The sequence below is a fragment of the Bradyrhizobium sp. GCM10028915 genome (genome assembly GCF_042666195.1).
Classification (GTDB): domain Bacteria; phylum Pseudomonadota; class Alphaproteobacteria; order Rhizobiales; family Xanthobacteraceae; genus Bradyrhizobium; species Bradyrhizobium canariense_D.
This window is the reverse complement of the sequence record NZ_JBHTFN010000040.1, coordinates 57692-113700: the sequence shown is the minus strand read 5'-3', so window position 1 is coordinate 113700 and position 56009 is coordinate 57692. Positions and strand designations below refer to the sequence as shown.

54 protein-coding genes, 1 tRNA gene and 1 pseudogene (1 of these 56 cut by a window edge) are annotated in these 56009 nt (G+C 63.7%); 21 read left to right on the top strand and 35 right to left on the bottom strand.

Annotated elements, in window-relative coordinates:
- The 3 genes in view from tcuB to tcuA are tightly spaced (at most 28 nt apart) and all read right to left on the bottom strand, a layout consistent with a single transcriptional unit that may run on beyond the window.
- Window positions 1-313 carry the 5' portion of a tricarballylate utilization 4Fe-4S protein TcuB gene (gene tcuB, locus ACFQX9_RS18030; RefSeq protein ID WP_204513748.1) on the bottom strand. It extends 794 nt beyond the left edge of the window, so only the first 313 of its 1107 coding nucleotides appear in the window; its start codon is at window positions 311-313; the stop codon falls past the left edge of the window.
- A gap of 4 nt (window positions 314-317) precedes the next feature.
- Window positions 318-1346: an esterase gene (locus ACFQX9_RS18025; RefSeq protein WP_085384376.1), complete on the bottom strand. Its 1029-nt coding sequence runs from the start codon at window positions 1344-1346 to the stop codon at window positions 318-320.
- A gap of 28 nt (window positions 1347-1374) precedes the next feature.
- Window positions 1375-2766 carry an FAD-dependent tricarballylate dehydrogenase TcuA gene (gene tcuA, locus ACFQX9_RS18020; protein WP_377789898.1) on the bottom strand — a complete coding sequence of 464 codons (1392 nt, stop codon included), beginning with the start codon at window positions 2764-2766 and terminating at the stop codon, window positions 1375-1377.
- 154 nt (window positions 2767-2920) lie between these two features.
- Between tcuA and ACFQX9_RS18015 the strand changes: the two genes are divergently transcribed.
- Window positions 2921-3604, top strand: a complete 684-nt coding sequence (locus tag ACFQX9_RS18015) for a GntR family transcriptional regulator (RefSeq protein WP_085350046.1) — start codon at window positions 2921-2923, stop codon at window positions 3602-3604.
- 12 nt (window positions 3605-3616) lie between these two features.
- On the opposite strand, the gene ybaK is transcribed toward ACFQX9_RS18015, so the two are convergent.
- The 8 genes from ybaK to mobB form a co-directional block, all read right to left on the bottom strand.
- Window positions 3617-4090, bottom strand: a complete 474-nt coding sequence (gene ybaK / locus ACFQX9_RS18010; protein ID WP_085350047.1) for a Cys-tRNA(Pro) deacylase — start codon at window positions 4088-4090, stop codon at window positions 3617-3619.
- A gap of 245 nt (window positions 4091-4335) precedes the next feature.
- The gene (fdhF, locus tag ACFQX9_RS18005; protein WP_085384379.1) at window positions 4336-7104 is read right to left on the bottom strand and encodes a formate dehydrogenase subunit alpha; all 2769 of its coding nucleotides are present in this window, start codon (window positions 7102-7104) and stop codon (window positions 4336-4338) included.
- The gene (locus ACFQX9_RS18000) at window positions 7101-8810 is read right to left on the bottom strand and encodes an NADH-ubiquinone oxidoreductase-F iron-sulfur binding region domain-containing protein (protein ID WP_018456151.1); all 1710 of its coding nucleotides are present in this window, start codon (window positions 8808-8810) and stop codon (window positions 7101-7103) included. Before ACFQX9_RS18000 ends, fdhF begins: the two co-directional genes overlap by 4 nt.
- Before the next feature lie 247 nt (window positions 8811-9057).
- The gene (locus ACFQX9_RS17995) at window positions 9058-9345 is read right to left on the bottom strand and encodes a hypothetical protein (protein ID WP_085384380.1); all 288 of its coding nucleotides are present in this window, start codon (window positions 9343-9345) and stop codon (window positions 9058-9060) included.
- 91 nt (window positions 9346-9436) lie between these two features.
- On the bottom strand, window positions 9437-11092 hold the full coding sequence (locus ACFQX9_RS17990; protein ID WP_018456153.1) for an OFA family MFS transporter: 1656 nt from the start codon (window positions 11090-11092) through the stop codon (window positions 9437-9439).
- A gap of 316 nt (window positions 11093-11408) precedes the next feature.
- Window positions 11409-11672, bottom strand: a complete 264-nt coding sequence (locus tag ACFQX9_RS17985; protein ID WP_018456154.1) for a sulfurtransferase TusA family protein — start codon at window positions 11670-11672, stop codon at window positions 11409-11411.
- Window positions 11673-11738: 66 nt separating this feature from the next.
- Window positions 11739-12995, bottom strand: a complete 1257-nt coding sequence (gene glp, locus ACFQX9_RS17980; protein WP_085384381.1) for a gephyrin-like molybdotransferase Glp — start codon at window positions 12993-12995, stop codon at window positions 11739-11741.
- A 9-nt stretch (window positions 12996-13004) separates the two neighbouring features.
- A complete protein-coding gene (gene mobB, locus ACFQX9_RS17975) occupies window positions 13005-13532 on the bottom strand; it encodes a molybdopterin-guanine dinucleotide biosynthesis protein B (RefSeq protein WP_085350470.1) in 528 nt (175 codons plus the stop codon).
- 207 nt (window positions 13533-13739) lie between these two features.
- Between mobB and fdhD the strand changes: the two genes are divergently transcribed.
- Window positions 13740-14630 carry a formate dehydrogenase accessory sulfurtransferase FdhD gene (fdhD, locus tag ACFQX9_RS17970; RefSeq protein ID WP_085359762.1) on the top strand — a complete coding sequence of 297 codons (891 nt, stop codon included), beginning with the start codon at window positions 13740-13742 and terminating at the stop codon, window positions 14628-14630.
- Entirely contained in the window at window positions 14617-15252 is a 636-nt protein-coding gene (gene mobA / locus ACFQX9_RS17965; RefSeq protein ID WP_377789892.1) for a molybdenum cofactor guanylyltransferase MobA, read from the top strand. The genes fdhD and mobA overlap by 14 nt, the downstream gene beginning before the upstream one ends.
- Window positions 15253-15259: 7 nt before the next feature.
- Here the strand turns inward: mobA and ACFQX9_RS17960 are convergent, their stop codons facing one another.
- The 3 genes from ACFQX9_RS17960 to ACFQX9_RS17950 are packed head-to-tail and all read right to left on the bottom strand — an operon-like array spanning window position 15260 to window position 19216.
- Complete coding sequence (locus ACFQX9_RS17960) at window positions 15260-17209, bottom strand: molybdopterin biosynthesis protein (protein ID WP_377789890.1); 1950 nt, start codon at window positions 17207-17209, stop codon at window positions 15260-15262.
- 12 nt (window positions 17210-17221) lie between these two features.
- Window positions 17222-18328 (bottom strand): molybdopterin-binding protein, encoded by a 1107-nt coding sequence (locus tag ACFQX9_RS17955; RefSeq protein ID WP_377789888.1) that lies wholly within the window; start codon window positions 18326-18328, stop codon window positions 17222-17224.
- A gap of 54 nt (window positions 18329-18382) precedes the next feature.
- A complete protein-coding gene (locus ACFQX9_RS17950; RefSeq protein ID WP_377789886.1) occupies window positions 18383-19216 on the bottom strand; it encodes a substrate-binding domain-containing protein in 834 nt (277 codons plus the stop codon).
- 301 nt (window positions 19217-19517) lie between these two features.
- On the opposite strand from ACFQX9_RS17950, the pseudogene ACFQX9_RS17945 reads away from it, so the two are divergent.
- Window positions 19518-20410, top strand: a pseudogene (locus ACFQX9_RS17945) (substrate-binding domain-containing protein).
- A gap of 99 nt (window positions 20411-20509) precedes the next feature.
- Window positions 20510-21739 carry an ABC transporter substrate-binding protein gene (locus ACFQX9_RS17940; RefSeq protein ID WP_018456163.1) on the top strand — a complete coding sequence of 410 codons (1230 nt, stop codon included), beginning with the start codon at window positions 20510-20512 and terminating at the stop codon, window positions 21737-21739.
- 184 nt (window positions 21740-21923) lie between these two features.
- Here the strand turns inward: ACFQX9_RS17940 and ACFQX9_RS17935 are convergent, their stop codons facing one another.
- Window positions 21924-22901, bottom strand: coding sequence for a TAXI family TRAP transporter solute-binding subunit (locus ACFQX9_RS17935; RefSeq protein ID WP_377789884.1), 978 nt, complete (start codon window positions 22899-22901; stop codon window positions 21924-21926).
- A 106-nt stretch (window positions 22902-23007) separates the two neighbouring features.
- Between ACFQX9_RS17935 and ACFQX9_RS17930 the strand changes: the two genes are divergently transcribed.
- Window positions 23008-23982, top strand: a complete 975-nt coding sequence (locus ACFQX9_RS17930) for a Bug family tripartite tricarboxylate transporter substrate binding protein (RefSeq protein ID WP_377789883.1) — start codon at window positions 23008-23010, stop codon at window positions 23980-23982.
- 380 nt (window positions 23983-24362) lie between these two features.
- A tRNA-Ile gene (locus tag ACFQX9_RS17925) sits at window positions 24363-24438 on the top strand.
- A gap of 222 nt (window positions 24439-24660) precedes the next feature.
- Here the strand turns inward: ACFQX9_RS17925 and ACFQX9_RS17920 are convergent.
- Complete coding sequence (locus ACFQX9_RS17920) at window positions 24661-26949, bottom strand: restriction endonuclease (RefSeq protein WP_377789881.1); 2289 nt, start codon at window positions 26947-26949, stop codon at window positions 24661-24663.
- 425 nt (window positions 26950-27374) lie between these two features.
- Here ACFQX9_RS17920 and ACFQX9_RS17915 point away from each other — a divergent pair, with 425 nt between their 5' ends.
- From ACFQX9_RS17915 to ACFQX9_RS17905, 3 genes are all read left to right on the top strand, one after another.
- On the top strand, window positions 27375-29192 hold the full coding sequence (locus tag ACFQX9_RS17915) for an SIR2 family protein (RefSeq protein WP_377789879.1): 1818 nt from the start codon (window positions 27375-27377) through the stop codon (window positions 29190-29192).
- Window positions 29192-30643 carry a nuclease PIN gene (locus tag ACFQX9_RS17910; protein ID WP_377789878.1) on the top strand — a complete coding sequence of 484 codons (1452 nt, stop codon included), beginning with the start codon at window positions 29192-29194 and terminating at the stop codon, window positions 30641-30643. The genes ACFQX9_RS17915 and ACFQX9_RS17910 overlap by 1 nt, the downstream gene beginning before the upstream one ends.
- A gap of 355 nt (window positions 30644-30998) precedes the next feature.
- Complete coding sequence (locus tag ACFQX9_RS17905; RefSeq protein WP_377789876.1) at window positions 30999-32663, top strand: amidohydrolase; 1665 nt, start codon at window positions 30999-31001, stop codon at window positions 32661-32663.
- Window positions 32664-32697: 34 nt separating this feature from the next.
- On the opposite strand, the gene ACFQX9_RS17900 is transcribed toward ACFQX9_RS17905, so the two are convergent.
- The 5 genes from ACFQX9_RS17900 to ACFQX9_RS17880 form a co-directional block, all read right to left on the bottom strand.
- Window positions 32698-33270, bottom strand: coding sequence for a CGNR zinc finger domain-containing protein (locus ACFQX9_RS17900; protein WP_377789874.1), 573 nt, complete (start codon window positions 33268-33270; stop codon window positions 32698-32700).
- Window positions 33267-33830 carry a DMT family transporter gene (locus ACFQX9_RS17895; protein WP_377789872.1) on the bottom strand — a complete coding sequence of 188 codons (564 nt, stop codon included), beginning with the start codon at window positions 33828-33830 and terminating at the stop codon, window positions 33267-33269. The genes ACFQX9_RS17900 and ACFQX9_RS17895 overlap by 4 nt, the downstream gene beginning before the upstream one ends.
- A gap of 29 nt (window positions 33831-33859) precedes the next feature.
- Complete coding sequence (locus ACFQX9_RS17890) at window positions 33860-34153, bottom strand: EamA family transporter (protein ID WP_377789870.1); 294 nt, start codon at window positions 34151-34153, stop codon at window positions 33860-33862.
- A gap of 8 nt (window positions 34154-34161) precedes the next feature.
- Window positions 34162-34488: an antibiotic biosynthesis monooxygenase gene (locus ACFQX9_RS17885; RefSeq protein WP_085359688.1), complete on the bottom strand. Its 327-nt coding sequence runs from the start codon at window positions 34486-34488 to the stop codon at window positions 34162-34164.
- Between the two features lie 63 nt (window positions 34489-34551).
- Window positions 34552-35427 (bottom strand): alpha/beta fold hydrolase, encoded by an 876-nt coding sequence (locus tag ACFQX9_RS17880; protein ID WP_231188856.1) that lies wholly within the window; start codon window positions 35425-35427, stop codon window positions 34552-34554.
- Window positions 35428-35688: 261 nt separating this feature from the next.
- Here ACFQX9_RS17880 and ACFQX9_RS17875 point away from each other — a divergent pair, with 261 nt between their 5' ends.
- The 5 genes from ACFQX9_RS17875 (at window position 35689) to ACFQX9_RS17855 (ending at window position 37341) form a co-directional block, all read left to right on the top strand.
- Window positions 35689-35817, top strand: a complete 129-nt coding sequence (locus ACFQX9_RS17875) for a hypothetical protein (protein ID WP_018455653.1) — start codon at window positions 35689-35691, stop codon at window positions 35815-35817.
- Between the two features lie 139 nt (window positions 35818-35956).
- Complete coding sequence (locus ACFQX9_RS17870) at window positions 35957-36166, top strand: hypothetical protein (protein ID WP_018455654.1); 210 nt, start codon at window positions 35957-35959, stop codon at window positions 36164-36166.
- A 120-nt stretch (window positions 36167-36286) separates the two neighbouring features.
- Window positions 36287-36466, top strand: coding sequence for a hypothetical protein (locus ACFQX9_RS17865; protein ID WP_018455655.1), 180 nt, complete (start codon window positions 36287-36289; stop codon window positions 36464-36466).
- 240 nt (window positions 36467-36706) lie between these two features.
- Window positions 36707-36940, top strand: a complete 234-nt coding sequence (locus ACFQX9_RS17860) for a hypothetical protein (RefSeq protein ID WP_204513728.1) — start codon at window positions 36707-36709, stop codon at window positions 36938-36940.
- A 104-nt stretch (window positions 36941-37044) separates the two neighbouring features.
- On the top strand, window positions 37045-37341 hold the full coding sequence (locus ACFQX9_RS17855; RefSeq protein ID WP_026232997.1) for a hypothetical protein: 297 nt from the start codon (window positions 37045-37047) through the stop codon (window positions 37339-37341).
- A gap of 69 nt (window positions 37342-37410) precedes the next feature.
- Here the strand turns inward: ACFQX9_RS17855 and ACFQX9_RS17850 are convergent, their stop codons facing one another.
- The 5 genes from ACFQX9_RS17850 to ACFQX9_RS17830 all read right to left on the bottom strand — a co-directional run bounded on the left by ACFQX9_RS17850 (window position 37411) and on the right by ACFQX9_RS17830 (window position 40479).
- Window positions 37411-37701 (bottom strand): hypothetical protein, encoded by a 291-nt coding sequence (locus ACFQX9_RS17850; RefSeq protein WP_018455658.1) that lies wholly within the window; start codon window positions 37699-37701, stop codon window positions 37411-37413.
- Window positions 37702-37868: 167 nt separating this feature from the next.
- Window positions 37869-38360: an Hsp20/alpha crystallin family protein gene (locus tag ACFQX9_RS17845; protein ID WP_377789868.1), complete on the bottom strand. Its 492-nt coding sequence runs from the start codon at window positions 38358-38360 to the stop codon at window positions 37869-37871.
- Window positions 38361-38726: 366 nt separating this feature from the next.
- Entirely contained in the window at window positions 38727-39599 is an 873-nt protein-coding gene (rpoH, locus tag ACFQX9_RS17840) for an RNA polymerase sigma factor RpoH (protein WP_204513727.1), read from the bottom strand.
- A gap of 25 nt (window positions 39600-39624) precedes the next feature.
- A complete protein-coding gene (locus ACFQX9_RS17835; protein ID WP_018455661.1) occupies window positions 39625-39807 on the bottom strand; it encodes a hypothetical protein in 183 nt (60 codons plus the stop codon).
- A gap of 120 nt (window positions 39808-39927) precedes the next feature.
- The gene (locus ACFQX9_RS17830; RefSeq protein WP_204513726.1) at window positions 39928-40479 is read right to left on the bottom strand and encodes a TetR/AcrR family transcriptional regulator; all 552 of its coding nucleotides are present in this window, start codon (window positions 40477-40479) and stop codon (window positions 39928-39930) included.
- Window positions 40480-40594: 115 nt separating this feature from the next.
- On the opposite strand from ACFQX9_RS17830, the gene ACFQX9_RS17825 reads away from it, so the two are divergent.
- The 3 genes from ACFQX9_RS17825 to ACFQX9_RS17815 all read left to right on the top strand — a co-directional run bounded on the left by ACFQX9_RS17825 (window position 40595) and on the right by ACFQX9_RS17815 (window position 43547).
- Window positions 40595-41452 (top strand): oxidoreductase, encoded by an 858-nt coding sequence (locus tag ACFQX9_RS17825; RefSeq protein ID WP_204513725.1) that lies wholly within the window; start codon window positions 40595-40597, stop codon window positions 41450-41452.
- Window positions 41453-41499: 47 nt separating this feature from the next.
- A complete protein-coding gene (locus tag ACFQX9_RS17820) occupies window positions 41500-42501 on the top strand; it encodes an NADP-dependent oxidoreductase (protein WP_018455665.1) in 1002 nt (333 codons plus the stop codon).
- Between the two features lie 212 nt (window positions 42502-42713).
- Window positions 42714-43547, top strand: coding sequence for an enoyl-CoA hydratase-related protein (locus ACFQX9_RS17815; protein ID WP_244561357.1), 834 nt, complete (start codon window positions 42714-42716; stop codon window positions 43545-43547).
- Between the two features lie 15 nt (window positions 43548-43562).
- On the opposite strand, the gene ACFQX9_RS17810 is transcribed toward ACFQX9_RS17815, so the two are convergent.
- The 6 genes from ACFQX9_RS17810 to ACFQX9_RS17785 form a co-directional block, all read right to left on the bottom strand.
- A complete protein-coding gene (locus ACFQX9_RS17810) occupies window positions 43563-44360 on the bottom strand; it encodes an adenylate/guanylate cyclase domain-containing protein (protein WP_085350342.1) in 798 nt (265 codons plus the stop codon).
- Between the two features lie 133 nt (window positions 44361-44493).
- Window positions 44494-45678: an adenylate/guanylate cyclase domain-containing protein gene (locus ACFQX9_RS17805; protein WP_085350341.1), complete on the bottom strand. Its 1185-nt coding sequence runs from the start codon at window positions 45676-45678 to the stop codon at window positions 44494-44496.
- 149 nt (window positions 45679-45827) lie between these two features.
- Complete coding sequence (locus ACFQX9_RS17800; protein ID WP_085350340.1) at window positions 45828-46409, bottom strand: HutD family protein; 582 nt, start codon at window positions 46407-46409, stop codon at window positions 45828-45830.
- Window positions 46410-46482: 73 nt separating this feature from the next.
- Window positions 46483-47331 (bottom strand): SDR family NAD(P)-dependent oxidoreductase, encoded by an 849-nt coding sequence (locus tag ACFQX9_RS17795; protein WP_085350339.1) that lies wholly within the window; start codon window positions 47329-47331, stop codon window positions 46483-46485.
- Window positions 47332-47340: 9 nt separating this feature from the next.
- The gene (locus tag ACFQX9_RS17790) at window positions 47341-47892 is read right to left on the bottom strand and encodes a carboxymuconolactone decarboxylase family protein (protein WP_085384392.1); all 552 of its coding nucleotides are present in this window, start codon (window positions 47890-47892) and stop codon (window positions 47341-47343) included.
- Entirely contained in the window at window positions 47870-48571 is a 702-nt protein-coding gene (locus tag ACFQX9_RS17785; RefSeq protein WP_085350338.1) for a TetR/AcrR family transcriptional regulator, read from the bottom strand. The genes ACFQX9_RS17790 and ACFQX9_RS17785 overlap by 23 nt, the downstream gene beginning before the upstream one ends.
- Before the next feature lie 117 nt (window positions 48572-48688).
- Between ACFQX9_RS17785 and ACFQX9_RS17780 the strand changes: the two genes are divergently transcribed.
- The 3 genes from ACFQX9_RS17780 (at window position 48689) to ACFQX9_RS17770 (ending at window position 51167) form a co-directional block, all read left to right on the top strand.
- On the top strand, window positions 48689-49678 hold the full coding sequence (locus tag ACFQX9_RS17780) for a tripartite tricarboxylate transporter substrate binding protein (RefSeq protein ID WP_085384393.1): 990 nt from the start codon (window positions 48689-48691) through the stop codon (window positions 49676-49678).
- A 25-nt stretch (window positions 49679-49703) separates the two neighbouring features.
- Window positions 49704-50240, top strand: a complete 537-nt coding sequence (locus ACFQX9_RS17775; protein ID WP_085350337.1) for a VOC family protein — start codon at window positions 49704-49706, stop codon at window positions 50238-50240.
- Window positions 50241-50354: 114 nt separating this feature from the next.
- Window positions 50355-51167 (top strand): class I SAM-dependent methyltransferase, encoded by an 813-nt coding sequence (locus ACFQX9_RS17770; RefSeq protein ID WP_204513720.1) that lies wholly within the window; start codon window positions 50355-50357, stop codon window positions 51165-51167.
- 24 nt (window positions 51168-51191) lie between these two features.
- On the opposite strand, the gene ACFQX9_RS17765 is transcribed toward ACFQX9_RS17770, so the two are convergent.
- The 3 genes from ACFQX9_RS17765 to ACFQX9_RS17755 all read right to left on the bottom strand — a co-directional run bounded on the left by ACFQX9_RS17765 (window position 51192) and on the right by ACFQX9_RS17755 (window position 55745).
- Window positions 51192-52748 (bottom strand): L,D-transpeptidase, encoded by a 1557-nt coding sequence (locus ACFQX9_RS17765; RefSeq protein ID WP_026233000.1) that lies wholly within the window; start codon window positions 52746-52748, stop codon window positions 51192-51194.
- 329 nt (window positions 52749-53077) lie between these two features.
- A complete protein-coding gene (locus ACFQX9_RS17760; RefSeq protein WP_018455677.1) occupies window positions 53078-54127 on the bottom strand; it encodes a fatty acid desaturase in 1050 nt (349 codons plus the stop codon).
- 181 nt (window positions 54128-54308) lie between these two features.
- Window positions 54309-55745: a lipopolysaccharide biosynthesis protein gene (locus ACFQX9_RS17755; RefSeq protein ID WP_377789862.1), complete on the bottom strand. Its 1437-nt coding sequence runs from the start codon at window positions 55743-55745 to the stop codon at window positions 54309-54311.
- Window positions 55746-56009: the final 264 nt, after the last annotated feature.

Genomic DNA, 56009 nt, shown 5'->3' with positions numbered 1-56009 from the left:
TGACGAGACCATTGCGGGCGAAGGCACCGGACAGCGCCTGCGGCCAGGCATAGGTCGCATAGGATTCCGCGCGCGCGATCGCCAGCGTCTGCGGGACGTTGACGTTGAATTCGTGCGGCGGCGAGAACTGGCAGTCGACGTAGCAGGCGCCGCAGCCATGGCAGAGATTGGCGAGATAATTGAGGTCGCCGTCGGAGAAGGCGCGGCGCATCTCCATGGCGGGAAAAACCGCGCAAAGGCCTTCGCAGTAACGGCAGGAATTGCAGACCGTCATCAGGCGGTCGCCTTCATCCAAAATTCTGCTTCCGTGCATGGCTTTACTTCGTCAGGCCTTTGCCCTCGAGCCATTTCTGGATCAGGGCCGCGACCTCGAGATTGTTCTTGTCCATCATCACCATATGCGAATTGCCCTTGATGCCTGTCTGCGGGAGATCGATGATGTCGACGCTGCCGCCGGCCGCCTTGATGGCGTCCGCAAAGGCGATGCCGTTGGCGCGGATCTTGGGCCAGCGCGAATCGCGCTCGATATAGTCGCCGTAGATGATGAGGGTCGGGATGTTCTTCAGCACATCCGCTTTGGCGGGATCGCCGATGCCGGCCGGCTCGATCGCAATCAGCGCCTTGACCTTGTCAGGGCGGGCTTGCGCGACCTTGAAGCCGAAGGTGCCGGCCTGGCTGTGGAACAGAAGCACCGAGGGGCCGACGCGATCGATCTCAGCGATATAGGCGGCGATGGTCGCATCGTCGGTCGTGGTCCAGCGCGGTACGTTCTGCTTGACGAAATTCTCGTAACCCTCGACGGGGAACTGGTTGCCCGGCAACAATTTTCGCTTGGCGGGATCGGGATCGTACGAGTTCGGCCCATCGCCGATGCGGAAACGCTCGAACGGGTTGGCCGTGGTCAGGAAGACCGGCTCGCCTTTGAAGATATCGGGATATTGCGCCCAGCCCGCGCGTCCGCGCTCTACTGCGTCGGAGTTATAGACCCCCCACCCCATGCGTAGAAAATAATTCAGCCAGCCTTCGCGTCCGTCAGGCGTGGTCTCGTAGGTGACGCCGGTCAGTCCGCCGCCATGCCACATCAGCAAAGGATAGGCACCCTTCTCGTTTGCCGGCAGGAAATACTGAACATACATCTGCTCGACCTGATACGTGCCGTTGGGATCAACCTTGGCCGGCACTCCGCCGGGCGCGAACACGACCTCCCTCACCGGCTTGCCCGAGATTTCGACAAGACGGCCACCGACATGGAACGAGCCCATGTCTCGCAGCGTGATCGGCTCGGCCGCGTGGGCGTAGCCGACGGTCAGCAGCGCCGCGATCGAAGCAATGGCAATGCGTGACATGGTTCCTCCCTCGTGTCTGTTCTTCCGCCTAATTCTTCGCGTGGAGTGCCGCTTCCCGTCCTGCGATCCGCCCGAACACGCTGCCGATGGTCATGCCCATGCCGGCGGCATAGCCCTTGCCGAGCACATTGCCGGCCATGATCTCGCCGGCCGCGAACATGTTGGCCGACGGCTTGCCGTCAGCCATCAGCATGCGCGCTTCCCTGGTCACGCGCGTGCCGAGATAGGTGAAGGTGATGCCGGGCCGCACCGGATAGGCAAGGTAGGGCGGTGTCTCGATCCGCCGTGCCCAATGCGTCTTCGGCGGCGTGATGCCTTCCGTGCGGCAATCGTCCAGGGTGGTGTGGTCGAAGGTGCCGGGCTGCACCGCGGCGTTGAATTCGGTGATCGTCTTTTCCAGCGCGGCCGGATCGAGCTCGAGCTTGCCGGCAAGCTCAGCCACCGTCTGCCCTGCGATCGGCGGGAATAGCGTCGGCATGAAGCTCGTGATCACGGTGGAGTCGAAGATGATGTAGGCGATCTGTTCGGGCTGCGCGGCCACCAGCCGGCCCCAGATCGCGTAACGCTTCGGCCAGATGTCCTCACCTTCATCATAGAAGCGCTGCGCGTGCTTGTTGACGACGATGCCAAACACGACAGAATCGTGCCGCGTGATGATGCCGCCGTCGAATTTCGGCGCGCGCGCGTCGATCGCGACCGCATGGCACTGGGTGGGGTCGCCGACCTCCTGCACGCCCTTGGCGAGCAGCATCTTCAGGATCGAGCCGCGGTTATAGGGGGTACCGCGGATCAGGAAATTGTCGGCGGCCTCACCCCAATATTGCTTCAGCCATTCGATGTTGGCCTCGAATCCGCCGGCGGCGGCGACTAGCGACGTCGCGCGGATCTCGGTGTCGCCCTTGATCGGCCGCCTGAGGTGGGCGGCGAGAAACATGCCGTCTTCGATCATGAGGTCGATAACCTCGGCGTCATATTCGATTTCGACGCCGAGCTTCTCGGCGGTGAGATAAAGTGCGTTCAACATCGCGCGGCCGCCGCCGAGGAAGAATGAGTTGGTGCGGCCGAGGCCCAGCGTGCCGCCGAGCGAGGGCTGCCAGCGCACGCCCTGCTCCACGATCCAGTTCAAGATGTCCTTGGACTCGCGGATCATGTGCCGGGCGAGCACCTCGTCGGTCTGGCCGCCGGTGACGCGCAGGAGATCCTCCCAAAACTCTCCCTCGGTGTAGGGGCCGGTGAGGATTTCGGTCGCCTCGTCATGTGCGCAACGCATGTTGCGTGTGTGGCGCGTGTTGCCGCCGCGATAGAACTTTGGCGCGCCTTCGAGTACCAGCACCGATGCCCCACCGCGTCGCGCGCTGATTGCCGCGCACAGCGCCGCGTTGCCGCCGCCGATCACCAGCACATCGTATTTGCTGCTCATGCCGTCTGCCCGATGCGACGAAGTTGGAGACATTCTGCCCGCCGGCGGCCCGGTCAATCCGGTCTGCCATTGCGCACCTTTGTATACAAAGATATACAGAAATCCAGCAAGCGCCATCGCTGCATGGGCAGGATGCGCGAGCCCACGAGGACGCATGGCAAGACGCCCGACAAAGGCAGGCGGCTCGATCGCGCGCGGCGGCGGCGTGGCGCTCGGCGAAGCCGTGTTCCGCTCGCTCTGCGAGGCGCTGCAGGCCGGCAGCTACCGCGCCGGCGACCGCCTGCGCGAGGAAGAGGTCGCCCAGCGGCTGAAGGTCAGCCGCACCCCGGTGCGGGAAGCTCTCGGGCGGCTTGCCGCGCGCGGGTTCGTCGAACCTGCCGGCGGCCGCGGCCTGATCGTACGCAACCTCGACATCTCCGAGGTGCTCGAGCTCTACGCCATGCGCGAGATCATGGAGGGCGCCGCCGCCCGACTTGCCGCCGAGCACGCGTCTGCGACCGAGGTCGACGCGCTCAGGGACATCGAGCAGACCTTCGTGGAAGCCTCGGGGACTGATCCCGCCGAGATGGCGCGGCTCAACCGCGCCTTCCACGAGGCGATCTGCCGCGCCGCGCGCAACCGCTATCTCGACAACGCTTCGCGGGAATTGCAGGACTGGATCGCCCTGCTCGGTCCAACCACGTTCACCGTATCCGGTCGCCCGTCGACCAGCCACGGCGAGCACCAGGCCATCATCGACGCCATCGCGGCTCGCGACGGCGGCAAAGCGGAGCAGCTCGCGCGCACACACATCCGCGAAGCGCTGCGCTGTCGGCTGAAGCTGTTGCAAAAACAATAGCAGAGCGCCGCCTCAGGCGACCAGTTCCGCGACGATCGCCTTCAACACGTCCCGCACATCGCCCGGACTGAGCCGCACCTGCAGTCCGCGCTGACCGCCATTCACGTACACGTAATCATGCGCGAGCGCGCTCTGCTCGATCACGGTGCGCACAGGCTTCCGCTGCCCGAATGGGCTGATGCCGCCAACCTTGTAGCCGGTGAGGCGCTCGGCCTCAGGCGGCTTCATCATCTGCGCCGACTTGCCGCTAACAACAGCGGCGAGCTTCTTCATCGAGACTTCCTGATCGGACGGGACGATCACGCAGACCGGCTTGCCGTCGACCAGCGCCATCAGCGTCTTCAAGACGCGCGCGGGATCCTCGCCGAGTGCGGATGCAGCCTGAAGGCCGATGCTCTCGGCGTCGGGATCGTAGTCGTAGGTGTGGACAGTGAAGGCAACACCGGCGGCCGTGAGCGCGCGTGTGGCTGGGGTGGCTTTGGACATGGACGATGTCTAGCACCGCCGCTGCGAGGAGCGAAGGGACGGCGACACGGGTGGACACATGCACCACAGCCTCAGCGTCGTCCCGGCGAAGGCCGGGACCCATAACCACAGGGAGGAGTTTGGAGAAGACTCGTCGTTCGGTACGCCCACCATCCGCTAACGAGACACCTCGCGGTATGGGTCCCGGCCTTCGCCGGGACGACACCGCAGGCATTGTGCCGCCAAATAACCGGCGAGCGCGCAGCCTACTCCGCCGCGTCGCGCATCTCGGCCCGCTCCGCCCTGGCCGCGCAGAACTTGAACTCCGGGATCTTGCCGAACGGATCGAGCGCCGGGTTGGTCAGGAGATTGGCCGCCGCCTCAGCGTAGCAGAACGGCATGAACACCATGTTCTCGGGCACGTCGCGGTCGGAGCGGACCTTGACCTCGACCGCGCCGCGGCGGGTCTCGAGCCGGATGAAATCGCCCGGCGCGAGCTTCTTCCTGTGCATGTCCTTCGGCGACATGAACGCGACCGCCTCGGGCTCGATCTGGTCGAGCACCTGCGCGCGGCGGGTCATCGAGCCGGTGTGCCAATGCTCGAGCACGCGGCCGGTTGAGAGCACCATCGGATATTCGGTGTCGGGGATCTCGTCCGGCGGGATGACGTGAGCCGGAACGATCTTGCCGCGGCCGCTCGCGGTCGGGAAGCCCGTGGTGAAGATAATCTCGTTGCCGGGCACGTCGGGACCGTCGACGGGATAGGTGACCGCGCCCTCCCGGACCAGCCGTTCCCAGGTGATGTTCTTCAGCGACGGCATCAACTCCGCCATCTCGGTGAAGACCTCGCCGGGACCGGCATAATTCCACGGCAACCCCATGCGCTTGCCGATCTCCTGGATGATCCAGAGATCCTGCCGCGCATCGCCCGGCGGCTTGATCACCTGGCGTGCGAGCTGCACGCGGCGATCGGTGTTGGTGAAGGAGCCTTCCTTTTCGGCAAACGCCGAGGCCGGCAGGATGACGTCGGCGTGGAACGCGGTCTCCGTGACGAAGAGATCCTGCACCACGAGATGGTCGAGCATGGCAAGCGCCTGGCGCGCATGCTGGAGATCGGGGTCGGACATCGCTGGGTTTTCGCCCTCGATATACATGCCCTTGATCTCGCCGGCATGGATCGCGTTCATGATCTCGACCACGGTCAGACCGCGCACGGGATCGAGATCCTGGCCCCACAGCTTCTCGAAGGCGCCGCGCATGTCGTCGCGGCCGACCGGCTGATAATCCGGCAGGAACATCGGGATCAGACCGGCATCGGAAGCGCCCTGCACGTTGTTCTGGCCGCGCAGCGGATGCAGGCCGGTGCCGGGACGCCCGACCTGGCCGGTGATCAGCGCCAGCGCAATCAGGCAGCGCGCATTGTCGGTGCCGTGGACATGCTGGCTGATGCCCATGCCCCAGAAGATGATCGACGATTTTGCCCGCGCATAGGTTCGCGCGACCTCGCGCAGGGTCTGCGCCGGGACACCGCAGATCGGCTCCATCTTCTCCGGTGTGAACTCCTTGATCTTCTCCTTGAGCTCCTCGAACCCCTCGGTGTAGCCGGCGATGTACTGATCGTCGGTCAGCCCTTCGGTGATGATCGTGTGGATCATCGCGTTCAGCATGGCGACGTCGGAGCCCGGCTTAAACTGCAGATGCTTGGTCGCATGGCGCGACAGCGTCTGCCGGCGCGGGTCCATGACGAACAGCTTTGCGCCGTTCTGCTTGACCGCGTTCTTGATGAAGGTCGCGGCGACCGGATGATTCACGGTCGGGTTGGCGCCGATCACGATGATGACTTCGGCGTCCATCGCAGCCGAGAACGGCGCCGACACCGCGCCCGAGCTCAGGCCTTCGAACAGCGCCGCGACCGACGAGGCGTGGCACAGACGGGTGCAATGGTCGACATTGTTCGAGCCGAAGCCGGTGCGCACCAGCTTCTGGAACAGATAGGCCTCCTCGTTGGAGCCCTTCGCCGAACCGAAGCCGGCCAGCGCCTTCACGCCCTTCTCGTCGCGGATCTTGACCAGGCCTTTGGCCGCGATGTCGAGCGCTTCTTCCCAGCTCGCTTCGCGGAAATGCGTGAACGGATTGGCCGGATCAACCTGGTCGTTGGAATCCTTCTTCGCGTTGGGCAGCCGCACCAGCGGCTTGGTCAGGCGATGCGGATGATGGATGTAGTCGAAGCCGAAGCGGCCCTTGACGCAAAGGCGGTTGTGATTGGCGGGGCCGTCACGGCCCTCGGCATAGATCACCTTCTCGTCCTTGACCTCATAAGTCACCTGGCAGCCGACGCCGCAGAACGGGCAGAGCGAGTCCACCTTCTTGTCGGCATAGACGACACGGGTCTGCTTCTCGTCCAGCATTACGGCCGGCATCAGGGCCCCGGTCGGACAGGCCTGCACACATTCGCCGCAGGCGACGCAAGTGGACTCGCCCATGGGATCGTCGAAATCGAACACGATTTTCGAGCCGTGGCTGCGATAGGCCATGCCGATGACGTCGTTGACCTGGACCTCGCGGCAGGCGCGCACGCACAGTCCGCACTGGATGCAGGCGTCAAGATTGACGCGCATGGCCGGATGGCTGGCGTCGGTCGCCCAACGCTCGGCGGCGGGGAAGCGACTCTCGGTAACCCCAGTGGTTTCGGCCCAGTGCCAGAATTTGGAGTCCGGATCGTGCGAGGTCTCGCGCGCCGGCTGGTCGGCGACCAGCAGCTCCATGACCATTTTTTGCGCGGAAACCGCGCGCGCGCTCTCGGTCTTCACCTTCATGCCGACCGATGGCGTGCGCTTGCAGGACGCCGCGAGCACGCGCTCGCCCTCGATCTCGACCATGCAGGCGCGGCAATTGCCGTCGGGGCGATAATCCGGCGCGGGCGAGTAGCACAGATGCGGAATCTCGCGACCCTGGCGTTTTGCGACTTGCCAGATCGTCTCGCCTGCATTGGCCTCGACCTGCTTGCCGTCGAGTTCGAACGTAATCTTGGTCATTCGGCCGCTTCCTTGAACTCGTCAGGGAAATATTTAATCACGGTGGCAAGCGGATTCGATGCCGCCTGTCCGAGCCCGCAGATCGAGGCATCGCGCATCGCCTGGCTCAATTCGTCCAGGAGAGCGCGGTTCCAGACCGGTTGCTGCATCAGCAGCGCGGCCTTCTGGGTTCCGACGCGACACGGCGTGCACTGGCCGCAGCTCTCGTCCTCGAAGAACTTCATCAGGTTCAATGCGGCCGCGCGCACGCTGTCCTTTTGCGACAGGATCACGATCGCGGCAGAGCCGATGAAGCAGCCGTATTTTTCAAGCGTGCCGAAATCGAGCGGGATGTCGTCCATCGCCGCCGGCAGGATGCCGCCGGACGCACCACCCGGGAGGTACGCGTAGAACTGATGGCCATCGGCCATGCCGCCGCAATATTCGTCGATCAACTCGCGCACGGTGATGCCAGCAGGCGCGAGCTTCATGCCGGGATTCTTGACGCGGCCCGAAACCGAGAAGCTGCGCAGGCCGTGCCGCTCATGCCGGCCGTGGCCCTTCCACCAGTCGGCGCCCTTCTCGATGATGTCGCGCACCCACCACAAGGTCTCGATATTGTTGATCAACGTCGGCAGGCCGAACAGACCGACTTGGAATGGATAAGGCGGCTTGTGCCTGGGTAAGCCGCGCTTGCCCTCGATGCTTTCCAGCAGCGAGGATTCCTCGCCGCAGATATAGGCGCCAGCGCCGCGGCGCATGTGCAGCGTCGGACCGCCCGGCGGCAGCTTCGCGATCTCACGTTCGAGGATTTCGCGCGAGGCCGGATATTCGTCGCGCAGGTAGATGTAGATATCCGAGGCCTGCACCACATGCGCACCGATCAGCATGCCCTCGAGGAAACGGTGCGGATCGCTCTCGAGATAGACGCGATCCTTGAACGTGCCGGGCTCGCCCTCGTCGCCGTTGATCGCCATCAGGCGCGGGCCGGGTTCACCAAGCACCGCGCGCCATTTACGTCCCGTCGGGAAGCCGGCGCCGCCGAGACCGCGCAACGAGGCGTCGTCGAGCGCCTTCAGCAGGTCGTCCGTCGGTAGTTCGCCCGAGCACAGGCGATTGAGCAGCTTGTAGCCGCCGCCGGCGACATAGGCTTCATAGCCGATATAGTTGGGCAGATGCGCGTGGGTATCGCCAGCCTTCGCCGCCGCCATGACATTGGCCACCGTCGCATGGTCAACAAAGTTGTGTCCGACTTCCGCGGCAGGCGCCGTATCGCAGCGGCCGACGCAGGGCGCACGCACCACGCGGATGCCGGGACCTGACGCGTCTTGCAAATCCGCGAGCAGCTTCTCTCCGCCGAGCATCGCGCAGGTCAGCGAATCGCAGACGCGGATCGTCAGCGGCGCGATATCGGGCTCGCCTTCCTTTACCACGTCGAAATGCGCATAGAAGGTCGCGGTCTCGAACACTTCGGCGAACGCGAGCTTCATCTCGTCGGCGAGCGCGGCGAGATGCGCGGCCGAGATCTGGCGGTACTGATCCTGGATCAGGTGCAGATATTCGATCAACAGGTCGCGACGCCGCGGTCGGTCGCCGAGCAACTGCGCGATCTCATGAGAGGCGGTGGGATCGACCTGCCGTCCCTTGGGTGTGGATTTGGCGCGCTTCCGTCCCTGGCCGGGATGTTCGAACTCGCGAACCTTGTGAACGTCGTCGTTGCTGCTCATGGAGACGTCGCGTTCTCTTCAAATGCGTGATGAGTTTGGACCGGACCGCCAAGGCGATCAGTCTTCATTTCCCGACTCGATCAAACGGAACCACCGGTTCCTGCGTCCCGCCGATCAAGCCAAATTCGACGCAACTCTAATCTCTGGTATGCCAGATGCAAGAGAATTTAGAGCGTCTCTAGAATGATTTAGGAGGCAGGCGGTCGCCGCCGTGCCCTTTTGCGCAAGCGTCGGATGGAACCCGATCTCAAGTCTTGCTCATGCACTCTTCAATGTAGAACCAGCGATCGTCGCCGGCGAGGCCCTTGGACTTCACGTCGGCGCGGCAGGCTTTCAGCTTCGGCTTGTTGGTTGCCCATTTCGCCTTCATGTCTTTCAGCTTCTGCATGGTGAGCTTCATCTTGCCAGGTTTGGCTTGCGTCGCTGCAGCAGGCGCCGCCGGCGGCGTCGCCTTCTGCGCGGATGCGGCATGAAGGCCAGCGACGAGCAACACGGCCGCGAGGCAAATTCGAAGGCAAATTCGGGTGCGAATCATTTCAATCCCCCTAAGTCCCATTTCTGATGATGTCCGAAAGGCCAACGAAGCGGGACGCCTGATGAGCATCCCGCTTCTGTCTCGACGACGGTCAGAAGATCTTGACCGCGCTCTCCAATGTCTTCCAAACACCCCAAAGCAGGGGGACGCCGACGAACGCCCAGAACAGCGCCGCCTTGGCGTCAAGCCCGCCAAATCCGATGCCGTAGGAGCCGTGCGGCCCCGCGGCGGCGGCGCTGGCGCTTGCAGCCTGCAACTTGGCGACATCGGCGTCCTTCATGTGCCACTTCGAATCGACCGGCTTGATCAGATAGTTGCAGATCAAGCCCGCAATCAGCATCGCACAGAGGATGTACATAGTCGTGTTGTAGAGCTGATCGCGCGGCACGCCTGCCGCGAGCTGGAACTCGCGGATGTAGTTGACGACGACGGGACCGATGATGCCTGCGGTGGACCACGCCGTCAGCAGCCGGCCATGGATGGCGCCGACGAACTGGGTTCCGAACATGTCGGCGAGGTAAGCCGGCACGGTGGCGAAGCCGCCGCCATACATCGATAGGATGATGCCGAAGCCAAGCACGAACAGGAGCTTCGAACCCATCGCCGCAAAGGTCGGCGCCAGCGCGTAGAGCACGATGCCCAGGATGAAGAACGTATAGTAGGTGTTCTTGCGCCCGATCTTGTCCGACAGCGATGCCCAGAAGAAGCGGCCGCCGATGTTGAACAGCGACAACAATCCGGCGAATCCCGCGGCGATCGCGGCGATCTGCGCCTTCTGTCCCGCATCGAGCGCGTTGAAGCCCACCTCCGGCAGGCCGATCAGCTTGCCGGCGAAGATCTCCTGTAGCATCGGCGATGCCATGCCGATCACACCGATGCCGGCCGACACGTTCAGGCACAGCACCCACCAGATCAGCCAGAATTGCGGCGTCTTGTGCGCGTCGTTGAGATGGACGTTGGCCTTCGAGATCATCGCGTTGGCCTTCGACGGCGCGGTCCAGCCCTCGGGCTGCCAGCCGGGCGGCGGCAAGCGATAGCGGAACGCGCCGATCATCATGAACACGAAGTAGATGACGCCCATCGTGACGAAGGTCTCCCAGACGCCGACCGAGGTCGGGGTCTTGAAGTAGTTCATCAAGAGGTTAGCCAGCGGCGCGCCGATCATGGCGCCGCCGCCGAAACCCATGATGGCCATGCCGGTCGCCATGCCGCGACGGTCCGGGAACCACTTCACGAGCGTCGAGACCGGCGAGATATAGCCAAGACCGAGACCGATGCCGCCGATCACGCCCGAACCCAGCCACAACAGCCAGAGCTGATGGGTGTATACCCCGATCGCACCGAGGAAGAGGCCGCCGCACCAGCACAAGGCCGAGACGAAGCCGGCCTTGCGCGGGCCTACGCGCTCCAGCCAGCCGCCCCAGACCGCAGCCGCGATACCGAGCAGCACGAAAAAGAGCGTGTACATCCACCCCATGCTGGCGACCTTCCAGTCGCAGCTGGTCGTGAACAGCTCCTGAAACAGTGACATGTCCGCGCACGCCTTCGGCGCGGTAACTCCGATCGCGCGCGACAGCGGCAACCAGAACACCGAGAAGCCGTAGGCCATGCCGATACAGAGATGGATGCACAGCGCAGCCGGCGGCACCAGCCAGCGATTGAACCCGGCGGTCGCGATGGTCCGCTCGCGATCCAGAAAACCTGCGCCGGCACCCGAAAGTGTTCCAGCGCTCTCGATGGTAGACATGCATTCCTCCCCTAAAGCCGCCCTTCTGAACGGCCTGCCACGACGGTCCTGTTCCTCAGCCTGCAGCGCAGCCTTTGTCCCTGCTGCTCCACAATGATCGACGCGCGCCAGGATCGTCACGCGCATCCGAGACGTTAAACCCCTAACCGTGGGGACTATGCCCGACGCCACGGCCGGGCTTCTTTCGACGGCCCATTTGCTCCGCATATCGCAGGCACGACTCGACCTCCGCGTCTCGGCGGAGGACGTCAATTGGGGCAGAAGTGATGATCGATGTCGATAGACAAAAGGTAGGTATCAACCGAGTGACCGCGAGCTAAGTGGGCGGCGCACCATTGATATTTTCTATCGATCGATCGGCCTTCTCAATCAAGAACACGATGCGCGCGTCGTTGCGCTCGGTGATCTCCACCGTGTCGCCGGTCTCCCGGATCAGGTTCGGAATGTCAATCACCGACAGCGGATCGGTGCAGTACACTTCGAGCTGATCCCCCGGATGCAACGGCTTCAGCGCTTTGCGCGTCTTCAGGGCGGGCAGCGGGCATTTCAGTCCGGTGAGATCGAGCGTCGTTCTGGTCATCGGCGCAACATGGCGGGAGCGACCGATGGCGTCAACGCCGAGCCAGCACCAGCATCACGTTCAGACTCAGAGCAAATCGGCATAGGACAGGAAACCCACGCTCTGCCCCGGCTCGACACGCGTGACCTCCTCATCGAGCTCGATGAGGCCGTCGGTGTCGACCAGAGAGGACAACAGCCCAGCCCCCTCGCGTGGAAACTTGATTGCCTCGAGTGCGCCGTCCTGCGTGCGCCGCAAGGAGGCGCGAACATATTCGCGTCGGCCCGCCTTCTTCTTGTAGGTGAATGCCGCACGCACCGGGATCGGCAACAGCGGCGCCGGCAGGCTGCCCGCAAGCGCCAGCACCGTCGGCCGCACCACATGCACAAAGGTGACGAAACTCGCGACGGGATTGCCCGGCAGTCCGATCAGCGGCGTGCCCGCAATGATGCCCATCGCCACGGGCCGTCCCGGCTTGATCGCCATCCGCCACAACACCAGCGAGCCGATGCTTTCGACCGCGGCCTTGACGTGGTCCTCCTCTCCGGTCGAGACGCCGCCGGTGGTGAGGATCAGATCGTGCGTGCCTGCAACTTGCTTGAGGCCATTCGCAAGCGAGGTACGTTCGTCGCGCAAAATGCCGAGATCGCTGACCTCGCAGCCGAGCCGGCGCAGCATCGCCATCAGCATGAAGCGGTTGGAATCGAACAGCTGCGAGGCCGCGCGCGGCTCGCCGGGCGAGGTCAATTCGTCACCGGTCGAGAACACCGCGACACGTATGCGCCTGACGACGTCGAGCCCGACCAGGCCGAACGCCGCCGCGAGCGCGACATGTTGCGGCAGCAAGCGCTGGCCTGCGCGCAGCGCGATGTGGCCCTGGGGGATGTCCTCTCCCGCAGGGCGGACATTCGCGCCCGGCTTCAGCCCCGGCGGCAGCACGATTCGGCCGGCATCGTCTACGCGCACGTCTTCCTGCATGAAGACGGTTTCGGCATCCGGCGGCATCGGCGCGCCGGTGAAGATGCGCGCGGTATGGTCGGCCTTGATCGGCGCCAGTGCCAGACCGCCGGCCTGGATGCGGCCGTCGAGCGGGAGTGCCCGCTCGGCGCTGTCCGGAAGATCGGCGTTGCGCACGGCGTAGCCGTCAACAGCGGAATTGGTGAAGGGGGGCAACGGCAGCGGCGCCGCGATATCGCGGGCCAGCACCCGCCCATCAGCATCGATGAGTGTCACGGTTTCGAGATCGACAATCGCGTTGACGCGCGTCGTGATCAGGCCAACGGCTTCGGCGACCGACATCATCGGTCCGCCGAAGGCAAAACAATCGTCCGACAATTGCGCCATGGTGCCTCGTCAGCGCATCGCAGCGCTTTTCGCGACCGCTTCCTCGACCGGCATCGCCGCGCGCAGCAGCAATTCCGCGGCGGCGGCGATATCGTCGAGATGGACGGTCGGCAGTCGTGTTTCAATGGCGACATCGGCCGCGATCCCGTAAATTCCGGGATCATCGGGAAACAGCAACGGTTTGTCGTTGGCCGCGCGATGCACCTCGATCTTGCGATGCGGCTCGCGCTTGAAACCCTCGACCACGACGAGGTCGACGGCTGACAATTTGCTCAACAGTTCCGGCAGTCGCGGCTCCGCCGCCCCGCGCAATTCGTGCATCAGCGCCCAGCGATTTGACGAAGCAACCAGCACCTCGGCCGCGCCGGCCTCACGATGGCGCCAGGAGTCCTTGCCGGGAACGTCGACGTCGAACTGGTGATGCGCATGCTTGATGACCGAGACGCGCAAGCCAAGCGCATTGAAATGCGGGATCAGCCGCGTCAACAGCGTGGTCTTGCCCGCACCGCTCCAGCCCGCAAGGCCGATGACTTTCATTCCAGCTCCGTCTCCGCGAGCGACCAGGTCCCTGATGGAACCACTCTCTCCTCCGTCATTGCGAGCGCAGCGAAGCATCTAGGAATGGATCCACAGCGGCAGCCCGGATTGCTTCGCTTCGCTCGCAATGACGAAAAGGCTGCATTTCGTTCTGTCGCTAGCATGCTTATATCGGCTTGACCCGAATGTCATGCTAACGTCGCGGCCATGATGAAGATCGACAAAGCCCCAGTGCCCCTGATCGTCCCTGATACCGACGACCCGCGCCTCACCGAGAGCGTGACCGGGACCGACCAGTCCGGCGCCAGAATCGAGATCAAGGTGCCGGTGGAGCGCCCGCTGACGCTCTACCTGAATTCGCAGGAGATCGTCACCATGATGACGATCGGCGACTATCCGGAATATCTGGCGCTGGGCTATTTGCTCAACCAGAACATGCTGAAGTATAATGACGCGGTCACCGAGGTCGAATACGACGACGACCTCCAGGTGGTGGTGGTGCGCACCGAGCATCACACCAATTTCGAAGCCAAGCTGAAGAAGCGCACGCAGACATCGGGCTGCGCGCAGGGCACCGCCTTCGGCGATCTGCTGGAGGCGGTCGAGAGCGTGGCGTTGCCGAAGGCGGAGCTGCGTACGTCCTGGCTGTACCAGATGACTCAGACCATCAACACCATGCCCTCGCTCTATCTGGAAGCCGGTGCGATCCACGGCTGCGTGCTGTGCAGGGAGGGGGAGCCGCTCTGCTACACCGAGGATGTCGGCCGTCACAACGCCGTCGACAAGATCGCGGGCTGGATGTACCGCCACGGCGTCGATGCATCCGACAAGATCCTCTATACCACGGGACGGCTCACCTCTGAGATGGTGATCAAGACGGTCCGCATGGGAATTCCGATTTTGGTGTCGCGCTCCGGCTTCACCGCCTGGGGCGTCGATCTCGCCCGGCAGGTGGGCTTGACGCTGGTCGGCCGCGCGCGCGGCAAACGCTTCATCGCGTTGTCGGGGGAAGAGCGCATCGTCTACGACCAGAACCTCGCTTACGTCGAGGAGGAAGCGGCCAAGCACAAGCGCAAGGGTGAAGGTGGTGACGATTAGCTTTCCGACCACGCAAGGCGTGCTGCTCGCCGGTGGCCTCGCGCGGCGCATGGGCGGCGGCGACAAGCCGATGCGCACCATTGGCGGCCGCACCATTCTGGAACGCGTGATCGCGCGCCTATCACCCCAATGCAGCGGGCTGATCCTCAATGCCAACGGCGATCCCGCCCGCTTCGCCACTTTCGGTTTGCAGGTCGTCGCCGATGACGTGCCCGGCTTTCCCGGTCCGCTCGCCGGCATCCTTGCCGCGCTCGACTGGACCGCGGCGAACCGGCGTGAGGTGGAATGGGTGCTCAGTGCCGCCGGCGACTGTCCATTCCTGCCGCGCGATCTGGTCGCGCGCTTGCATGACGAACGCATCGCGGCGAATGCCGAGCTCGCCGTTGCGGCGTCGGGCGGCCAGTCGCATCCGGTGATAGGCTTGTGGCGCGTTGGCTTGCGAGACGAACTGCGTCACGCGCTGGTGGTCGAGGATCTCCGCAAGATCGACCGCTGGACCGCGCGTTATCCGCTCGCGACCGTGACGTGGCCGACCGAACCGCTCGATCCGTTCTTCAATGCCAATACGGTCGAGGATATCGCGGAAGCCGAGCGGCTGGCCGCACTGGATGCGGCGTCCTAACCAAGCTCTACGCCGGCCGGAATCCGGCCCGCTCCAGCGCGGCACGCGCTTCGTCCGAGCCGAGCGCATCGAGAAAGGCCCGCACCGCCGGACGCTGCTTGCGCGCCGTCACCAACGCGAAGTCATAATGCTCCTCCGCGAGCGGAATGAAACCGAGGCCGACCGCCTTGGCGACCGGCGCAATGGTCATGCCCCAGTCGGCGCGATGCTGCGCGACCGCCGCGGCCACCGCGTTGTGCGAGCGTGGCTGGTTCCAGTAGCCTTCCGGGCGCGCACCACCGAGCAAGCGATCGATCAGGATGCGCGTGCCGGCGCCCTGGTTGCGGTTGACCATGATGCAGGAGGGATCAGCGAGCGCCGCGACGACGGCGTCCTTCGCGCTGTGGCCTTCGAAACGCTTGTCGCCCTTGCGGAACACGATGCCCTGCATCCGTCGCCAGCCCGGCACGAGTTCGAGACCTTCGACGAGGTAAGGCGCATTGTAGGTCTCGCTCTTGTCGTCGAACAGATGGATTGGCGCCAGATCGCATTCGCCGCGCCGCGCCGCCGCAAGTCCACCGAGACTGCCGACCGCGATCGAGCGCACGGTCAGCCCGGCATGCGCGAGTTGCGCCGTGACGAGATCGAGGCCGGCGCAATGACTGCCGACGATGACGAGATCGGGCACCCGCACATGCGGCGTGAACAGCGTCACCTCGGCTTCGGTCCCGGCCGGCATCTGGTCGGCGAGTGCGTCGATGCGCAGAAAACCGTCGGCCTGCGCGAACGACGTGATCGCACCGGACCCCTTGCCGGAGGGATAAGCGATCAAGCCGTCCTTGCCTTCGACCAGCGAGACCATGACGAATTCGGTGCGGCCGAGCTCGGAAGCAATGCGCACCGGCACGGTCGCGTTCACCTTGGCATCGGAGCGCGGCGGCAGTCCGGCCATTTTGCGCAGCACCGGTACGATCATGTCGTGAAAGGTGAACATCGCCGAGGTCGGAAAACCGGGAAGGATCACCACCGGCTTGCCGTCGCACACCGCAAGACACAGCGGCTTGCCGGGCTTGAGCGCAATGCCATGCGCGATGATGCCGGGCTGGCCGAGCCGGCCGATGATGCGATGAGACAGATCGCCCGCGCCTTTCGACGTGCCGCCGGAGAGCACTAGCATGTCGGCGTCCGCCAGCGCACGCCGCATGGCGGCTTCGAGCTGAGCTTCGTCGTCGGGAATGGCGGCGAGGAAAACCGCCTCTCCGCCGTTCTCGTCGATCGCAGCAGTGACGATCGCGCCGTTGGTATCGTAAATCGCAGCAGGCGCGAGCACCTCGCCGGGCTGAACCAGTTCGTCGCCGGTGGAGATCACGGCCACGCGAGGTTTGCGCACGACGCTCACCTCGGCAAGACCGCAAGCCGCCAGCATGCCCACCTCGCGCGAGCCCACGATCGTGCCGGCGCGCAGCAGCGCCTCGCCGCGCGCGATATCGGATCCTGCGTAGGATATGAATTGCCCGGGCGAGGCGGCGCGACGGACGTCGATGGTGGCCGATCCCGCCGGCTGGGTATGCTCGACCATGACCACGGCATCGGCACCGCGCGGCAGCGGACCGCCGGTGGCAATCGGCGTTGCCGTTCCCGCCGCCACTTGCAGCGCGGGTACGGTGCCGCAGTGAATAGTCTCGCCATTCAGCCCGAGGCGAACTTGCGCACCTTCGCCGGCTGTCGCAAGGTCCGCTGAGCGCACCGCGAAGCCGTCGACGTTGGAACGGTCGAACGGTGGCACGTCGATTGGCGCAGTGATGTCTTCAGCAAGCGACGCGCCGAGCGCTGCTGCGAGCTTGCGTCTTTCGCTTGGGATCGCGCGAGGGAACAGCGCAGCCTCGAAGCGTGCCAGGGCCTCCTCGCGGGAAACGATTTTCAGGAACTGTTCCTGTTCGAGTGCGCTGCGGACTTGCGATTGCGGGATCATGGTCATGCTAAACCCATATCATTCCCGCATCAGATAGGCATCGACCGGCGCGCCTGCTGCAAATCCCTCGTGGCCGGCGGGAACAAGCAGCCATGCATCAGCACGGGCCATTGCCTGGAGCGGCCATTCTCCTACCGCAAGCGGCACCCACGCATGATGTTCCTCGGCCAGCAGGACCATTTCGGCGATGCCGACGCTGGATGCAATCTTTCGCGCGAGCGGCAAGACTATCTGTCGGCGCGGCTGCCGCGCCGACAGAAGGTCGACGAGCGGCAGCACGAGCGCGAGCCAGACCGCGAGCGCATGGTCCGGCGATCCGGGCAAGCCGACGACAGGAATGGTTCCCAGCCGCCCGATCGCGGCGGTGCCTCCGGGCTGGAGCGCAAGACCATGGGCAATCACGTCACCACCCTGGGCCAGCGCCGTGACCGCGGCATCCTTGCGACCGACGCCGCTGCCGCCGATCGTCAGCAGGAGATCGCAGGTAGGCGTCCCCAACGTCTCCGCGATCGATCCCGCGTCTCGCGCGCCGGCCTCGCTCGTCTGCACATCCAGTCCAGCGGCGCGAGCAATGTCCGCGATCAAATGCATGGTCAGCGTTGCACCTGATACATTGACAATGCGCAGCCGCGGACGGCGCACGCTCAGCCGGTCCAGCCCGGCGGCGCGCGCGAGCAAAAGAGCGGCAGGACCGACCGGATACCCCTCTGCGGCGGCAGGCGTTCGTCCGTCGATGTCGCTTCCTGCGCGCCTGACGCCCTGCCCCGGCACGCCCTCCGCCAACACCTGGGCGAGCGGACCAGACACCTCGACTGAATCGGCATCGAGCACACAGTCGCATCCCGCCGGCATCGCGTCGCCGGCATCGACCCAGGCGGGCGCTGTCGGCAGCGGCAGCGGTGAATAGGAGGACGCGCCGACCAGATCATTGGCGCATAACGCCCAGCCGTCCGCGGCAGCGACGTCACAGGATGGTCGAGGCGCGAGCAGCGGATTGCCCGCGGCGATGCAGCCGGCCGCTTCGCTCAGCGGCAACTCCACCGGCGTGAGCGGATCAAGCCCCTTCAGCAACGCGGCGAGCGCGGTGTCGAGTGGCGTCAGCGATGGCGGCAGGCGCTGGGTCATGCGCCATGATGGACCATGCATCGCCCGGTTTGGCAACCGCTGGCGACACGAACGTCAGCCGCCCGATTTGTCCGCATTGGGGAAGAACAGCTGTTGTTCGTCGACCTTGTATCCGGCGATCGCCGCCTGCCCGTCCGGCGAGATCAGCCAGTCGACGAAGTCTTGCCCCAATTCCTTCTTGACGTTCGGAAACTTCGCGGGGTTCACCAGCATCACGCCGTACTGATTGAGCAGCCGCTTGTCGCCTTCGACGACGATGTCGAGATCGCCGCGATCCCGAAAAGCGATCCAGCTGCCACGGTCGGACAGCACATAGGCGTTCGCCGTGCGCGCTGCGTCGAGGGCTGAGGCCATGTCCTGCTTGGCTTCGCGATACCAGGCGCCCTTGGTGCGGGCGATGTCGATGCCGGCGACGATCCAGAGCGCGAGCTCCGCGGCATGGGTGCCCGAGCGGTCGCCGCGCGTCACGAACGGTACGCCCTTGGCCTCGATCGCCTTCAGCGCGGTCGCGATGTCCTTGCCCTTCACGCCGGCGGGATCGCTCTTCGGCCCGATCAGCACATAGTCGTTGTACATCACGTCGAAGCGCTTCACGGCAAAACCGTCGGCGACGAATTTCTCCTCCTGCGGCCGTGCATGCATCAGCACGACGTCGACTTCGCCCCTTCGTGCCCCCTCGAGCACCTCGTCGGCGCGCCGCGCGATCACCGTCACCTCGATGCCGGTCTTCTCACGGAAGATCGGCAGCAGATAGTCGAGCAGGCCGGACTCCTGCGTCGCTGTGGTCGTGGCCATGACGATGGCGCGGTCTTCCGCGGATGACGCCGCAACGCTCGCGGCGAGGCCGCAGAGAAGCGCGAATGCAACGGAGAGGCGGCGGACGGCCATGATCGGGTTCCCACTGGCTATGACGCGATCATGATGATGATCGATTGCGCCGCACTCGTGACGTGTTTGCACATTGCGCCCGCAGTGTCGGGAAATTCCGGCAATGCGCCGCGCGCGAAGACCGCAAGATCCGCACCACGCGAGCGATTCAGGATCGTTCACCAAGGCAGAGATCGCGCGTGGGGATGTGTTGCAAAGCAGCGAGATGATCGGGCATGGTCGTGGCGGACAAAACTTGAAATGCAGAATTCCATCTGCGTCGAACGTCAAAAAGAAGCAAGAATTTGCATAGGAATGCAGGATGGAATTCCTGACGACCAGCGAAGCCGCCGACTATCTTCGGCTCGGCGAACGCAAGCTTTACGAACTCGTCACCACCGGTGCGATCCCCTGCACCAAGGTGACCGGAAAATGGCTCTTCCCGCGGCACGAACTCGACCTCTGGGTGCTGTCCGGACTGGCGCGCCCGGCCGGCATGCTGATCGCGGAGCCGCCGCCGGTCGTCGGCGGCAGCCAGGACGAGCTTCTAGATTGGAGTCTGCGCGAATCCGTCTCGGGCCTGGGCTCGATGAGCGAGGGCAGCGCACGCGGGCTCGAGCGCTTACAGCGCGACGAGGTGATGGCCGTGGCAATGCACTTCCACAGCGTCGACGCCGACGGCAATCTTGCCGCCGAGGCCAATGCGACGGTCCTGCGAGACGCTCCGGACCTGCATGATGCATTGCTGGTCGCGTTCGCGCGCCGCGAGCAGGGTCTCGTGCTGCCGCCGGGCAATCCCAAGCGGCTGCGCGGCCTTTCCGACGTGCTCGCGCTCGGGGCCAGGATGGCGATGCGACAGCAGGCACGGGCGCGCAGATGCTGCTCGATGTGCTGCTGAAGCGCGCCGGCGCCTCGACGCGCGATTTGCGCCGGATCGAGATGCCGGCCCTGACCGGGCCGGATCTCGCCGAGATCGTTCGCGCGGGACAGGCCGATTGCGGCATCGCGACGCGTGCGTCCGCGCGCTCGGCCGGCCTCGATTTCGTGCCGCTGGTCTGGGAGAACTTCGACCTCGCGATGCGGCAGCGCAGCTATTTCCGCCCCGCTATGCAGGGCCTGATCCGGTTCCTCGGCGAAAAGCGGTTGCTCCAGCGCGCCGAGGAGCTGACCGGCTACGATCCCTCCCCGGCCGGACAAATCCGCTTCGCCGCCTGACGTTGACGCCCGCCCCCAAATAGTTGCAAAAGAAACCAATTCAGCCGGGCCATACCCGGGGGTACACCGGCCAACGCGCCGGATCAGGGGAGGACAAATATGAAGCCAACGAGATTTGGACTGCCGGTCGCTGCCGGCTTTGCAGCGACGTTCCTGGCGGCGACGCTGCTGCCGGGCGCCGCAATGGCGCAGGTGTCCGACGACGTCGTCAAGATCGGCGTGCTCACCGACATGAACGGTCCGGCCTCGGCGCCGACCGGCCAGGGTTCGGTGACGGCGGCGCAGATGGCGATCGACGATTTCGGCGGCACCGTGCTCGGCAAGCCGATCAGCATCGTCGTCGGCGACCACCAGCTCAAGGCCGATATCGGCGGCGCCATCGCGCGGCGCTGGTACGACGTCGACCAGGTCGATCTGATCGTCGACGTACCGGTCTCCGCGGTCGGGCTCGCGGTGCAGAACATGGCCAACGAGAAGAAGCGGCTGTTCATCACCCACTCCACCGGCACCGCCGATTTCCACGGCAAGTTCTGCTCGCCCTATGCGATCCAGTGGGTGTTCGACACCCGCGCGCTCGCGGTCGGCACCGCGGACGCGGTGGTCAAGCGCGGCGGCGACAGCTGGTTCTTCATCACCGACGATTATGCCTTCGGCCATTCGCTGGAGCGCGACGCCTCGGCGGTCGTGACCGCCAATGGCGGCAAGGTGCTGGGCTCGGTGAAGCCGCCGCTGGCGACGCCCGACCTCTCCTCCTTCGTGCTGCAAGCGCAGGCCTCCAAGGCCAAGATCATCGGCATTGCGGCGGGTCCGCCCAACAACATGAACGAGATCAAGACCGGCTCCGAGTTCGGCGTGTTCAAGGGCGGCCAGCAGATGGCGGCGCTGCTGGCGCTGATCACCGACATCCACGGTCTGGGCCTGCAGGCCGCCCAGGGGCTATTGCTGACGACGTCGTTCTACTGGGACCTGGACGACAAGACCCGCGAATGGTCGAAGCGCTACTTCGCCAAGATGAACAAGATGCCGTCGATGTGGCAGGCCGGCGTCTATTCGAGCGTGATGCACTATCTCAACGCCATCAAGGACACCGGCACCGACGATCCGCTCAAGGTGGCCGCCAAGATGCGGGAAAAGCCGATCGAGGATTTCTTCGCCCGCAACGGCCGCTTACGCGAAGACAATCTGATGGTGCACGATCTGTGGCTGGTGCAGGTGAAGACGCCGGAGGAAAGCAAATATCCGTGGGACTATTACAAGATCCTCACCACGATCTCGGGCGACAAGGCGTTCGGCCCGCCGGACCCGGCCTGCGCGATGGTGAAGAAGTGAGGGTGTAGCGAAGCCGCAGCGGCGGTGCACCCTCTCCCCTTGCGGGAGAGGGTGGATTCGCGAAGCGAAGCCGGGTGAGGGGTCGTCTCCGCGAGTCCAACTCGCTGTTGAGTTCGCGGAGAGATACCCCTCATCCGGCGCTTCGCGCCACCTTCTCCCACAGGGGGAGAAGGAAGGAAGCGCCCTACTTCACTACCCCGATCTCGCGAAAGTACTTCATCACGCCGGGATGGATCAGCTCGGGCTTCGGCGCGGCGGCGACGGTGTTCGCGGCCGTAGTCTCGCAGGCTTGCGCGAGCTGCTTGCAGAAGGTCGGCTCGACACCGTGAAGCGTCTTCGCCAGGCGATAGGCGACATCGTCAGGCAAATCTTCGCGTGTCAGCACAAAGCTCCAGGAGCCGAGCGAGGCGATCGGCTCGGACTGGTTCGGGTAGCTGCCGGCCGGCACGGTGAGCGGCTTCAGGAAGGCATGCTTGGCGCGGATGCGCGCGATCTCCTCGGCACTGGGCGCGATGAAGCGCGCGCCTGATACGCTCGAGGCCACCACCGCGAAGCCGGGCCAGCCGATGCCGGCGCCCCAGAGTGCTGCGACGCGGCCATCCTCGACCATCGCGGGGCCGTCGCCGGCGCGGTCGAGATAGATCGCCTTGAAGTCCTCGTCCTGCTTCAACCCGAGACCATCGAGCACATAGCGCGCCAGGATCGGCAGGCCGGAGCCCTTGGCGCCGAACGCGACGGGCTGACCGACCAGATCGCGAATGGTCTTGTACGGACTGTCCGCGCGCACCACGAACATGCCGGGGTTGGAATAGATCGCCGTGAGGATCTTCAACCGTACCGGCGCGCGGCCGATGCCGGCGAAGGCTTCATAGGCCGGCTCGCCCGCGACCAGGGCGAGATCGAGCGCGCCCTTCTCCAAGAGCGGAATGTTCTCGTTGCTGCCCTTGGTGTTGCGCGGGGCGATGATCACTTGCGGATCGGCCGCGTTCATCACTTGCGCAAAGGCGTTGCCATAGAGCGGAAAACCGCCGCCGGGCGTCGCGGTGCCCAAGCTGATCGTCAGGCTGGGTGTGTTGGTCGGAATGGCGTTGGCTCCGGTTTGAGCGGCGGCGGGGCTTGAAAGCAGCGCCGCGCCGAGCAGGAAAACAAAAGCGAATCTCATGGTCGGTCCCGGCGGGGGCGCGTCAACATCGACTTGCGGCGATGTAGGCAGCGCCCCGATTTTGTGAAAGCATGCAGCCCAACGACAATAGAACATGGGAGGCGTCATGTTGCGAATTTTGCGTAACAGTGTTTTCGGGCTGGTTTTCCTTTCAACGCTGTTGGGCGCCGCACCTCCCGCCTCCGCCGCTTATCCCGACCGTCCCGTGCACTGGATCATCGGCTTCTCCGCCGGCGGCCCGGTCGACATCGTGGCGCGGATCATGGCGCAGTGGCTGACCGACCGCTTCGGCCAGCAATTCATCGTCGAGAACCGCACCGGCTCGGGCGGCAACATCGCGGCCGCTGCTGCGATCGCCTCGCCGCCGGACGGCTACACGCTGCTGTTCGTCGCGCCCAACAACGCGATCTCGACCTCGCTCTACAAGAAGCTGCCGTTCGACTTCCTGCGCGACACCGTGCCGGTGGCCAGCATCATGCAGCTCACCAACATGCTGGTCGTCTCCAACGCCTTTCCCGCGAAGACGGTTCAGGAGTTCATCGACTACTGCAAGGCCAATCCCGGCAAGATCTCCTTTGCCTCGTCCGGCAACGGCACCTCGGTGCACATGTCGGCGGAGCTGTTCAAGGTGATGAGCAAGTGCGACATGGTGCACGTGCCCTATCGGGGATCTGCGATCGCGTTCCCCGACATCATCTCCAACAAGGTGCAGCTGATCTTCGACAACCTCCCCTCCGCGATGGAGCAGGCCAAGGGCGGCAATGTCCGCGCGCTCGGCGTGACCTCGCCGCAGCGCTGGCCGAGCGTGCCCGACGTGCCCGCGATCGCCGAGACGTTGCCCGGCTTCGAATCGGTCGGCTTCTACGGCATCTCCGCGCCGAAGGGCACGCCGCAGGACGTGATCGAGATCCTCAACAAGGCCGTCAACGAGGCGCTGAAGGACCCGAAGCTGGTCGCGCGCCTCACCGAGACCGGCGGCATCCCCAAGCCGATGACGCCGGCCGAGTTCGGCAAGCTCGTCACCGACGAGACCGAGAAGTGGCGCAAGGTGGTGGAGTTCGCCGGCGTGTCGGTGGACTAGGCCTGCGGAACTGCCGCGCGCCTGCAGCGCGCCAACGCGACATCGGAGGGGATCGGAAGACCCCTCTCCAACAAAATGTGCGAAAACAACCCCATGCACAGTAGAAAGATCTTGGCATTACAAGGGGTTACAGAATCGAAAACCGAGCCCCCTGGCGCGATTGCCAGAGGGCGGGGACGAAGGCTCGGCGAGATGGGCTTGCGCCGTCGGGCAAAACAGGACTATAAGGGCATCATCGCCAATTTCGGTTATTCAAAAATCCCAAGGCTTGCCGCGCCAACGTTTGCAACCGCCGGCGCCAGCATTGCACCCCCGCCTCCGTCCCTGTAAACGAACCGCGCACCGTTGCCGGCCGCAGCTTTCGCGGCCGTCTCGCGGCGGGGCCTGTAGCTCAATGGTTAGAGCCGGCCGCTCATAACGGTCTGGTTGCAGGTTCGAGTCCTGCCGGGCCCACCAGCAAATGTTGGACGCCATGGAAGTTTGGACTTGCGCCACCCAGGCTGGACTCCGCGCCATGTATGTCTGGACGGGTGGAGCAAGTACCCTGCCTCCACTAGTGCGTTTATGGTTAGAACTAGCCGCCCATAACAGCGGCGTTGCGGTTCGATTTCACGCATCCGTCGACGAAACATTATTCATGTGAGCCGGATGTGGCTTCCGACCACGCGTGGTGAGAATCTAGTCTGCCCTGTCGCTTCGGAGCGAACCGAACATGTCGCGGACGCTGTCCTCGGAATGGCCGGACTCTCTCTGGCGATCACGATACTCGTCCATCATCTGGTCAGCTCGCTGCTCTTCGTAATCCGTGTACTCAGCGTATACTTCTTCCAGCCTCTCCAATTCCGGACTAACGTCCACGCCAAGGGTCGACGCGAATAGCTCATAGGCACCTCGAAGGCCGTTGAAGTCGTCCTCTTTGCGGCATTCGTCGATATCAGAGGCGATCTCGTGTCTTGAGTTCTCGAACGCTGCCCGTAGCACAGCTAGGTTCGCCGCGCTTCTAGGTTCTTCGAGGTCGAGCACGCTGACAATTTCACTGAGCTCAACGGACCTGCAGGAAACCTGCGCCTGCTTTAAGAGCTGTTCAATTAGCTCGTGCTTCAACGTTGGAGATTGTAGTGGTGCCCACGAGACGCGCTCAAGTGCGCGGAGAGCTTCGACACCATCGATGATCGACATTTCACGGTCGCGCCAACTTGAGGACATATCACCCCCAAGCGACTTGGCGAGATCTAGCATATCCTTAGTTTTCATCGCATCTGCGAGAGGGACGATTGCGGCGAAGCGCGTTTCTTCCGTCCACTCTATCAGGAAGGTCCCATTCTGCAATTCGACCAGCCGATGCGATCTCGATGTAGCGTTTCGTATAGCAGCGGCAATGGATTCGCCGCCTTGGACGAGGGCTGCTCTAACCCCTTTGACGCCACGTTTGCTTATATTCCAGACTCGTTCGATTTGGCTGAAATCTACGGCGCCAACGACTAGGTCGACTGCGTTTTCCGGCGCCCTGCGAATGACTGCGTTGACCAAGTCGATGACCGAGGGATCAAGAACTTCGAAGGCGTTACCACCCGTCGGCCGGAGGAACGCGTTAGCGAGTTCGGCCATCGCGGTAGCCCAGTCTTCCGGCTTTCGTTGGAAGCCCCACCGCTTTGCACGTGCGTCGTGGAGCTTTTTGAAGGTCGGCTGGAGGACTACGCCCTCCGCCTTGCCGCCGAGGCTGTAAAGTGTCAGCAACAGGGAGCGACCAGCGTCGCTAAGTTGATGGTCGTAGGCATGCAACCAGACCTCAGAGGGGTCCTTGAGCAAATTGCGAACAAAATCTCGGTACTCCCCCGGCGAAATAGCCTGAATTCGGCTGAAGCTCGACAGCCATTCGATCAAACGCGGATTAAACTTTGGGTGCCGGACGACTTCGAGATAAAAGTCGGATCGCAATAGAGCATCCTTGTAAGCGCCAGGCAGCTCGCTGAAATAGAGGTGATTGTACAGGATTTGAGCCTTCTGGGCGAAGCTGTAGTCTCCAATTTGCAGGACGACTTTGTGGCCGTTGAGGCCGACTTGACGGAGTCGTTCCGACGCGGCGACGGCTTGCCCAAAGATGTGCTCGCGAGTGGTTAGCACCAGGCGGGCCTTCGGTGAGGCCCTAACCATTTCGATGAAGTCGGAAATGGCGCGGTCTTCGTTGCGAAGCAAACCGGATGTGCGATCGCCGAGGAAGGTTGCGCCCATAAAATCGTCAAAATAAAAAATCTGTGACTTACCACGCTGAAAGAGTTTCTGTCCTTCGGCAAGATCGCGGCGGATCACCACCGGCTCCCAACCGCGTTCAAGGTGCTTGTAAAGCAGCATGTTAGCCAGAGTCGTCTTTCCAACGCCGGGCGCCCCAGAGATGATAACCACTCTGCTCCGGTCGAGGATATCGAGGGCGTTCGGATACGCGTCACTCTGCACGTTGCGCCGGATGGTGGCGTGAACCTTTTCGATCTGAAACTCAGTCTGAGTTAGGACATCGCTGTGCAGCACACGGTCGAGGACCGCACGGCTAGCGAGCCAAAGCTTGTAGTGCCTCTGCTCAACCTCGCGATGCCTCCCGAGCAAGTTGTTCAAGTCGTCCCGACCGAGTACGTCGCTACTGGCCAGTCCACCGCCAAGGACCGCGGCGATTGCTTGCTTGTTGGCAGGCGAGAGGGACACAGAGGTTACGAGTACATAGCGAGTCGGCTTTAGCGCTGGGATCTTGCCTGCCTCGGCCTTGAGATCGCGTAGGAGGCCGGCCAGTCCGGTCCGGACATAGTGTTTCACCTGAACCACAAGATTATGTCCCCCACGGGCATATCGCAGGTCAACACCGCCATCGCGGCCGGTCTTGAAACTCTCAAGCACAACGTCCCAGTCTGCCTGGAGGAGATCCCGAACCAAGATTTCAAGGTCGTGAGGCGATAGTTGCTGAAAGTCGTACTGCATAGGGGAGGTACTCCAACGAGTATCCATTTGAACGTCACGGAAGGAAGCGCCGCTGCAAGCGCTCAACACCAGACCGCTAATCGACGCCTGCAATGAAAATAGCAAGCACACGGCTTAGCGAGAACATCGCCATACAGGCCCCCTGGCAGCCCCGACGAGTTCTTCACCGTCATTTTCTGCTATATTGCTCTGAGAGTCGTTATTGTGCAATGCAACGTAAGGTCGACGGCTGGTGACGCCTCTTTTTTCTCTCTAAACCAATAGAACGAGCCGGAATGCTCTGGCTACGGTCCCCGACTTTACGGGACGAGACCGCGCCCAAATATTGCCTTCTCAGTATCTGTCAAAGGAATAAGATCATCAGCTCTATTCCGACTATGTCCGCCGCGCAGTTCGCGACCGCCTTCGCTCTCAGGCCAAACCTTGTGGCGTGGTTTCTCGGCGCCGGCGCATCGGCCGCATCAGGAATACCGACCGGCTACGCGATGATCCGCGATTTCAAGGCGCAGATCTTTTGTCGCCAGAACGGCATCTCGAAACGAGAAATCGACACTGCCGATCCCATCTGGATCGAAAGGATCGACGCATTCTTCCAGCGGACATCGATCCTGCCGCCAAATGGCGATCCGACCGAATATGCAGCCGCCTTCGAAGCGGTTTACCCGCAGCCTAGACATCGCCGGCAGTATATTGACGACGCGATTTCTAAGGGCAAGCCCTGTTTCGGGCACACGGTTCTCGGAAGCCTTATCGCGAACGGGAAGGTCAATTGCGTTTTCACCACAAATTTCGACCCGCTGATTGAAGAGTCCGCTCTGTCGGCAAATGCCATTTTGGCAGTCGCCGATCAAGTTCGTCCAACCGTTGCTGCGATCGACTCTTCCGACCGCGCGATGCGTTGCCTGAACGAATCCGACTGGCCACTGGTCGCAAAGCTTCACGGGGATTACCAGTCGGTCTCTATCAAGAATACGGGATCAGAACTCGAGCAGCAGGACATCCGAATGCAGCACGTGCTGGTAGAAGCCGGCAAGCGCTTTGGTATGATATTTGTCGGGTATAGCGGACGAGATGCCTCGATCATGGAGGCGATGAACTCGATACTCGCCGATCAATCGCCGTTTCCGAACGGCTTGTATTGGGTCACCTCCTCGGCGTCGCGGCTGTTGGCGGGGGCGAAGGAATTCCTTGAAAAGGCGAAGCTTGCAGGCGTCGACGTTGCGATCGTCGAGTGCACCACCTTTGATGAGTTGTCCGCAGAAGTAGTCAAAACGGTCGCCCTTCCGACGATCCTGCTCGATCGGGTGATGCTCGGCCGTGCTGCGCCGCGGCTAGTGCCCGTGAAGCTACCGACTGCCGAAGCACGTTCTTTCCCTGTCCTGCGGTATTCTGCTCTTCTGATCGAAGCAATGCCGCGCAGTGCCAGGCGAATGACGCTCGCGGCACCCACGACGTCTAGCGCGGTTAGGGAGTTGCTCAAGGAACAAAACTGCAAGGCAACTATCGCGGCGAACGGGCGCGAGCTAGCTGTCTTCGGTAGAGATCAGGATATCTTGGACGCTCTAGCATCGCTCGGCGCGAAGTTAGGGGGAGATGTGGTACTGGACCCTATCGCCGATAGCTGGGCACTGGGACTCCTCTACGACGCGCTCGTAAAAGGCCTGGCGCGACGGCGGCCGCTTATTCCCAGGTACAGGCGCTCTGGTCATTCATTAGTTGTTGCGGCGCCTCGTGATGGTGAAGATCCCGAGCGCGCACGCCAAAACGGGCTGGTGCTTAAGAGGCTGCGAGATGCCTACGGAAGTGCATTGACCGGGACCGTACCGAAGCTCGGATTTCCCTATCAGGAAGGCGTCTTCCTGAAGTTAGACCAAGTCGACGGGCGCTGGTGGTGCGGTTTCGAGCCTTTCACCTTCGTGCAGGTTCCGAAGCAAAATCTTCGCCTAAGCGACGATGCGGGCGATCCGAGCGCGGTCGACCCAGATCCAATGGGCACTCCGCCGGATCGCGGGGGCGATCCTGTAGGCGACTGGCGCCGAGAACGGTGGGCGCAGCGCTACAACAGAAACTGGGCAGGCATCATAGATGCCTGGGCGCAGCTTCTTACCAATGCCGGGGACAAGAAAAAACGTGCCTTCGGGCTCGAGGAGGGCACAGGGGTCGACGCGGTGTTCGAAGTCGCACCGGTCACCGGCTTCAGTCGGCCGGGCCATCACCACATCTATTTCGATAGGACGAAGTGATGAGCAATCCTGCCTTCGTGACGAAGCTTCCGCCATTCACGCTTCTGGACGAACCTCTTCTGGCATTCTCGCCCTCCGACCCCGCGCAGGTTGATGTCCACCCGCTCAGGGGCCTAGTAAATTTCGGTCCTTATTCGAAAGGATCGTTCGGAGGATATACGTCGCGCATACGAATCGCGACGGTAGGTCCGGAGAGCGCTTTCAAGCGTCGAGGCGAGCTCATGCTGTCGCTTCGTGAACCCCACCACCCTTCAGATCGTTCTGAATATGTTCCGGAGTATCCAGGCTTCGAGACGCTCTTCCAGGTCGCACTTGAGGCCGCGCCGCGCGACGCGCACGTCAAATGGCCCGATCTTCTGCACCTGCTGCCAGGCGAGGGCGACCCGCAAGCAAGGCTTTTTCTTGCAATGGAGGCCGCGCTCCGACGGCTTGATACGGTGCGAAGCGCGTTTGACGTCGTGCTCGTCCATTTTCCCGACAGCTGGAATCCTGCTACGCGCGGCAAGTTCTTCGATGCGCATGATGCGCTCAAGGCCCTTGGCGCGAAATACAATATCCCCACTCAGGTGCTCAACGATCGAGCGTTCACCTTCGCCCATAAGGCCTCTCTTGCGTGGCGCCTAGCGACTGCATTGTATGTGAAGGCCGCGGGCACACCCTGGAAACTGGCACCGCTAAAAGGTGTACCAACAGATACCGCCTATATCGGGCTCGCTTATGCGCTCCGCGGTGATCAGCGAGACGCGCACTATGTGACGTGCTGCTCACAAGTTTTCGACATGGATGGCGGCGGCATGCAGTTTGTCGCCTTCGAGGCGCGCGACCCGGTCGCCGACGTTGCCGAGGCTCGTAGAAATCCGTTTCTGAGCCGTGACGACATGCGAGCGGTACTCGCCCGCAGTCTCGAGCTTTATCAAGGCCGCAATGGCGGCAACCTTCCTAAGCGGATGGTCATCCACAAGACTACCGCCTTTAAGGACGGCGAAATCGAAGGGGCGTTCGATGCACTATCCGGCGTACCGGAGATCGAGTGCATCGAGATCAGTTCGGCATCCTGCTGGCGTGGAGTTTGGTTGATCAAATCTGGCCAGCGGACCCCTCCCACAAGGCCGTCCGGCTATCCCGTGCCGCGAGGAACGATGGTAGTGAGATCGGGCAACTCCGCGCTCATATGGGTGGCGGGAAATGCTCCCGAGGTCTCGACCAAGGGCGACTATTATCAGGGGAAGAAGAGCATTCCGCGCCCGCTGCAGCTCATTCGTCATGCCGGCAGTGGCCCTCTTGAGCTAAGCGCTCATGAGGCGCTGGCGCTGACCAAGATGGATTGGAACAACGATGCACTCTACGACCCCGTACCAGTGAGCATCCGCTACTCCCAAAAGCTGGCAAGGACGATTGCGAACGTCGCGGACTTGCCAAGAAATGTGTATCCGTATCGCCTCTTCATGTGAGACCAATTAATAGGCCAAGAGAGCGGGCGCCCACCCTAAGACTTCCGCTTTGCGCATCCTGATACGGTCCTTCGCGCGTCGACGCGAGGAGCAACAGGAGTTGGAGATCAAATCAGAGCAGGCGTTCGAGTTCCTGATCTAGGTGACAGTGCAGTCATGAGTACCACGGTTTTCGCGGATTCGATGGCTCACGAATTTAGTGCACCGTCACCCTAATACGCCTCACCAAATTTCCGGTGGACCGCCTGATTTTGTTGGTGCCAGACATGATTAATATCACGACACTCCCGTTGCGACACGCGATGTCCGCGAGCGCATCCAGCGGCGGACGTGTGGCGCCGCTTCGGCCTCTCTCATGTCGGGACTGATGATGCGCAAGCTTCTGGCGATTTTGGTGATCTCGTGCTGGGCCAGTTTGGCTTACGCACAAAAGGCCGACCTCATTGTCACGAACGCAAAGCTCGTGACGCTGGATCCCGCATCGACGATCGCGCAGGCTCTCGCAGTCCGCGACGGCAAGATCGTCGCAATTGGCGGCAACGATGCCATGGAAGGCCTGATCGGGCCCGCGACGCGCCGTGTCGACGCAGGTGGACGCACAATCATTCCGGGATTGATCGATTCCCATATTCACGCGGTGCGCGCCGGCCTGACCTACGCAACCGAGGTCAACTGGATCGGCGCAAAGACGATTCCCGAGGCCATGGAACGCTTGCGCCAGGCGGCAACAGCGCGCCCGGCATCCTGGATCATCGTGGCCGGCGGCTGGAGCGAATTGCAGTTTACTGAGAAGCGGCGGCCAACGCTCGCCGAGGTGATGGCGGCCGTTCCCGACAATCCGGCTTACATCCAGCTGTTCTATTCGGCGGTGCTGATGACGCCAAAAGCGCAGCAAGCCCTCGGGATGTCCGCGGATCAGTTGCCGGCCGGTATCACGACTGAGCGCGCCGCATCGGGCGACGCCACGGGGTGGCTCAACGGCTCCATCGTCAGTATCTCCGCGCTGTTCGATCGGCTGCCGAGGCCGAATTTCGAAGAGAATGTCGCCGGGACCCGGCAGTTCTTCACGGAGCTCAATCGTCTCGGCGTGACCGGGATCGTGGATCCCGGCGGCTTCAGCATCTATCCCAGCCACTACGCGGCCTTGCAAAAGCTCTGGCGTGACAAATCATTGTCGGTTCGCGTTGCCTTCAGCCTGTTCGCCCAGAATGTCGGCGCGGAATTCGACGAGTACAAGACTCTCACGCCGTTCCTGCCGATGGGATTCGGCGACGACATGCTGCGGTTCAACGGACTAGGCGAGCGGATCACCGGCGCCATGTACAACAACAATGCGCCTGACGCGGCCGCCAAGGACAAGTTCCGCGAGATCATTCGCTGGGCGGCCAAACAAGGGCTGACAGTCACCATCCACTGGCAGGAAGACAAATCCGTCCATCACCTCCTGGACCTCTATGACGAGGTCAACAAGGAGACGCCGCTCGCGCCGTTGCGCTGGTCCATCGCCCATCTCGACAACACCTCGCCCCAAACGCTGGCGCGCATGAAAGCCCTTGGTATCGGCTGGACCATGCAGGACGCGATGTATCTCGGAGGTGACCGTATCGTGGCGCAGGTCGGCGAAGCCGCCCGCAGCATGCCACCCCTCGTCACGGCGTTGCGCATGGGAGTCCATGTCGGGGCCGGCACGGATGCGCATCGGGTCGCATCCTACAATCCGTTCGTGGCGCTGCAATGGATGCTCGACGGCAAGACCGTCGGCGGACTCTCGACGCGCGGCCCGGACGAAACACCCAGCCGCGAAGATGCCTTGCGCCTCTACACCGTGGGAAGCGCGTGGTTCTGCTTCGACGAGACGCGGCGCGGCACGCTGGAGACCGGCAAGCTCGCCGACTTCGCGATTCTCGATCGGGATTTCCTGTCCGTCCCCGTCGAGCGGATTGGCGCCACGGCGTCTCTGCTGACGGTCGTGGGCGGCAAGGTCGTCTACGCAGCGGATGCTTTCTCGAGCGCAAAATAGAGCTGGAGGCTTGTTGTTCAAGGCAGCTGTCGGCTTACCGGCGCGATTGCATCTTTGCGCGGTTTCCGCAGGTGGCCATTTCGCACCAGCGACGGGATCTGTTCTTGGTGCGATCGATGAACAGCCAGTGGCAGTCGTGCTGTGGACATCGTTTCAATCGGTCGAGTTCGTCGCCGCGCAGCAGGTCGACCGCAGCCCAGGCAAGCGGACCAAGGATTCGGTCCCCGTGCGTGAATTCGATGGTGGCCGGCGAACCGGTCAGCAATGCGGCCGTGAAGGTACGGGCCGCAACATCGTGGATCACCGCCATGCCCAGCGCCGGCGGTTCATCGCCGTCCGCGATCGCAGCGCCTACCTGGTCGATCGCGTTGCGCAGGCGCCGGCCATCGTAGACCAGCAACGCCCGCTGCCTTGCATTAGGCGAAAAATCGACGCCCACCAGTCCAGCATCCCTTGCCCAGGCCAGCATTCCCTCGGCGTCGCGCAAGTGATCGGCCTCTTGGTCCGTGCCGCGCCAGCTGATCGTGTTGGCGAAATTGAGCGCCAGATTCCCCGCTACGCGGTGAAGCGGCGGCGGTCGATCGGCGATGCTGCGCAAACGCTTCACGTCGGACGTTCTTCCCAAGGCCGGAGCAGCGCCATCGCGGCGGCCACCAGCATGAGGGCAGCGCCGCCGATCTCGAGCCAGCCGATCGCCTCGCCGAACAACCACGCACCGGTGCCAAGCGCGATGATCGGAGAGACAAAGGCATACAGACCTGCGCGCATCGTACCCCATTCACGCAGCAGCACGAGATAGATCGTATAAGCCACGATCGTTCCGAGCAGCAACAGGAACAACAGGCTGCCGATTGCCGCCGGAGTGAGGAAAGCGTCGAGCGTGTCTCTCGATACGGGTTCCAGCACCAGCGAAAGGCCGAGCAGGGCCGAGCCGCCGATCGCCGCCTGCACCATCGTCAGCGCCAGGGGCTTCACCGGACCGACCAACGGACGCGCGACCACGCTGCCGACGCAATAGCTCACGGTCGCGGCGACGATCGCCGCGAGCCCAAGGCCGCTCGCATCGGACCCGGCCCCGAGCCGCGCCCAGAACAGCCCGATGACACCGACACAACCGATCGCGAGCACGACGGCATGATGCCAGGTCGGCCTCTCCTCGCCGGTCAACGCGGCGAGGGCAAACAGCAGGACCGGAATCAGGGTAAGGTTGACCAGCCCCGACAGCCCGATGGCACGTGCTGCATCCCCCAGAACAGCAAGCCGTAGGTGCCGGTGTTGACCAGCAGAGCTGAAACGATCGTTGGCCGTGCGCGGCCTTCGGCGAATGCGGCGCCGGCGCCACGCACTCCGATGGCCAGCAGTGCGGCCGCCAGCAGGTATCGCGCGGCGGCGAGCAGCAGCGGGGGCAGATCGCCGAGCCCGACCTTGATGGCGGCCCAGGTCAGCCCCCAGATCAACGACATTGCGGCGAAGAGGACAAAGTTGCGCACCGTCGTGCTCAGCGCATGCCGTACCGATCGACCAGAACGCGGTGGATTTCCACCCTTTGAGGGAGTTCGATCAGGAGTTCGGGATCGCGGTCGAGGTGATGCACCTTGGTCGGCTCGGCCTTGGTGAAGGCAGTCATTGCCTGCATGTCGGACCAGTAAGAGATGGTCGTGAACCATGTCTCCTCGTCAAGGTCCTCGCGCAGCAGCTGGACGCCGAGCGCCGTCTTCTCGAGCGGCGGAATGCCTTCAGCGCGCAGATATTGCTCGTAGCTGTCGGCGATGTCCCGCCGGGTACGACCACGCCAGATTCGTGCGATGGAAGGATTGGTTGGCATGCTTGCTTCCTCCTTTAGGCGGCGAAGGGACACCAGCGCGGCGAAGGCCGCGCCGTGGGACGATCAGGCATTGACACGCGCAAGGAAGGCGCGGACCAGGGGCAGCGCCTCATCGAAATGCGTCTCGAGCAGCCAGTGTCCGGCGCCGTCGAGCAGGTGCAGATCGACATCAGGCAAGTCGCGGCGATAGGCGCGGGCGGACTCGGCCGGCATGTATCCGTCTTCGGGGCCCCACACCACGAGCGTTGGAGGACGGTGCTCGCGCAGATACGCCTGATAGCGCGCGAACCAGCCGAGATTCTCCTCCAGCTTCTCCATCAGCCCGACGCAGACCTGTCGGCGCACTGGCGTGTCCATGAGTGGCCAATGAAGCTTCCAGAGGTCGGGCGGCACCCGGGCAGCGACGTCGTCCGTCACTTCGCCAACGAACTCCGCACGGAAGCCATCCTCGCTCACGGCCTCCTCGAGCGGCCGGTGCCTCGCCGGCGTCTTGTCGGCCCACCAGGCCTTGATGGTCGCGTATTTCGGGCCCAGCACATCCTCATAGATATCGCCGTTCTGGATGATGAGCGCGGCGATCCGCTCGGGGTGAGCGATCGCGTGCCTTAGCCCGATCTGGGAGCCGTAATCGTGGAGCCACAAGGCGTATCGTCCGAGGCCGAGCGCATCGGCGAGGCCGGCCAGCACGTCTGCATAGGCGTCGAAATCATAGGCGAATTCCGACGGGTCGGGCGTGCCGCTGTAACCAAAGCCCGGCCAGTCGAACGCGATCGTCCGCCACCGGTCGGCGAGCGCCGGCATCAACCGGCGGAACTGGAAGGAGGAACAGGGATAGCCGTGCGGCAGCAGCAGGACCGGCGCGCCGGCGCGTCCCGCTTCGCGATAGAAGATCGACATCCCGTTCAACGCCAAGCGCCGGTGCGTGAGCCCGCTCGCCATTCGGGCCTCCATCGTCTTTACACCACCTAAATGCATTTAGGCGGTGAACGTTCCGAGGCTAGGGAGCCGTGTGGCGACGAACAATCGGCGCGATCACGCGCCATCGTTGTGCGGGTGGTGCCGCAGCCGACATGAGCGTAGGGCTTATCTGGCACCGTTCGGCTGTTCCGCTGGGCTGCCCACCAGAAACGCTGCGTGTTCTCGCCGAGAACCCGCCCATACAATGCTCAATCAACCGCTCTTTCGCGGCAGGAGCCGTCCATGACCAATGAAAAAGGCCCCAACATCAAGAAGAAGCAGAAATGCAAGAACTGCGAAGGCAAAGGCCTGCTCAAGAAGGGCGACAAGGTGGTGAAGTGCCAGCGCTGCAAAGGCACGGGCGTGCGGTGATGATGAGGTGATGGCCTCCAATGCGGACGGCGTACTTTCCCAGGTTGCGCAGGCTCGCGACTGACGTGCACCGCATCTGACATCACGATTGGCACTTCCTGCGGCAAGACGCGTTGCGGTCTTTTCGAGGGAGCTGCAGATGACCAAGACCGACACGGAGGGCGTAAAGACCGGGACACCGCCGACGGGTTCGGCGGCGCTCAACCCCGGGGACGAAGCCGCACCGGGGACGATGGGCACCGGCGAAGATGTGTGTCCGGATTGCCATGGCAAGGGGCGGATCGACGGCGCGCCCTGCGCGACGTGCGGCGGCAGCGGGACCGTGATCCGGGCCGTCGGCGGGGCCTGAGCAAAGCGCGGGCCGCGCGGCGCTTGCGCCAGGCTGTGGCTTTCGATTGCGCCTTCATTGTTCCAGCAACGAACGGCCCTCGCCCGTGTTTTCCGGATGCGAGACACAATGAGGCGCGCCATGACCAAAGATGCCGGACTGAAGCCCGACGATTTTCCCATCGAAGCCGACAAGGACAAGCTCAGGACCCACAAGGGCGAGCCGGTGGCCTCGGCCGAGTCGGAGAAGATCGCGGATCAGATCGCCGAACGGCTGAACGAGCATGCCCACCAGGAAGAGCAGGATCGTTGGTCGGCCTAGGCAATTCGCCTTGCCGACACCCATCCGGAAAGAGCAACGGATAGTTTGTAGGACCGAGCTCGCAGGAACGACGTCGTTGGAACGACCTGGGGCCGTTGCGTATTGGGCCGCGCCGGGTCCTTGCGATTCCGGCAATGGCGGCCTCGGCTCGAAGCCCCGCCCCCGGGCCACAGGCCGGGGCCGCCTGACGGGGGATCGGCCCGGCATCTCAGGCCGTCTTGGAGGACTGCGCGAGAGACCATGGAGGCGCCCACACCAGGGATGCAAAACCCGCTTCGACAGGCGCGGCTCTACGGCTACCTGATCGAACGCGAGGGCGCGCTGTTTCATCCCGGCGGCAGCCACCCGCTGTGCAGCGCGGGCATGACGCGACGCATGATCGAGGCGGGCTGGCTGGTGAAAACGGGCGACCGCTACGAGTTGACGCCGCAAGCGCAGGAACGGATCGCCCCGCGCGCGATGAGCTCGGGATGACTCATCGTCGCTGTCGCGGGATTTCCGCTCCCGCCCAGGAACAGGTGCGTGCCGAGATCTTTGCCTCGGCACGGCATGTGACGACGTCAAGCACAGGAGCGGACATGAAAAAGCTGGTTCTCGCAGGGCTCGTTGCGGCTCTCGCATTCCCCTCTTCCGCATTCGCGCAAGGCGGCGCGGGTGCGTCCAGGACCGGGTCGAGCATCGACTCCTCAGGCACCGGCGGCACGACGGGAGCGGGAGCCTCCGGCCTCAACACGTCATCGGACAACAATGGCGGCGGCGCGAACGCACCGGCCAAATCGTCGACCACGCGGCCAGGCGACAACGACACCAGGCAAACGCAAGGAGGCCAGCAGGCCATGCCAGGTTCCGGCTCCACGGGAGCGAACCGCAAATAGGCGTGCCGCGAACCACTGATCGATCGCGCTCACACAAAAGGCCCGGATGATGGTCCGGGCCTTGTCTCGTCACCACCAGGGATCCCAATAAGGCGGTGGAGCGTAGGCGTAAGGCACATAATAGGCCCGCCGCACGACGCGCGGTCCATAATAGCCGTAGGGCGGGCCATAGAAGCGCGGGCCATAATAGGCATCGGCCGCCAGCCCCGCCGCAAGCGCACCGGCAACAAGACCGAAGCCGATGCCGGGACCGCCCCAATGGCCGTGCCAGCCGCCGCGCCAGCCATGGGCTTCCGCCGGCGAGGCCGCCGCCACGAACAGGGCCGAGATCATCGTCAGGACTAAAGCAAGTTTCTTCATGTGCGACTCCCAGAACTTGGAAACCGACCGCAAAACGCCAGACCGGAATTGAAGTTTCCGAGCGTTCCCTAAAATTTTGCAGCGAGCCGACGGACGCAAATGCGGCCGCCGGCCGGACGCGGGCGGGAGCGGCGGCTCCCGCCCACGGCCATGCTTACACATGGTGCTTACTTGCCTTTGATCGCGATGCGCCTCACCTTCTGTTGTGCCGCCGGTGACTTCGGCAGGGTGACGGTGAGAACGCCGTTGTTGAAGGAAGCCGCGACATTGTCCTGGTCGACGTCATCGACCGGAATGCGCCGCTCGAAACGGCCATAGTAACGCTCGCTGAAGAGACGCTCCTTGTCTTCCGTTTCGCTCTTCTTCTCGCCGCTGATCGTCAGCACGCCGTTGGCAAGCTCGACGTTGACGTCCTTCTGTTCGAGACCGGGAAGCTCGGCGACGACCTTCACTTCCTTGTCGCTCTCGTCGAGTTCGACGTTCGGCCAGCCCATTGCGGTCGAGGAGCCGAACGGACGGAGATCAAAGCTGCGGAAGGCGTCGTCGAACAGCCGGTTCATCTCACGATGAAGCGCAAGCAGCGGGTTGCCGGCTTCGCCGCGCTGAACGGCCATGTTGCGTGAGCCGTTGTTCCACGGAATGAGATCGCGTAGTGCCATTGTCGTTTCTCCTTATCTCCTGTCTTGATGGGTCGATTGGCGCAGCCCGGCGCGCGGCGAGGGCCACGCACGCGCTGCAAAGCCCGGACGATCAGCTCGTCAGGCCGCCTGCTTGTGCTCGATTTCGGGTCGGCGTTGCCGGCAGCATCGATCGCGATGCGACGCGGCGGAACGGCGATCGAAACCGATGGTCGAACGCCAGAGGGGAGACATATCGTCGGTTCTCATAACCACATCCTCCTGTGAGCAACATGGATTAAGAGCATCACCGGGGCGAGCCCCGATGGCCTTGCCGGACCCTGCTTTGGCGTCCGGCACCGCACTCGCATGCGGCTGCCAAAAGAATTAGGAGGCGGCGATTTGGTTTCAAGAGCCGGCTGCCAGGCGCCCGCCGATAGCAGCCCGAACCTTTTCGAACGCGCGCATTTCGATCTGCCGCACCCGCTCGCGTGAAACGCCATACCGTGCCGCGAGCTGCTCAAGTCTCAGCGGCGGCTCGGAGAGCCAGCGCGCCTCGAGAATGTCGCGCTCGCGCGGCTTGAGGACGCCCATGGCGCCGGCAAGGGCTTCACGCCTCCGTCTGGTTTCTTCCTGCTCGGCGTACGCGGCTTCAGGACTGGACGCGGGGTCGACGAGCCAGTCCTGGACTTCGCCGCCGTCGGCGTCGCGCACCAAGGCATTGAGCGACAGGTCGCCGCCGAGGCGCCGGTTCATCTCGATGACGTCGTTCTCCTGCACGCCGAGCCGCCGCGCGATCCGGCTGGCGTGCTCGGGGCGGAGATCACCATCCTCCAGGGCGGAAATTTCCGCCTTGGTCCGGCGAAGCTTGAAGAACAGCTTCTTCTGCGCCCCGCTGTTGGCAATCCTGACCAGCGACCAGGACCGCAGGATGTATTCCTGGATCGACGCCTTGATCCACCACATCGCGTAGGTCGCGAGCCGAAAGCCGCGCTCCGGCTCGAAGCGCTTGACGGCGTGCATCAGGCCGACGTTTCCTTCGGAAATGATGTCCGCAACCGGCAGGCCGTAGCCGCGATATCCCATCGCAATCCTGGCAACGAGCCGCAGATGGCTTGTGACGAGATGATAGGCTGCCTCGCGGTCGCCGTGCTCGCGCCATCGCTTGGCGTAGGCGATTTCCTGATCGGGCCGCAGCATCGGAAACTTGCGAATTTCCGCCAGGTAATGTGTCAATCCGCCCTCAGACGACAGCATCGGAACAGTTGCAGTGCTTCCCATTGCCCACCTCTTCGAGTTGGTCTGCTTACGCTCCAAAATCGACATGACAAAAAATGGTTTCGGCCGACGATGTAACGACCGGTGGGGCCGGCGCGTGAGTTTGCGGCGGCTCTGGCCGGGTCACGAGATAGAGCTCGCCCGCCACCAACAGGAGGGCAGCGACGGCCAGGGCCAACATGCCGAGCACCAGATCGCTGTAGTCATCCATGCGCGTTCGAAAGTATGTCGATGTCGAAGATCGGCAGCCATCGCTTTTGGCTGTCCGCGACGTCGAACGTCGTCACCGGAATTTTGTTCCGGACTTTCGGCGCCCCGCCGGGACGCGGCCTCACCCCGCCAGCGAATTCCTCGTCGCGCGAAGAATATCGTCCGACAGCTTGGGATCGTCCACGGCGCGGGCAAGCACGAGGGCTCCCACCATGGAGGCGGCGGCGGCGAGCGCCTTGTCCTCGCGCTGGCGTGGCTTCAGATCGGTGGCCATTCGGCTGCTCAGCAAGCCGATCACGCCGCGCACGCCGGCGGTGAAACGCTGCTTCAGGCCGCTGCTTTGACGTGACACTTCACAGGCGAGCGCAGCGAAGGGGCAGCCGGCGGCGGGATCGTCGCGATGCCCCGGCGAGAGATAGTGCGAAACATAGTCCTCGAGCTCGAAGGCCTCGGGGAATTCCTGACCCTTGGCGTCGATCGCATGGGCCACCGCCTCCTCGACCAGCCGCTCCTTGGAGCCGAACTGGCTGTAGAGGCTGCCGTGCGTCATCCCGGCCGCCTCGGCGAGTGCGTCGACACCGACGCCGGCGATGCCGCGCTCCCGCAGCAGGCGCGAGGCAGTCTCGAGAATATGCTCGCGATTTTTGGCGGCCTGTTCCTTTGAGACGCGCATGGGACCGATCCTTAGAGGCGGGGCTTGACTTTTATAATTACGATCGTCATGTATATCAATAGTTACGATCGTAATCAAACGATTTCAGGCCCGGTAGTGGCGTCGGAGAGGCATTATGAACAGGATTACACCGAAGATCGCGCTGGTGACCGGCGCCTCCTCAGGCATCGGCCAGGCGACGGCGGAGCGACTCGCGAACGCCGGCTACAAGGTGTTCGGCACCAGCAGGCGGGGCGCGCAGGCGGGCAAGCAGGCGTTCGAGATGCTGGCTCTCGACGTCACCAGCGATGCATCGGTGGAAGCCGCCGTCGGCGAAGTGATCCGGCGCGAGGGTCGCATCGACCTGCTCGTCAACAACGCCGGCTTCGGCGTTGCCCCTGCCGGCGCGGAAGAGAGCTCGATGGAGCAGGCGCGCGCGATTTTCGAGACGAACTTCTTCGGCCTGATCCGGATGACGCGCGCCGTCGTGCCGCACATGCGGCGCCATGGAAGCGGCCGCATCATCAACATCGGCTCAGTGCTCGGCTTTCTGCCGATGCCTTACGGCGCGCTCTATGCCGCGACCAAGCACGCCGTGGCAGGCTATTCGGAATCGCTCGACCATGAACTGCGCACGCGGGGCATCCGGGTCTCCGTAGTCGAGCCCGCCTACACCAAGACGCCGTTCGACGCGAACTTCATGGAGCCCGACGCCACGCTCGACGAATATCGCGAGGCGCGCGCCGGCGTGACCAAGCGGGTGAACGAGGTGATGGCGACGGCCGAACAGCCCGGCGTCGTGGCCGATGCCGTGCTGAAGGCCGCGAGCGCGGTGCGCCCGCAACTCAAATACGCGGCCGGCAGCCTTGCGAAGCGCCTGCGATTTCTGCGCCGGTTCGCGCCCGCAGCCCTGGTGGATGCCGGAATCCGAAAGGATTTGCGGCTGGATGCGACGGCGGCGCTGCAGCCCGCCCGCACCGCGCGGGCTTTCTGAGGGCCGCAATCTTGCCAGTGCGAAGAACCTTCGGACCGAGAGAAAAAATGAGAGCCCTCGTGTTCAAGCGCTACGGCAAGCCGGACCAGATCGCGTTGGCCGATATCCCGCGGCCGACGCCGAAGCCGAACGAAATCCTGGTCCAGGTTCATGCCGCGGGGTTGAACCCGATCGACAACATGATTCCGAAGGGAACGTTCAAGCCGATCCTGAAGTTTGAACTGCCGGCCACGCTGGGCAGCGACCTGGCGGGCGTCGTCGTCGAGGTCGGAAGCCGCGTGACCCGCTTCAAGCCGGGCGACGCCGTCTTCGCCAGCATCTTTGATCTCGGCACAGGCGCTCTCGCCGAATTCGCGACCGTGCCGGAGGATGCCGCCGCGCTCAAGCCGCCGAACCTGGACTTCGTGCACGCGGCCTCGATCCCGATGGTCGGCCTGACATCGTGGCAAGCTCTTAGGGAGCGCATACGTCTCAAACCCGGCCAGAAAGTCTTCATCCCCGCCGGCGCCGGCGGGATCGGCACGTTCGCGATCCAGCTCGCGAAATATTTCGGCGCCAAAGTGGGGACGACGACCAGCACTGGAAATATCGATCTGGTGCGCAGCCTCGGGGCTGACGAGGTGATCGACTACAAGACCCAGCAATTCGAGGAAGTGCTGCGGGACTACGACGCGGTGCTGGGCACGCTCAGGGGCGATGCGGTCGAGACATCGCTTCGGATCCTGAAGCGGGGGAGCAGGATTGCCTCGCTGGTCGGGCCGCCGGACGCCGCGTTCGCGCGCGACCGCGGGATGAACGTCGTCATGGTGTTCCTGTTCGGATGGCTGAGCCGCAAGATCATTCGCCGCGCCGGCAAGATCGGCGCGGAGTATTCGTTCGTGTTCGTGCACCCGGACGGCAGGCAACTCGCCGAGATCGGCGAGCTTCTCAAGGCGGAGCGTATCCGGCCGGTGATCGACAAGGTCTTTCCGTTCGAACAGGCGAAAGACGCGCTGGCCTATCTCGAAAAGGGACGAGCCAGGGGGAAAATCGTCGTCCAGATGAGATGAGGGCGTGGATCCGCCCCGCGCGCAATCGCCTCAGTCCCCACCCCGCCACCGCTCCGGCACGCTCTTGAGCCCACACCCTCGTTCATCGTCGTTTCGAAAACGCAGATGCGTTTTCCGATACGCACGATCGCCCATGTCGGGCCTGATGCAATCTTCTGCATGATACCACATCATTGCTGCAGCGCTCTCATCAGCACGGGAAGACAGAATCCATGATGTCACAATCTGACGAGTCCGCGCCGATGGCGGACATTCCGTACGGTGAGCGGACGAAGATCACCATCGAGCGCAAAGGCCACATCGTGCTGATCGGCATCAACCGGCCTGGCATCGACAATCGGCTGGACCCGGAGGCGACAGAGAGCCTGGCGAGAGCCTACTACCAGTACGATCGAGATCCCTCGCTGCGTGCAGCGGTTCTGTTCGGCTACGGCGAACGCTTCTCCAGAGGCGTCGATGTCGACGCCTACAAGGCATTTGTTCAATCGGGAAAGACGATGATGGAGGGACCCGGCTTCATCGACCCTCTCGGGCGGACCAAACCAGCGCTCACCAAGCCGCTGATTGTCGCGGTGCATGGCGATACCTGGAATATGGCGCACGAAATCTTCCTCGTTGCGGACATCCGCATAGCATCGGAAGACACGGATTTCGGCCAGGACGAGAACACGCACGGCCGCTTTCCCGGCGGCGGCTCAACCGTTCGCTTCCCACGAGAAGCCGGCTGGGGAAATGCCATGCGGTTCATTCTGACGGGCGATCATTGGGATGCGAACGAAGCGCTCCGGATGGGAACGGTTCAGGAGGTGGCAACAAACCGCGACGCCGCTCGCGCGAAGGCCGTCGAGATCGCCGAGAAGATCGCCGCATGCGCTCCCCTCGGCATCAAGACCTCGATTGCGTCCTCGCACCTTGCGCTCGAAGACCCCGAGGCCGCGCTTGCCCAACTTGGCGACCAATATCGTGCGCTGCTCACGACCAGGGACTTCCAGGAAGGGCGGGATGCCGAGGCACAGAAGCGTCCACCCGTTTACGAAGGACGGTGAGAGCTTCACCCACTCTCACCCCTCCACTCTATAGAGTCTCCATTTTTCCGGCACGCCCTTGAGCCGGTGAATGCCGTGATCTTTCAGGTTGATCGCCGACTGCGACGCCATCAGCTCCTTCACCGCGCTCGACACCAGCACCTCGCCGGCGCTCGCCTTTGCGGCGACGCGGGTGCCGATGTGGAAGGCGAGGCCGACCGCCTCAGTGCCGCTCACGGTGTATTCGCCGGCATGCAGGCCGACCCTGATCTCGAGGCCGAGCGTACGCACGGCCTTCTGGATCGCGGTCGCGCAATTGATTCCGGCGGCCGGCGTCTTGAACGTCGCCAGCACGCCGTCGCCCGTCGTCGTGACTTCCTTGCCGCGCGAGCTCTTCAGCTCCTTGCGGACCGCCGCGTAATAATGGCCCATGATCTTGGTCCAGCGGACATCGCCGAGCTTTGCGGCTTTTGCGGTGGAGCCGACGATATCGACGATCAGGATCGTGGCAAGCGCCCGCTTGAGCTCGGTGTTGCCTGCGGCCGGTCGGCGCCGGAGCACGATCGCGCCGGTCAGCGGTTCATAGCGATGATTGCGGCGCCGCGCGATCGCGGCCTTGGCGTAATCCTGGGCACGCTGCGCGCTGCCGCAGCGAATTGTCTTCTGCTGCGGCAGACGCGTCCAGTAGACCTTTCGTCCGTCACCCGCGCCGTGGACTTCCACGGCGCCCCATTTCAGGAGGATCGCCGTGCCAACGCGCCGGACACACCACGCCTTCGACGTGTAACCCGATACGTTCGACTGATGGATTCCGATGCGGAGGAATTTTGGCATGTACTGCGGCCGATCGATGACACGCTTGGACGAAACGCTTGGTTGCGCTTCGCACCGAGCGTAGTCACACAATCCTGCGTTGGCAACAGGACTCGATGATCGCCCGCTGCTTAGCCGGGGGCCTCCGTCATCTTCAAAACGCAAAAAGCTCGATCGGATCGCTGAAGCCGCGCACCTCATATTTTCCGACATGCTCCAGCTCGAACTCTCGCTCGACCAGCTCGGCAAAGTCGCGTGACAGCAACACTTTCTTTCCCAATTGCTTGGTCAAGGCTTCGAGGCGTGAGGCCATGTTGACGGCGGGACCGATCACGGTGAAGTCGAGCCGGGTGGACGATCCGATATTGCCGTACATGACGTCGCCGACATGGACGCCGATGCCGTAGTTCAGCGGCGCTCGGCCGGTGCCGTCGTTGCGCGCGTTCAACGCGATCATGGCCTGCCTGGCTTCGGTCACGGCATGCAGCAGGTTTGCGCAGGCCTTGGGCTCGCTCAGCGGAAAGATGGCGAGCAGGCCGTCACCGATGAATTTCAGGATCTCGCCGCCATGCCGCGCGATCGGCTCCGACATCGCGTCGAAATAATCGTTGAGCAGATCGATGACGTCGTCGCGCGGCCAATTGTCGGAAATCTTGGTGAAGTCGCGCAGATCGCAGATCATGATCGCGGCGCGCACCGTCGTACCGGTACCGCGCCGCGTGGCGCCGGCCAGGATGAGCTCGCCGGCATGGGAGCCGACATAGGTCTCGAGCAGCGTTCGCGCCAATCGATTCTTAACGCGGATCTCGCTGACCAGCGCCAGCACAGGCAACAAGTTCTTGAGGGCAGCGACATGGGTGTCGTCGAAGCCGCCGGGCCGGTTGGTCGCGAAGGTGACGAGATGGCGCTTGCCGAGCGTATGATAGAGCGGCCAAGCCACATAGTCGGTGAGGCCCTGCGCGCGCATCTCGCGGTAGAGCGCGTGCTTGCGGCCGAGCGCTGGGTCCTGCTCGAGATTTTCGCGCAACTCGGTCGCGCCGTCGAACATTTCGTTGGCGGGACTGCCGATATATTCAGACCGCTCGCGGACGTCATGGTCGACCCGTGCAATCTCTGCCTCGCGCATGCCGTCGGCCCACATGAAGCGGGCGCCCAGCCATTGCGGGTGCTGGATCAGCACGTGAAGGGTTGAGCGCGCCAGCGGAATGCCGGCCTGCTGAAGCCGGATGCACATCTCGGCAAAGATATTGTCGATAAAGCGCTGGTCGCGCGTGCCGTTGATCAACCAGTCGACGACGCCGTCGGACAGCGTGGCGGATTTGTTCTCTGGCGCGGTCATATCTGCCCGTTCATATCGTGGCCGCCCATATCGTGCTTTGGCTTTTGGGCGGCGGCTGCATCAGGGCAGATATCGTGCTCCGGCGCGACGGCGTCAACCTAGCCAGTTGCACGGATTGTGCGCATCGCTCTGGTGGGCTGGAACGCCGTTCAGCCGACGATCTGGATAGAGCCCAGCACGGCCAGCCCCGAGACGAGCGCAAGCGTCGATGCCCCCGTCAGTTCGACTTTCAAGGTGTTTTCGTGCGAAATCGAAAAATCCGTGCCTTCGAGACGGATAGTGCAGTCGCCGCGCGCCGCATAAATTAGATGCGTGCCGGCGGACAATCGCCGCTCACCGGGCTCCTTAAGCGCTTCGAGCTCAAGCGCGACCGCACCGCGCCGGCCCATCAAATTCACCACCTCGACTCGCCCTTCCCCGAGCCGGGTCACGATCTCGAGCTCGCCGGTGAAGCGCACCGTCGTGAACGGCTCGCGCTCGTCGAATTCCTCGGTGGGCGACTTCAGCACCAGCCCGCGTCCGCCGACCACCATCTGCAGGCGGTCGATGCCGGGCATATGGGAGAATGGCCCCGGCGCCACAATCGGCGTGGTCGCGAAGCGCCAGAGCAGGCTGTCCCAATCCTTCACGGATTCAGCGCGATGGGCATCCGCAATATCGGTGAAGATGCCGCCGCCGTTCTTCCAGGGCGAGCGGGCGTAGTCTTCGGATTTCAGCAATGTGGTTTTCATGCCTTTGAGGCTTATCAGATGAGCAGGCCCTGCGAAACTGTCGCGTCGAGCCGCAGCCTGTTACGGATCGACGTCACATCCCGCTCAGGCCGCTATCGACCGCGAGCGTTTGCGCGGTGACGTAGACGCTCTCGTCCGAGAGGAAGAACAGCACGGCATAGGCGATTTCCCAGGCGGTGGCCTGGCGGCCGAACGGGACGTGACCCTTGCCGCGCGAGGGGCGGCCGGCGCCGGCCTCGCGACCGTTCGGCGTGTCGACGAGACCGGGATAGACGAGGTTGGCGCGGATGCCGCGGCGCGATCCGAGATGGGCGATGTTGCGCATGAGGCCGCCGAGGGCGGCTTTCGAGGAATCATACACCGCCATCTGCGAGCCGGCCTTCAGAGCGGCGATGGAGGAGATGAAGACGATCGATCCGCCGTTGCCGAATTTCGGCAGGCCCGCGCGGCAGCACAGCATCGGACCGCGAACGTTGACGTCGTAGATCGCATTCCACTCCTCGGGGCTGACGGCGTCGAGGCCGACCTTGCCGAAGGTGCCGATGTTGAGGACCATGCCGTCGAGCCCGCCCATGGCGCGATGTGCTTCCTCGATCATGCGCTGGACGTCGGATTCAGAGGTGACATCGGCCGTGATGGCAAAGCCCTCGCCGCCTTCGTCGGTGATGTGCTTGACGGTCTGCTGCGCGGAGGTGTGGTTGAGATCGGCGACTGCGACCTTCGCGCCCTCGCGCGCGCAAAGAATGCTCATGGCGCGGCCGTTGCCGATCGGATCGGTGGCGGCGTCGAACACACGCTGGCCACCGCCGACGATCAGGATGCGACGCCTCTCAAGGCGTCCCCTGCCCGGCGCTTCGCCCAGCGATTCCGCGCTCGGCGGGAGAACATAGCGCTCCGGCCTGGTCTCGGAATTCTCACGCATGCGCGCCGCCTATCTCTTGCCGCTGTCGTAGACCTTCATGCCGGCTGCCGGGTCGAGATCGGTCTCGGTCGCCTCGGTGACACGCGCCATCATCATGTAGAAGCCGAGCGCGACGATGGATTCGACGATCTCCTGGTCGCTGAAATGCGCGCGCATGGCGGCGAAGATCAGCTCGGGAACGCGAACGTGCTCGACCACTTCGCGGCCGAATTTCAGCAGCGCGCGCTCGGCCTCGCTCAGGCCGGCGGCATCGTAGTCGGCCCGCTCGACCGCATCGATCTGTGCTTGCGTGCAGCCGATTCCGAGCGCGATCGGCACGTGCTGGCGCCATTCATAGGCACCGCCTTCGAGCTGGGCGGCCTGAAGGATCAGGAGCTCGCGATGGACCGCACTGAGCTTCTGCTTGTGCAGGATCGAATTGCCGAGCCGCATCGCCGGGATCATGTTGGCCTCGGCATGGGCCATCATGCGGAAAATATTCAGCTTGACCGGCATGCGGTCGAACGAGGCGCGGATGTCGCCGCTCGTCGTCTCCGGATCAATCAGGGGCAGCCTTGCCACGAGTCTCTCCCTTGGCTTTTCGTTTCTTTTTGTCCTGTGTCCCGCCATCCGCCGCGATCAGCGACAGGAAGAAGGCGAGATAGCAGTCGATCGCCTCGATCACCTTCGGCCGCGGCGACGGTGCCGCGCCCATCACGTAATGCTCGAGACGGATGTAGATCAGCCCGGCCGCGAACAGCCGCGCGGTCTCGCGTGGGTCCGGCGTCGAGACGAGACCGGCGAGCGCAAAGCCGCGGAAATAATCCGTCATCATGCTCTGCTCGCGCGCATAGAAATGATCGGCGAATTTGGCGCGGATGCCGGGCACGCGGTTGCGCTCGGCGGTGATCACTTTCTGGAACTGGTGCTCGCGCGGATCGGACCATTGCTCGACGAGATCCAGTGCAAACTGGCGGCAGAACGCGGCGGGCTGGCGCGCGAGCTGCTTGTAGCGCGGCTCTTCCAGCCGGCTCGCCGAGCTGGCCGGGCCGTGCTCGCTGACGATCGCCTCGAGGATCGCGGCCTTGCCGGCGAAGTGATTGTAGAGGCTGCTCTCGCGAATGCCGACGCGACGCGCGAGCTCGCGCATCGAGGCGCCGCCATAGCCGCTCTGCGCGAACAGATCGAGCGCCTCGGCGAGAATGCGCGCGCGGGTCGTGGGCGCAGCCGCTTCCGCCGCGCTGGTGGTGTGGACAGCCATGCGGGCTTGACTAACGAACGATCGTTCGCTAGTCAACCGCCGGCACGGTCGCTCGTTCGGTCTTGCGCTTCAACTCCGCTCTCAAAAGAAGCGGAGAGCAATCTGGGAGATCAGGTCATGGCGCGCTTCGTCCATTTTCGTCTGCTGCGCGCCGCAACTTTGTCATTGGTCATAACGTTCTCGGCAATGCTGCCTGCGCGGGCCGAGGATCCGGCCGCCTATCCCACGCACAAGATCAGGATGCTGCTGCCTTATGCGGCCGGCGGCGGCGGCGACGTGATCGGACGACTGCTCGGCGACAGGATGGGCAAGACGCTCGGACAGAGCGTCTATATCGAGAACCACACCGGGGCTGCCGGCACGCTCGGCACCCAGATGGTCGCGGCGTCGGCGAATGACGGCTACACCATCACCGTAGGCGGCATGACCACGCATGTGCTGGCGCCGGCGATCTATCCGAAACTGCCTTACGATTCGATCAAGGATTTCACCACGATCGGGCGCATCGGCACGTCCTCGATCATGCTGGTGGCGACCAAGGATTTTGCCGCCAACGACATCAAGGGCCTGATCGCGCTGGCCAGGAAGGGCGAGCCGATCCAGTACGGAAGCTGGGGCGTCGGCTCGACCGGACAGTTCTGCGCGGAAATCCTGATGCAGCAGACCGGAATCAAGATGGACCACGTGCCGTTCAACGGCATCGCCAAACTGGCCGGCGATCTGCTCGGCGGCCACATCTCGCTGGCGACGCTCGACATGGCGACCGCGACGCCGCTGGTGAAGGACGGCTCGATCAAGGCGCTGGCCGCCTGCGGCGAACGCTCGCCGAGCCTGCCGGATGTCGCAAGCTACAAGGAACAAGGCGTGCCGTTCGACCGCAGCCTGTCCTGGGCGATGTATGCGCCTGCGGGGCTTGCCGAACCGATCGCAAGAAAGCTGTCCGCGGCGCTGAAGGACGCGCTCGCCGATGCCGAGGTGAAGGAGAAGCTGCTGGGGCTTGGCATCACGCCGCAATTCGTGCCGGGCGACGAGCAGCGTGACATCAACGCCCGCGACATCGCGGCCTGGAAGCAGGTTGCCAAGGACGCGGGCATTGAACTGAAGTGATCAAGCTGACAAGAGGAGCGCGGGCATGAGCCGCATCTTCGGCGCGGTACGCCAGAACGGTTATGTGGTGCGGGACATCCACTCCGCGATGAAGCACTGGATCGAGGTGATGGGCGTCGGTCCCTGGTACTACATGGACCGCGTCAAGACCGACTGGTTTTGCCATCGCGGCGAAAACTCCGCCGTCGAGATGAGCATCGCGCTGGCCAATTCCGGCGACCTCCAGATCGAGCTGATCCAGCAGCGCAACGACGCGCCCTCGCTATATAGGGAATTCCTCGAGTCCGGCCACGAAGGCCTCCAGCACATGTCCTACTGGAGCCACGACTACCAGGCGCTCTACGACAGGGCGCTCGGGCTCGGCTACAGGATCGGCCACGAGGGCCAGATCGGCGGCGACAGAGGACGCTTTGCCTATTTCGACACCCAGGCCCATCCAGGCACCGTGATCGAGATCTCCGACATCAGCGGCACCAAGGGGCCGTTCTTCGAGAAGGTCCGGCAGGCGGCGGCCAACTGGGACGGCACGCGGCCGATCCGCGAGGTCGGCGCAAGCCGATGACGCCGGCGGCCAGCAAGGCGATGCAGGCATCGGCCGGGTTCACCGCGCTGCTGGCGCGGTAGCCGGCAATCCATGGTAACGTGAGCCTCGTCTCCGAACTTCAGCGAGGCAAGCATGTCCAACACCGACAAGGTTTTCGCCGGCTCGATCCCGAAGCTTTACGACGAATATCTGGTGCCGATGATCTTCGCCGTTTACGCCGACGACATCGCAAGACGTGTCGCGGCCCGGTCTCCCTCCGTGCTGCTCGAGATCGCGGCAGGCACCGGCGCCGTGACGCGCGCGGTGGCGGCGGCGCTGCCGCGCGGCGTTCGTTATGTCGCGACCGACCTCAACGAGCCGATGCTCGCCGTCGCGGCGCAGCGTCAGGCAGACGACGATCGAATCTCGTGGCGCCAGGCCGACGGCTCGGCCCTGCCCTTCGACGATGCAGCCTTCGACGTGGTCTGCTGCCAGTTCGGCGCCATGTTCTTTCCGGACCGCGTGAAGGCCTACGGGGAAGTGAAGCGCGTCCTCAACGGCAATGGCACGTTCGTGTTCAACGTCTGGGATCGCATCGAGGACAATGTGCTGACGCATGAAGCGACCGTCGCGCTCGAAAAGCTGTTTCCCGACGACCCGCCTCGTTTCATGGCCCGGACGCCGCACGGCTATCACGACAAGGCCGTCATCAGAACCGACCTCGAACGCGCAGGCTTCCGTGACATATCGATCGAAACGCGAGCTGAAATAAGCCGGGCCCCGTCGCCCGAGCACGTCGCGATCGCGCTCTGCCAGGGCACGCCGCTGCGCAGCGAGATCGAGGCGCGCGATGCCAGCAAGCTTCAGGCTGCGACCGACATCGTTGCCGAGACGATCCGAACGCGCCATGGGTCCGGACCGATCGAGGGCAAGATCCAGGCTATCGTGATCGAGGCGCGGCGATAGTGGCGAGCTTCGATCCGCCCGCTCCTACCAGAAGCCCCGCTGCATCGGCTGTGCCGGCTGATAATATTGATACTGGCCACGCCGGCGCGGATTGACGGGCTGCGGATTCGGATCGCGCTGGAAGAAGAAGCCGAAACCGTTGCCGCCATTGTCCCAGCCGTCATCGCTCGCCATGGCCATCGGAGGCGCGGTCGGCTTGCGCGTGATGAAACCGCCCTGGGGCTGGTTGCTCAGCACTGCGACGAACTCGGTGCGGTAGTTGGTCTCGCTGCTCAGCGGCTCGTCCGAGATGATGATCGAGGAGCGCGGCAACGCGGTCGGCGCGATGCGATCGAGCACCTCCTGTGGGATGGTGATGCGGTCGAGTGCGTTCCTGGCGTTGTCGCTGTCTTCGATCGTGACCACGCTCCAGCGCAGGCCTGTGTCGGTCTTCGCCATCGCGGTGAAGATATGCGTGCCGAGCGGCTGATCCGGATTGCGGATCGCGACGGGAACCTCGATGCTGGTGTCGAACACCTCGCCGCCGCCGTCCGGTGCCGGCTTGTGCGTGTTCCGCCGCACGTAGAGCTTCTGCGTCGCGCGGCTGATGTAGACCGAGACCGGCTCGAGTGCGAGCTTTGCGTCGGTCGCGGCCTTCACGGCATCGGCCTTCCTGGCCGCTGCCGCCTTGGCGGCCTCTTTCGTGGCAGCCACCGCGTCGCGCTTCGGTTGTGCGGCGCTCTTGGCGGCATCGAGCTGCGTCGCCGCGTCGGCGGCCTTGGTGGCGGCCTTCTGCTTCAGCTCCTCGGCCTTGGCGCGGGCCTGATCGGTCTTGGCGGCCGCGAGCTGCCTGTCGGCGAAGGCGAGCTCGGCGTCGGCGCGGGTCTTCTGCTGTTCCAGCTTGCGCAACGAGGCCGGCAGCGATGCCGCCTCTTTCGCGGCCGCCGTGGCGGCCTTCTTGGCCTCGTCGGCCGCCCTTGTGGCCTCCTCGGCCTCGCCGGAGAGCCTGCCAATTTGGCCCGGCGCCGCCGCAATGGCGTCCCGCTTCGGCATGAACAGTGCGGGATGAACGATGTCGATCGGAGCCGCGTCGTTCGGCGAGATGATCACCCGCATCCCGATGTTGGTCTTGTCGAACAGGCCCTCCGCAAAGCCGAACGGCATCCGCACGCAGCCATGCGAAGCGGCGTAGCCGGGCAGCGGCCCGCCATGCAGCGCGATGCCGTTCCAGGTGATGCGCTGCATGTTCGGCATCCAGGCGTCGTCATACATGGTCGAGTGGTGGTCCTTGTCCTTCTCGATGATGGCGAAGACGCCGGCCGGCGTCTCGCGTCCCGTCGTGCCGGTGGACACCGGCGCGCGAAAAATCCAGCCCTCGGCGTCGTAGAAGGTGACCTGCTGGCTCTTGATCGACACGATCGCCATGATCGGTTCGCCAGCCTCGCGCGGTGCCACCGCCTCGGCCGGCTGACGCGCCTGCTTGGCCGCATTGGCCGGAGCCACGGCCGCAAAGGCGAGCATTGCCGCCAGGGTCACAATTCCGGGGGGCCCCCAACGCCGCATCGCCACGGTGGATTGCGCCGTTGTCATCAGGTTTCTCATGCCATCCTCGGTCGAAATGCCAGTCCGCCGGTCATTGATCAGATTGCGATCTTTGAATTAAGAAATCGCCGCCGCCTTACGTTCCGTCTGTGGCGACATTCGGCACGTTCCGGCGATAAATCTCATATACGACGGTTAACGCAGGCGGAAGGGCGCCGCGCGGCCGAAGCTGGCGGTCTATCGCTGCGACAGAATGACCGGGGATCGGTGACACGGCTGCCAGCGCCCGGCGTCGGACGGCGAAGCCACGTTGAACGGCCGCTAGACGCCCATCGCGTTCCGATCGCGCGAATTCACGCCGGTCGGCGGCCGCGCGGGGCGGCGTAAAGCTAAGCCACTGGAGTCAAGGCTGCCTTTTCAAACAAGGCTGCCTTGCCAAACAAGGCTGCCTCTCCAAAGGAGACGAGCCGCTGCCGTTCCTCGTCCCACAAGGTCAGCCGCACGGTCCGCAAACTCTGGAGCAGCGTGATCCGCCCGACACCAGCGAACTGCGGATGGTCGCGCAATACGTCCTGCAAGCGATAGCAGGGAATTCGACTGGACAAATGATGGATGTGGTGGACGCCGATATTTGCCGTGAACCATCGCAAGACACCCGGCAATTGGTAGTGAGAGCTGCCGTGCAGCGCGGCGTCGTGAAAGTTCCAGGTCTCGTCGTGGGCCCAATGCGTGTGCTCGAACTGGTGCTGGACGTAGAACAGCCACACACCGATCGACGCCGCCAGGACAACGATCGGCAGATGCACAAGCAGCAACGGCCCATAGCCGACCAGCCAGATCATCGTGACGGCGAGAACCGCGAGGGCGATGTTCGTGCCCATCGTGCTCAGCCAGGGTTTCCAGCCGCGACGCATCATCCCGACCGGCAATCGGTGCTTCAAGATGAACAAATACGAGGGACCGGCGCCAAACATCACGAGGGGATGTCGATACAAGCGATACAGCGTCCGGCGCCATCGCGACCGCCCGAGAAATTCGCGCGTGGTCAACGTATCGATGTCGCCCAAGCCCCTGTGGTCGAGATTGCCGGAATTCGCGTGATGGCCCGCATGGTTATGCCGCCAGTAGCCGTATGGCGTCAGTGTCATCACGCCGATGGCACGGCCGACCCAATCGTTGGCAACGCGGCCGCGGAAGAACGAGCCGTGTCCGCAATCGTGTTGGATCATGAAGAGGCGGACCAGCAAACCCGCCGCGGGCACCTCGAGCAGGAGGGCAAACCAATAGCCCTGGTCAAGAGCGACCCAGATCAGAGCCCAGATGACGACGAACGGGATCGCCGTGATCGCCAGTTCGAGGACACCCCGCGTATTGTCAGGCTCGCGATAGCGGGCAAGCAACTGCGCCGATGCGCGGATTTCCGGCGTTCCTTGGGTCATATCTGCTCTGCTCCCGACATGCCGCCCAAGAAGCACAGTTATGGCCACGGACGCAACAAAATCGCCCTCCGCCCTAGACCCGGGCGGCTGTGCGCTTCCGGTCGGAACCGAGCCATCGCCAGGCCAGGCGGCGCTTTCAGAGCTTCAGACGCTGAGGCCGAGCCTCGTCAGGCATCGCGGCTTAAACGCCCAGCGCCTTGCGGTTGAAGGTTCGCAGGAAACGCAGCGACAGCGTCCGGACTTTTGCGATGTTCAGCAACCACGCGGCAGCGGCATAAGCGAGCCCGCCGGCGAGGCTCACGAGCATGAGCGGGACGAGGCCGATGCCATTGACCTGGGATCGTGCCACGAGGATCGCAGCCGCCATCGCCGCGGCGGAGACCGCAACGCCGGCGAGGCGGTGGAGGTCGAACGGGACCGGATGGGCGCGATGCATCAGCACGACGGCAACGAGGAAACCGATCGCTTCGGTTGCAAGGGTCGCCAGCGCCGCGCCGTAGAGACCATGGCCGGCCACCAGCACGAACATCAACGCCACGCTGACGACCAGCGTCAGGAACGACTGCGCCGCCAGCATGAACGGTCGCTCGGCAAGCTGGAAGCTGATCTGCACATAGAACTGATTGGCGATGCCGAACAAGCGCGCGAGCACCAGGGTCGGCAGCAATACCGACACGCCGGCGCGGAAGTCGACGCCGACGAGCGTGCCGGCGACCTGGTCGGCTGCGAGCGCGAGCCAGACCGCGACGGGCGCAACTACGACGAGCAGAAGTTCGAGGCTCTCGGTCAGCCGCTCCCGCGTCGTCTCGATGTTCTTGTCCGACAATGACCGGAACACCAACGGCACGGTCGCCGCGGCGACGCTGGAGGCGATCATGACCATGAACTGTCGCGGCAGATCGGCGGCGACGCCAAAGATTCCGGCGGCGTCCTTGCCGAGCAAATAAGCCACGATGAGGCGGTCGCAGGCCGAGTAGACCGCAACCGACAATCCGGCCAGCGTCAGCGGCAGGCCGTAGCGCGCGAGCTGCACGAACTGGCTGCGCTGAAAGCGCGCGATCCTGGTGCGGTCACCGAGAAGGTTCAGGATGATCCCGGCGAGCGAACCCAGGCCGAATGCGGCGAGCAGTCCCAGTCCACCCCAGCCGAGCCAGATGCCGAGCAGGCCGAAACCGACGCTCGACACGCTGCGCACGATCGAGATCGCCGCGAACCTGTAAGGGCGCAGTTTTGCGCGCTCGAACTCCTGGCCGACATCGACGGCATTCGCCATGATCGCGACGAACATGCTGGCAAGCAGCAGCCCAACGCTGAGATCATTGCGGAACAGGAAAACCAGCGGCGTGGTGGCGCAGAGGACGGCAACGGTGAGCGCGAAGGCGACCATTGCAGTGCCGCGGAAATCCACCTCGGCCGACATCGCCTGATAGCGCGACACCGACAGCTTGATCCAGGCGAAGAAGATCGCGCCTAGAATGCCGGCCAGGCTGATGCCGACGACATAAACGCCGTACTCCGCCGGCGTCAGCAGTCGCGTGTAGGCCGTGACGGCGAAGAAACCCACCGCCGCAGGCAGGATGTAGGCGACGAGATAAATCGAGAAATGGCGGTTCAGCATGCGAGCACGGGACCGACAACATTGTTGCGAGTGTGACGGCCGTTCATCAATTGGACCATGGCGGGGCGAACGAATTGCGCCGCAACATCTCTCAAGAGTGTCACATAAGTCTGGAGATCGGGCGGCGAATCCGGTTTTGAAGCCGCTTTCGCGGGTTAGCGTTAAATTTGCCCTTCCCTGACGGCGCCACGGCCACCGAAAGGAACCGTGATTTCGCACTGGCAAAGTTAACCCAACGAGGGAAATCCCCGGCGTTGCAAGGCG

Excerpts from the sequence above, each read along its gene's own strand:
- ACFQX9_RS17960 (WP_377789890.1), bottom strand. The coding sequence starts at position 17,209 with ATGACCATGATCCCGCAATCGCAAGTCCGCAGCGCACTCGAACAGGAA.
- ACFQX9_RS17885 (WP_085359688.1), bottom strand. The coding sequence starts at position 34,488 with ATGCCAACCAATCCTTCCATCGCACGAATCTGGCGTGGTCGTACCCGG.
- ACFQX9_RS17760 (WP_018455677.1), bottom strand. The coding sequence starts at position 54,127 with ATGACCCAAGGAACGCCGGAAATCCGCGCATCGGCGCAGTTGCTTGCC.
- ACFQX9_RS17865 (WP_018455655.1), top strand. The coding sequence starts at position 36,287 with ATGACCAAAGATGCCGGACTGAAGCCCGACGATTTTCCCATCGAAGCC.
- ACFQX9_RS17815 (WP_244561357.1), top strand. The coding sequence starts at position 42,714 with ATGATGTCACAATCTGACGAGTCCGCGCCGATGGCGGACATTCCGTAC.
- ACFQX9_RS17940 (WP_018456163.1), top strand. The coding sequence starts at position 20,510 with ATGAAGCCAACGAGATTTGGACTGCCGGTCGCTGCCGGCTTTGCAGCG.
- ACFQX9_RS18000 (WP_018456151.1), bottom strand. The coding sequence starts at position 8,810 with ATGAGCAGCAACGACGACGTTCACAAGGTTCGCGAGTTCGAACATCCC.
- ACFQX9_RS17905 (WP_377789876.1), top strand. The coding sequence starts at position 30,999 with ATGTCGGGACTGATGATGCGCAAGCTTCTGGCGATTTTGGTGATCTCG.
- ACFQX9_RS17785 (WP_085350338.1), bottom strand. The coding sequence starts at position 48,571 with ATGGCTGTCCACACCACCAGCGCGGCGGAAGCGGCTGCGCCCACGACC.
- tcuA (WP_377789898.1), bottom strand. The coding sequence starts at position 2,766 with ATGAGCAGCAAATACGATGTGCTGGTGATCGGCGGCGGCAACGCGGCG.
- ACFQX9_RS17880 (WP_231188856.1), bottom strand. The coding sequence starts at position 35,427 with ATGGCGAGCGGGCTCACGCACCGGCGCTTGGCGTTGAACGGGATGTCG.
- ACFQX9_RS17775 (WP_085350337.1), top strand. The coding sequence starts at position 49,704 with ATGAGCCGCATCTTCGGCGCGGTACGCCAGAACGGTTATGTGGTGCGG.
- ACFQX9_RS17835 (WP_018455661.1), bottom strand. The coding sequence starts at position 39,807 with ATGGATGACTACAGCGATCTGGTGCTCGGCATGTTGGCCCTGGCCGTC.
- ACFQX9_RS17875 (WP_018455653.1), top strand. The coding sequence starts at position 35,689 with ATGACCAATGAAAAAGGCCCCAACATCAAGAAGAAGCAGAAATGCAAG.
- ACFQX9_RS17860 (WP_204513728.1), top strand. The coding sequence starts at position 36,707 with ATGGAGGCGCCCACACCAGGGATGCAAAACCCGCTTCGACAGGCGCGG.
- ACFQX9_RS17930 (WP_377789883.1), top strand. The coding sequence starts at position 23,008 with ATGTTGCGAATTTTGCGTAACAGTGTTTTCGGGCTGGTTTTCCTTTCA.
- fdhF (WP_085384379.1), bottom strand. The coding sequence starts at position 7,104 with ATGACCAAGATTACGTTCGAACTCGACGGCAAGCAGGTCGAGGCCAAT.
- ACFQX9_RS17990 (WP_018456153.1), bottom strand. The coding sequence starts at position 11,092 with ATGTCTACCATCGAGAGCGCTGGAACACTTTCGGGTGCCGGCGCAGGT.
- ACFQX9_RS17850 (WP_018455658.1), bottom strand. The coding sequence starts at position 37,701 with ATGAAGAAACTTGCTTTAGTCCTGACGATGATCTCGGCCCTGTTCGTG.
- ACFQX9_RS18015 (WP_085350046.1), top strand. The coding sequence starts at position 2,921 with ATGGCAAGACGCCCGACAAAGGCAGGCGGCTCGATCGCGCGCGGCGGC.
- rpoH (WP_204513727.1), bottom strand. The coding sequence starts at position 39,599 with ATGGGAAGCACTGCAACTGTTCCGATGCTGTCGTCTGAGGGCGGATTG.
- ACFQX9_RS17770 (WP_204513720.1), top strand. The coding sequence starts at position 50,355 with ATGTCCAACACCGACAAGGTTTTCGCCGGCTCGATCCCGAAGCTTTAC.
- ACFQX9_RS17780 (WP_085384393.1), top strand. The coding sequence starts at position 48,689 with ATGGCGCGCTTCGTCCATTTTCGTCTGCTGCGCGCCGCAACTTTGTCA.
- ACFQX9_RS17910 (WP_377789878.1), top strand. The coding sequence starts at position 29,192 with ATGAGCAATCCTGCCTTCGTGACGAAGCTTCCGCCATTCACGCTTCTG.
- ACFQX9_RS17950 (WP_377789886.1), bottom strand. The coding sequence starts at position 19,216 with ATGGCCGTCCGCCGCCTCTCCGTTGCATTCGCGCTTCTCTGCGGCCTC.
- ACFQX9_RS17995 (WP_085384380.1), bottom strand. The coding sequence starts at position 9,345 with ATGATTCGCACCCGAATTTGCCTTCGAATTTGCCTCGCGGCCGTGTTG.
- ACFQX9_RS17810 (WP_085350342.1), bottom strand. The coding sequence starts at position 44,360 with ATGCCAAAATTCCTCCGCATCGGAATCCATCAGTCGAACGTATCGGGT.
- ACFQX9_RS17935 (WP_377789884.1), bottom strand. The coding sequence starts at position 22,901 with ATGAGATTCGCTTTTGTTTTCCTGCTCGGCGCGGCGCTGCTTTCAAGC.
- mobB (WP_085350470.1), bottom strand. The coding sequence starts at position 13,532 with ATGAAAGTCATCGGCCTTGCGGGCTGGAGCGGTGCGGGCAAGACCACG.
- ACFQX9_RS17920 (WP_377789881.1), bottom strand. The coding sequence starts at position 26,949 with ATGCAGTACGACTTTCAGCAACTATCGCCTCACGACCTTGAAATCTTG.
- ACFQX9_RS17870 (WP_018455654.1), top strand. The coding sequence starts at position 35,957 with ATGACCAAGACCGACACGGAGGGCGTAAAGACCGGGACACCGCCGACG.
- ACFQX9_RS17805 (WP_085350341.1), bottom strand. The coding sequence starts at position 45,678 with ATGACCGCGCCAGAGAACAAATCCGCCACGCTGTCCGACGGCGTCGTC.
- glp (WP_085384381.1), bottom strand. The coding sequence starts at position 12,995 with ATGGCGCAATTGTCGGACGATTGTTTTGCCTTCGGCGGACCGATGATG.
- ACFQX9_RS18025 (WP_085384376.1), bottom strand. The coding sequence starts at position 1,346 with ATGTCACGCATTGCCATTGCTTCGATCGCGGCGCTGCTGACCGTCGGC.
- ACFQX9_RS17755 (WP_377789862.1), bottom strand. The coding sequence starts at position 55,745 with ATGCTGAACCGCCATTTCTCGATTTATCTCGTCGCCTACATCCTGCCT.
- ACFQX9_RS17985 (WP_018456154.1), bottom strand. The coding sequence starts at position 11,672 with ATGACCAGAACGACGCTCGATCTCACCGGACTGAAATGCCCGCTGCCC.
- ACFQX9_RS17845 (WP_377789868.1), bottom strand. The coding sequence starts at position 38,360 with ATGGCACTACGCGATCTCATTCCGTGGAACAACGGCTCACGCAACATG.
- ybaK (WP_085350047.1), bottom strand. The coding sequence starts at position 4,090 with ATGTCCAAAGCCACCCCAGCCACACGCGCGCTCACGGCCGCCGGTGTT.
- ACFQX9_RS17855 (WP_026232997.1), top strand. The coding sequence starts at position 37,045 with ATGAAAAAGCTGGTTCTCGCAGGGCTCGTTGCGGCTCTCGCATTCCCC.
- ACFQX9_RS17825 (WP_204513725.1), top strand. The coding sequence starts at position 40,595 with ATGAACAGGATTACACCGAAGATCGCGCTGGTGACCGGCGCCTCCTCA.
- ACFQX9_RS17830 (WP_204513726.1), bottom strand. The coding sequence starts at position 40,479 with ATGCGCGTCTCAAAGGAACAGGCCGCCAAAAATCGCGAGCATATTCTC.
- ACFQX9_RS17765 (WP_026233000.1), bottom strand. The coding sequence starts at position 52,748 with ATGAGAAACCTGATGACAACGGCGCAATCCACCGTGGCGATGCGGCGT.
- fdhD (WP_085359762.1), top strand. The coding sequence starts at position 13,740 with ATGATGAAGATCGACAAAGCCCCAGTGCCCCTGATCGTCCCTGATACC.
- ACFQX9_RS17820 (WP_018455665.1), top strand. The coding sequence starts at position 41,500 with ATGAGAGCCCTCGTGTTCAAGCGCTACGGCAAGCCGGACCAGATCGCG.
- ACFQX9_RS17795 (WP_085350339.1), bottom strand. The coding sequence starts at position 47,331 with ATGCGTGAGAATTCCGAGACCAGGCCGGAGCGCTATGTTCTCCCGCCG.
- ACFQX9_RS17955 (WP_377789888.1), bottom strand. The coding sequence starts at position 18,328 with ATGACCCAGCGCCTGCCGCCATCGCTGACGCCACTCGACACCGCGCTC.
- ACFQX9_RS17800 (WP_085350340.1), bottom strand. The coding sequence starts at position 46,409 with ATGAAAACCACATTGCTGAAATCCGAAGACTACGCCCGCTCGCCCTGG.